56 protein-coding genes and 2 pseudogenes (1 of these 58 running past the window's edge) are annotated in these 56057 nt (G+C 66.8%); 28 read left to right on the forward strand and 30 right to left on the reverse strand.

Annotated features, from left to right (window positions below; translation table 11 throughout):
- The 7 genes and pseudogenes from ACZ3HV_RS37335 to ACZ3HV_RS37365 form a co-directional block, all read left to right on the forward strand.
- The coding region (locus ACZ3HV_RS37335) for a coiled-coil domain-containing protein (protein ID WP_465691577.1) at positions 1-1684 on the forward strand (1684 nt) is incomplete at its 5' end.
- 219 nt (positions 1685-1903) lie between these two features.
- Positions 1904-4183 (forward strand): nSTAND3 domain-containing NTPase, encoded by a 2280-nt coding sequence (locus ACZ3HV_RS37340; RefSeq protein WP_465691579.1) that lies wholly within the window; start codon positions 1904-1906, stop codon positions 4181-4183.
- A 955-nt stretch (positions 4184-5138) separates the two neighbouring features.
- Positions 5139-5558, forward strand: coding sequence for a LacI family DNA-binding transcriptional regulator (locus tag ACZ3HV_RS37345; protein WP_465691839.1), 420 nt, complete (start codon positions 5139-5141; stop codon positions 5556-5558).
- Positions 5559-5750: 192 nt separating this feature from the next.
- Positions 5751-6491, forward strand: a complete 741-nt coding sequence (locus tag ACZ3HV_RS37350; protein WP_465691581.1) for a hypothetical protein — start codon at positions 5751-5753, stop codon at positions 6489-6491.
- 48 nt (positions 6492-6539) lie between these two features.
- Positions 6540-6737 (forward strand): hypothetical protein, encoded by a 198-nt coding sequence (locus ACZ3HV_RS37355; protein WP_465691583.1) that lies wholly within the window; start codon positions 6540-6542, stop codon positions 6735-6737.
- Positions 6738-6910: 173 nt separating this feature from the next.
- Positions 6911-7575, forward strand: a pseudogene (locus ACZ3HV_RS37360) (TOTE conflict system archaeo-eukaryotic primase domain-containing protein); the annotation flags it as partial.
- 282 nt (positions 7576-7857) lie between these two features.
- On the forward strand, positions 7858-8649 hold the full coding sequence (locus ACZ3HV_RS37365; protein ID WP_465691841.1) for a DEAD/DEAH box helicase family protein: 792 nt from the start codon (positions 7858-7860) through the stop codon (positions 8647-8649).
- A gap of 98 nt (positions 8650-8747) precedes the next feature.
- On the opposite strand, the gene ACZ3HV_RS37370 is transcribed toward ACZ3HV_RS37365, so the two are convergent.
- Together ACZ3HV_RS37370 and ACZ3HV_RS37375 are read right to left on the reverse strand one after the other, a co-directional pair.
- A complete protein-coding gene (locus ACZ3HV_RS37370) occupies positions 8748-9953 on the reverse strand; it encodes an MFS transporter (protein WP_465691591.1) in 1206 nt (401 codons plus the stop codon).
- A 1-nt stretch (position 9954) separates the two neighbouring features.
- Positions 9955-10434, reverse strand: a complete 480-nt coding sequence (locus tag ACZ3HV_RS37375; protein WP_465691593.1) for a peroxiredoxin family protein — start codon at positions 10432-10434, stop codon at positions 9955-9957.
- A gap of 96 nt (positions 10435-10530) precedes the next feature.
- Here ACZ3HV_RS37375 and ACZ3HV_RS37380 point away from each other — a divergent pair, with 96 nt between their 5' ends.
- On the forward strand, positions 10531-11163 hold the full coding sequence (locus ACZ3HV_RS37380; RefSeq protein WP_465691595.1) for a TetR/AcrR family transcriptional regulator: 633 nt from the start codon (positions 10531-10533) through the stop codon (positions 11161-11163).
- Between the two features lie 29 nt (positions 11164-11192).
- On the opposite strand, the gene ACZ3HV_RS37385 is transcribed toward ACZ3HV_RS37380, so the two are convergent.
- Positions 11193-11912: an SDR family NAD(P)-dependent oxidoreductase gene (locus tag ACZ3HV_RS37385; RefSeq protein WP_465691597.1), complete on the reverse strand. Its 720-nt coding sequence runs from the start codon at positions 11910-11912 to the stop codon at positions 11193-11195.
- Positions 11913-12052: 140 nt separating this feature from the next.
- Between ACZ3HV_RS37385 and ACZ3HV_RS37390 the strand changes: the two genes are divergently transcribed.
- Complete coding sequence (locus ACZ3HV_RS37390; RefSeq protein ID WP_465691599.1) at positions 12053-13024, forward strand: AraC family transcriptional regulator; 972 nt, start codon at positions 12053-12055, stop codon at positions 13022-13024.
- A 292-nt stretch (positions 13025-13316) separates the two neighbouring features.
- Here the strand turns inward: ACZ3HV_RS37390 and ACZ3HV_RS37395 are convergent, their stop codons facing one another.
- The 4 genes from ACZ3HV_RS37395 to ACZ3HV_RS37410 all read right to left on the reverse strand — a co-directional run bounded on the left by ACZ3HV_RS37395 (position 13317) and on the right by ACZ3HV_RS37410 (position 17563).
- Positions 13317-14576, reverse strand: coding sequence for a pyridoxal phosphate-dependent decarboxylase family protein (locus ACZ3HV_RS37395; protein WP_465691601.1), 1260 nt, complete (start codon positions 14574-14576; stop codon positions 13317-13319).
- A gap of 302 nt (positions 14577-14878) precedes the next feature.
- Positions 14879-15376 (reverse strand): redoxin domain-containing protein, encoded by a 498-nt coding sequence (locus ACZ3HV_RS37400; RefSeq protein ID WP_465691602.1) that lies wholly within the window; start codon positions 15374-15376, stop codon positions 14879-14881.
- Between the two features lie 64 nt (positions 15377-15440).
- Positions 15441-16724, reverse strand: coding sequence for a DUF7482 domain-containing protein (locus ACZ3HV_RS37405; protein WP_465691604.1), 1284 nt, complete (start codon positions 16722-16724; stop codon positions 15441-15443).
- Between the two features lie 251 nt (positions 16725-16975).
- Positions 16976-17563 (reverse strand): ABATE domain-containing protein, encoded by a 588-nt coding sequence (locus ACZ3HV_RS37410; RefSeq protein WP_465691606.1) that lies wholly within the window; start codon positions 17561-17563, stop codon positions 16976-16978.
- Positions 17564-17722: 159 nt separating this feature from the next.
- Here ACZ3HV_RS37410 and ACZ3HV_RS37415 point away from each other — a divergent pair, with 159 nt between their 5' ends.
- Positions 17723-18259 carry a carboxymuconolactone decarboxylase family protein gene (locus ACZ3HV_RS37415; protein WP_465691608.1) on the forward strand — a complete coding sequence of 179 codons (537 nt, stop codon included), beginning with the start codon at positions 17723-17725 and terminating at the stop codon, positions 18257-18259.
- Entirely contained in the window at positions 18256-18432 is a 177-nt protein-coding gene (locus ACZ3HV_RS37420; RefSeq protein WP_465691610.1) for a DUF1348 family protein, read from the forward strand. The genes ACZ3HV_RS37415 and ACZ3HV_RS37420 overlap by 4 nt, the downstream gene beginning before the upstream one ends.
- 321 nt (positions 18433-18753) lie before the next feature.
- On the opposite strand, the gene ACZ3HV_RS37425 is transcribed toward ACZ3HV_RS37420, so the two are convergent.
- Positions 18754-21282: a heavy metal translocating P-type ATPase gene (locus tag ACZ3HV_RS37425; protein ID WP_465691612.1), complete on the reverse strand. Its 2529-nt coding sequence runs from the start codon at positions 21280-21282 to the stop codon at positions 18754-18756.
- Between the two features lie 184 nt (positions 21283-21466).
- On the opposite strand from ACZ3HV_RS37425, the gene ACZ3HV_RS37430 reads away from it, so the two are divergent.
- Both ACZ3HV_RS37430 and ACZ3HV_RS37435 read left to right on the forward strand, forming a co-directional pair.
- Positions 21467-21697 carry a DUF2933 domain-containing protein gene (locus ACZ3HV_RS37430; protein ID WP_465691614.1) on the forward strand — a complete coding sequence of 77 codons (231 nt, stop codon included), beginning with the start codon at positions 21467-21469 and terminating at the stop codon, positions 21695-21697.
- A 230-nt stretch (positions 21698-21927) separates the two neighbouring features.
- The gene (locus ACZ3HV_RS37435; protein WP_465691615.1) at positions 21928-22464 is read left to right on the forward strand and encodes a hypothetical protein; all 537 of its coding nucleotides are present in this window, start codon (positions 21928-21930) and stop codon (positions 22462-22464) included.
- A gap of 103 nt (positions 22465-22567) precedes the next feature.
- On the opposite strand, the gene ACZ3HV_RS37440 is transcribed toward ACZ3HV_RS37435, so the two are convergent.
- On the reverse strand, positions 22568-22825 hold the full coding sequence (locus ACZ3HV_RS37440; protein WP_465691617.1) for an SHOCT domain-containing protein: 258 nt from the start codon (positions 22823-22825) through the stop codon (positions 22568-22570).
- Between the two features lie 305 nt (positions 22826-23130).
- Between ACZ3HV_RS37440 and ACZ3HV_RS37445 the strand changes: the two genes are divergently transcribed.
- A complete protein-coding gene (locus ACZ3HV_RS37445; protein ID WP_465691619.1) occupies positions 23131-23421 on the forward strand; it encodes an SHOCT domain-containing protein in 291 nt (96 codons plus the stop codon).
- Complete coding sequence (locus ACZ3HV_RS37450; protein ID WP_465691621.1) at positions 23418-24896, forward strand: multicopper oxidase family protein; 1479 nt, start codon at positions 23418-23420, stop codon at positions 24894-24896. Before ACZ3HV_RS37445 ends, ACZ3HV_RS37450 begins: the two co-directional genes overlap by 4 nt.
- Here the strand turns inward: ACZ3HV_RS37450 and ACZ3HV_RS37455 are convergent.
- The 6 genes from ACZ3HV_RS37455 to trxA all read right to left on the reverse strand — a co-directional run bounded on the left by ACZ3HV_RS37455 (position 24893) and on the right by trxA (position 28178).
- Positions 24893-25084, reverse strand: a complete 192-nt coding sequence (locus ACZ3HV_RS37455; protein WP_465691623.1) for a MerR family transcriptional regulator — start codon at positions 25082-25084, stop codon at positions 24893-24895. The two genes, ACZ3HV_RS37450 and ACZ3HV_RS37455, sit on opposite strands and share 4 nt — an antisense overlap.
- A 120-nt stretch (positions 25085-25204) precedes the next feature.
- On the reverse strand, positions 25205-25711 hold the full coding sequence (locus tag ACZ3HV_RS37460) for an OsmC family protein (protein ID WP_465691625.1): 507 nt from the start codon (positions 25709-25711) through the stop codon (positions 25205-25207).
- 30 nt (positions 25712-25741) lie between these two features.
- Positions 25742-26944, reverse strand: coding sequence for an NAD(P)/FAD-dependent oxidoreductase (locus tag ACZ3HV_RS37465; protein WP_465691627.1), 1203 nt, complete (start codon positions 26942-26944; stop codon positions 25742-25744).
- Positions 26945-27136: 192 nt separating this feature from the next.
- Positions 27137-27403, reverse strand: a complete 267-nt coding sequence (locus ACZ3HV_RS37470) for a metal-sensitive transcriptional regulator (RefSeq protein ID WP_465691629.1) — start codon at positions 27401-27403, stop codon at positions 27137-27139.
- A complete protein-coding gene (locus ACZ3HV_RS37475) occupies positions 27400-27804 on the reverse strand; it encodes a DUF302 domain-containing protein (RefSeq protein WP_465691631.1) in 405 nt (134 codons plus the stop codon). Before ACZ3HV_RS37475 ends, ACZ3HV_RS37470 begins: the two co-directional genes overlap by 4 nt.
- Positions 27804-28178 (reverse strand): thioredoxin, encoded by a 375-nt coding sequence (gene trxA, locus ACZ3HV_RS37480; RefSeq protein ID WP_465691633.1) that lies wholly within the window; start codon positions 28176-28178, stop codon positions 27804-27806. Before trxA ends, ACZ3HV_RS37475 begins: the two co-directional genes overlap by 1 nt.
- 358 nt (positions 28179-28536) lie before the next feature.
- On the opposite strand from trxA, the gene ACZ3HV_RS37485 reads away from it, so the two are divergent.
- The 6 genes from ACZ3HV_RS37485 (at position 28537) to ACZ3HV_RS37510 (ending at position 33649) form a co-directional block, all read left to right on the forward strand.
- Positions 28537-28869 carry a rhodanese-like domain-containing protein gene (locus ACZ3HV_RS37485; protein WP_465691635.1) on the forward strand — a complete coding sequence of 111 codons (333 nt, stop codon included), beginning with the start codon at positions 28537-28539 and terminating at the stop codon, positions 28867-28869.
- A gap of 32 nt (positions 28870-28901) precedes the next feature.
- Complete coding sequence (locus tag ACZ3HV_RS37490) at positions 28902-30320, forward strand: rhodanese-like domain-containing protein (RefSeq protein ID WP_465691637.1); 1419 nt, start codon at positions 28902-28904, stop codon at positions 30318-30320.
- Positions 30317-31138 (forward strand): sulfite exporter TauE/SafE family protein, encoded by an 822-nt coding sequence (locus ACZ3HV_RS37495; protein ID WP_465691639.1) that lies wholly within the window; start codon positions 30317-30319, stop codon positions 31136-31138. The genes ACZ3HV_RS37490 and ACZ3HV_RS37495 overlap by 4 nt, the downstream gene beginning before the upstream one ends.
- A gap of 445 nt (positions 31139-31583) precedes the next feature.
- Entirely contained in the window at positions 31584-32126 is a 543-nt protein-coding gene (locus ACZ3HV_RS37500) for a rhodanese-like domain-containing protein (protein WP_465691843.1), read from the forward strand.
- Positions 32127-32657: 531 nt separating this feature from the next.
- Positions 32658-33395, forward strand: coding sequence for a hypothetical protein (locus ACZ3HV_RS37505; protein ID WP_465691641.1), 738 nt, complete (start codon positions 32658-32660; stop codon positions 33393-33395).
- A gap of 128 nt (positions 33396-33523) precedes the next feature.
- A complete protein-coding gene (locus ACZ3HV_RS37510) occupies positions 33524-33649 on the forward strand; it encodes a hypothetical protein (protein ID WP_465691643.1) in 126 nt (41 codons plus the stop codon).
- On the opposite strand, the gene ACZ3HV_RS37515 is transcribed toward ACZ3HV_RS37510, so the two are convergent.
- From ACZ3HV_RS37515 to ACZ3HV_RS37545, 7 genes and pseudogenes are all read right to left on the reverse strand, one after another.
- Complete coding sequence (locus ACZ3HV_RS37515) at positions 33633-36812, reverse strand: AfsR/SARP family transcriptional regulator (RefSeq protein ID WP_465691645.1); 3180 nt, start codon at positions 36810-36812, stop codon at positions 33633-33635. The genes ACZ3HV_RS37510 and ACZ3HV_RS37515 overlap by 17 nt on opposite strands.
- Positions 36813-36836: 24 nt before the next feature.
- Entirely contained in the window at positions 36837-37349 is a 513-nt protein-coding gene (locus ACZ3HV_RS37520; RefSeq protein ID WP_465691647.1) for a DUF3159 domain-containing protein, read from the reverse strand.
- Positions 37350-37576: 227 nt separating this feature from the next.
- Positions 37577-37918, reverse strand: a complete 342-nt coding sequence (locus tag ACZ3HV_RS37525; RefSeq protein ID WP_465691649.1) for an amidohydrolase family protein — start codon at positions 37916-37918, stop codon at positions 37577-37579.
- 154 nt (positions 37919-38072) lie between these two features.
- Complete coding sequence (locus ACZ3HV_RS37530; RefSeq protein ID WP_465691651.1) at positions 38073-38396, reverse strand: amidohydrolase family protein; 324 nt, start codon at positions 38394-38396, stop codon at positions 38073-38075.
- Positions 38392-38814 (reverse strand): annotated as a pseudogene (locus ACZ3HV_RS37535) (amidohydrolase family protein); the annotation flags it as partial. The pseudogene ACZ3HV_RS37535 and the gene ACZ3HV_RS37530, both read right to left, overlap by 5 nt.
- An 80-nt stretch (positions 38815-38894) precedes the next feature.
- Positions 38895-40352, reverse strand: a complete 1458-nt coding sequence (locus tag ACZ3HV_RS37540) for an MFS transporter (protein ID WP_465691653.1) — start codon at positions 40350-40352, stop codon at positions 38895-38897.
- Positions 40353-40459: 107 nt separating this feature from the next.
- Positions 40460-40690, reverse strand: a complete 231-nt coding sequence (locus ACZ3HV_RS37545; RefSeq protein ID WP_465691655.1) for a cation transporter — start codon at positions 40688-40690, stop codon at positions 40460-40462.
- 826 nt (positions 40691-41516) lie between these two features.
- On the opposite strand from ACZ3HV_RS37545, the gene ACZ3HV_RS37550 reads away from it, so the two are divergent.
- The 3 genes from ACZ3HV_RS37550 (at position 41517) to ACZ3HV_RS37560 (ending at position 45609) form a co-directional block, all read left to right on the forward strand.
- Positions 41517-42503, forward strand: a complete 987-nt coding sequence (locus tag ACZ3HV_RS37550) for a multicopper oxidase family protein (RefSeq protein WP_465691657.1) — start codon at positions 41517-41519, stop codon at positions 42501-42503.
- Between the two features lie 97 nt (positions 42504-42600).
- Entirely contained in the window at positions 42601-43008 is a 408-nt protein-coding gene (locus ACZ3HV_RS37555; RefSeq protein WP_465691659.1) for a VOC family protein, read from the forward strand.
- A 492-nt stretch (positions 43009-43500) separates the two neighbouring features.
- Positions 43501-45609, forward strand: a complete 2109-nt coding sequence (locus ACZ3HV_RS37560; protein WP_465691661.1) for a multicopper oxidase family protein — start codon at positions 43501-43503, stop codon at positions 45607-45609.
- A 433-nt stretch (positions 45610-46042) separates the two neighbouring features.
- On the opposite strand, the gene ACZ3HV_RS37565 is transcribed toward ACZ3HV_RS37560, so the two are convergent.
- Positions 46043-46504, reverse strand: coding sequence for a hypothetical protein (locus tag ACZ3HV_RS37565; RefSeq protein ID WP_465691851.1), 462 nt, complete (start codon positions 46502-46504; stop codon positions 46043-46045).
- Here ACZ3HV_RS37565 and ACZ3HV_RS37570 point away from each other — a divergent pair.
- A complete protein-coding gene (locus tag ACZ3HV_RS37570) occupies positions 46496-47962 on the forward strand; it encodes a tyrosine-type recombinase/integrase (protein WP_465691845.1) in 1467 nt (488 codons plus the stop codon). The two genes, ACZ3HV_RS37565 and ACZ3HV_RS37570, sit on opposite strands and share 9 nt — an antisense overlap.
- On the opposite strand, the gene ACZ3HV_RS37575 is transcribed toward ACZ3HV_RS37570, so the two are convergent.
- The 5 genes from ACZ3HV_RS37575 to ACZ3HV_RS37595 form a co-directional block, all read right to left on the reverse strand.
- Complete coding sequence (locus ACZ3HV_RS37575; protein WP_465691663.1) at positions 47870-49447, reverse strand: ABC transporter permease; 1578 nt, start codon at positions 49445-49447, stop codon at positions 47870-47872. The genes ACZ3HV_RS37570 and ACZ3HV_RS37575 overlap by 93 nt on opposite strands.
- A complete protein-coding gene (locus tag ACZ3HV_RS37580) occupies positions 49444-50406 on the reverse strand; it encodes an ABC transporter ATP-binding protein (RefSeq protein ID WP_465691665.1) in 963 nt (320 codons plus the stop codon). Before ACZ3HV_RS37580 ends, ACZ3HV_RS37575 begins: the two co-directional genes overlap by 4 nt.
- Positions 50407-50434: 28 nt before the next feature.
- On the reverse strand, positions 50435-51088 hold the full coding sequence (locus ACZ3HV_RS37585; RefSeq protein WP_465691667.1) for a TetR/AcrR family transcriptional regulator: 654 nt from the start codon (positions 51086-51088) through the stop codon (positions 50435-50437).
- A gap of 32 nt (positions 51089-51120) precedes the next feature.
- On the reverse strand, positions 51121-51783 hold the full coding sequence (locus ACZ3HV_RS37590) for a DUF6596 domain-containing protein (protein ID WP_465691669.1): 663 nt from the start codon (positions 51781-51783) through the stop codon (positions 51121-51123).
- A 728-nt stretch (positions 51784-52511) separates the two neighbouring features.
- On the reverse strand, positions 52512-53018 hold the full coding sequence (locus ACZ3HV_RS37595; RefSeq protein WP_465691671.1) for a MarR family winged helix-turn-helix transcriptional regulator: 507 nt from the start codon (positions 53016-53018) through the stop codon (positions 52512-52514).
- Positions 53019-53334: 316 nt separating this feature from the next.
- On the opposite strand from ACZ3HV_RS37595, the gene ACZ3HV_RS37600 reads away from it, so the two are divergent.
- Together ACZ3HV_RS37600 and ACZ3HV_RS37605 are read left to right on the forward strand one after the other, a co-directional pair.
- Complete coding sequence (locus ACZ3HV_RS37600; protein WP_465691672.1) at positions 53335-53673, forward strand: hypothetical protein; 339 nt, start codon at positions 53335-53337, stop codon at positions 53671-53673.
- Between the two features lie 522 nt (positions 53674-54195).
- Complete coding sequence (locus ACZ3HV_RS37605; RefSeq protein ID WP_465691674.1) at positions 54196-54645, forward strand: DUF4383 domain-containing protein; 450 nt, start codon at positions 54196-54198, stop codon at positions 54643-54645.
- A gap of 2 nt (positions 54646-54647) precedes the next feature.
- On the opposite strand, the gene ACZ3HV_RS37610 is transcribed toward ACZ3HV_RS37605, so the two are convergent.
- Positions 54648-55079, reverse strand: coding sequence for a hypothetical protein (locus ACZ3HV_RS37610; RefSeq protein WP_465691676.1), 432 nt, complete (start codon positions 55077-55079; stop codon positions 54648-54650).
- Between the two features lie 125 nt (positions 55080-55204).
- A complete protein-coding gene (locus ACZ3HV_RS37615) occupies positions 55205-55516 on the reverse strand; it encodes an STAS domain-containing protein (protein WP_465691678.1) in 312 nt (103 codons plus the stop codon).
- 142 nt (positions 55517-55658) lie between these two features.
- Between ACZ3HV_RS37615 and ACZ3HV_RS37620 the strand changes: the two genes are divergently transcribed.
- Positions 55659-56057, forward strand: partial view of a response regulator gene (locus tag ACZ3HV_RS37620; RefSeq protein WP_465691680.1) — the 5' portion only. It continues 303 nt past the right edge of the window; only the first 399 of its 702 coding nucleotides appear in the window; the start codon lies at positions 55659-55661; its stop codon lies beyond the right edge, outside the window.

A 56057-nucleotide genomic window follows, 5' to 3' on the forward strand; every position in this document is an offset into this window, starting at 1 on the left:
TGGTCCTTCGCAAGCCCAATTTTCCCTTACAGACAAGGCACTCTCGCCTTTTCACCTCACGTGTTGTCCAAATTCCCGTGAAACGCCGAGGCTAGCGCAGAAGACACGCGTCTCACGGGCGGGCATCGACCGCTTGCGTGACGAGCTGCGAGGGAGCATCCAGTCGTACGCGACAACTGCATCCTTTCGGGCATCGAACACGCTCCCCGAAGTCGACGCTCGGCTCGCACTGAAAAAGGAAGAGATCGCGGCTGCCGAGGCCGCACTCCGATCCGCGGAGGCCGCACTTGCCGCGATCGACTTGTCCAGTCAGAACCATGGCAATCTCGCCGGCCTGAAACAGCGCGCCGAGGAGCTCGAGACCGCGCGCATCGAGCTCGCCGACAAACTGACAGCCAACGAACGACGCCAAGCTCAGGCACGTCAGTCGCTCGCCGAGATGGAAGCGCTTCTTCGCCGAGCTGAGGATCTGGAGACTGATGCGGAGGCCCTCGCCGCTCAGGCAGTGCCCTTCCTGGGTGGCGAGGACCCTACTCCGTTTGTGTCGGTGGCCGTCAACCGTCTTCGCTACAACAACTGGAGTTCGGACATCAGGACCCAGCTTGCCGAATCGCATACCGAGCACGCCGCTTTGATCTCGGAGATCGCGACGCTGGACGATGCCCGCCGCCAGAACACAGAAGCTCTGGCAGCGTCCGACAGTGCGCGTGAACGTGCCCGCCAGCACGTTCTCCAGTCGCGGGAACGCCACGCGGCTCTGGTCGGAGATGAGAAGGATGCTGAGTCCCTGAGCGGGCTGCTTGCACTACGCGCGCGGATCCTCGAGGTCCCCGCAGCGATGGACCTGCTGCGTCAGCAGATCCTCGAACGCGCCGGGCATATACACGCCGCGCTCAGCACCCAACTCGAGGCCGTGGAGAGTCTCTACGCACCGGCATCCGCGTTCATCGCACAGTCCGCAGTTCTCAAGAATGCCGGACTCGAGTTCGATGCCGACCTTCGAATACTGCCCAGCTGGCACAGCGTCCCGATCGCTCTTGACGGTCGACGGAACGGTGAGTTCCCCGATTGGCTCGCGGAGCTGCCCCAGAGGACAGAAGACACCAGCTGGGAACAACTCTCAACACATCTCGAGAAAGCGATCCTCCGGATGGAGCACGAACGCGGAGAGGCCGAAGGCACGTATAGAGATCCCGGAACTGCCCTCCGCAACACTACAACTCTCGAAGAGTTCATGATGAAGATGCTCGACCTCTCGTGGCTGGAGGTACGCTTCGGACTGACCGGTGACGGCCTGCCGCTGACGCAACTGTCTCCGGGACAACGGGGCCTCGTCCTGGCCTTGTTCTACCTGGTCGTCGATCGCCGCACCACTCCGCTGCTCCTCGACCAGCCCGAGGAGAACCTCGACAACGAGACCATCGCGTCGAAGCTGGTACCGGCGATCCACGAGGCAGCAGGACGGCGCCAGACCATCGTGGTAACCCACAACGCGAACCTCGCCGTCGTCGGAGATGCGGATCAGATCATCCACTGCAGATTCCAGAACCAGCGGTTCACGGTGAGTAGCGGAAGCATTGCCGAGCTGGACGTGGCCAAATTCGCATTGAACGTGCTGGAAGGAACGAAACTCGCCTTCGACAATCGACGGCACAAGTACGAGGCGTTTCCACAGCTGAGTTGACTGATGTCCGGGGCCGGCAGCGGCCGTCCATCCCAGAGCGCTCACAGCGAGCCGACCGACGATTGAGCACGGCCGTCTCACAGCGAGCCGAAAACAGATGTGTCGCTCAGCGCATCTTGACAGGCACAATTCGATGCACGCAGTGTCTGGGGCGACGCCACTCGCCGACTCACCTCGCTCAGATGGAAGGGGGGAGGCGGATGCACGACACTTGAGCACATGGGTTCTCTCGACTATGAGCTCCAATCTCTCGGCTGGAGCGCATTCCAGGATCTCTGCGCAGTGATCCTGCAGCAGGTGCTGGGCCAGACGTTCCACACCTTTGCCGATACGAATGACGCTGGTCGCGATGGTGCGTTCTACGGCGAGTGGACCGGTCCGGCGGCCTCACCGGCCGATGAGTTCCCGACGACCGCCGGCCGAGCAACGGTTGTCCAGTGTAAGTTCAGCACGCAAGGCTCCAGCACGCTCACACCATCGATGCTGGCTGACGAGATAAGCAAGCTAGAACGGCTGCGGCAGCAGGGCTTGTGCGATCGGTACATCGTGATGACCAACCTCCGAGTTTCAGCGCGCACCGAGGAATGGCTGAAACGGCAGGCGTCGAAGGTCGGCGTCGAGAGCGCAATGATGCTGGACGGTAGACGGATCTGCCAGCAGATCTCTACTCGCGGAGACTTGCGTCGATACGTCCCGCGAGTCTATGGCCTGGGAGATCTCGGCAAGATCCTCGATGACCGCCGGCTGCAACAGGCCAGGGCGTTGCTCACGCGGCTCAGAGAAGACCTCGCCACCTTCGTGCCGACAGACGCCTATCGGAGAGCCGCAGATGCGATCGCCGATCACGGATTCGTTCTGCTCCTTGGTGAGCCTGCGTGCGGCAAGTCGACGATAGCTGCCACGCTGGCGATCGCGGCGCTGGACACCTGGGGATCAGGCGTCCGACGGGTCGACTCCGCGGAGGAGCTGCTCGCAGTCTGGGATCCCAACGAGCCGGACCAGCTGTTTTGGGTCGATGACGCTTTCGGGAGCATCCGTCATGATGCGCAGCTCACCGATGGTTGGACCAGGCGGATGGATCAGGTCATGACCGCAGTCGGACAGGGTGCCCGCATCATCTTGACCAGTCGCGACTACATCTACCGTGATGCGCGGGACCATCTGAAGGAGTACGCCTTTCCTCGGCTCCGGGAACAACAAGTTGTGGTCGATGTCACCCACCTCACCGGGCAGGAAAAACGACACATCCTGTACAACCATCTCAAGGCAGGGGACCAACCCCGCGAGGTGCTGGAACGATGGAAGCCACATCTCGGCGCAGCGGCAGCGGTCGATCGACTCCAGCCCGAGGTAGCGCGGCGCCTCAGCCTGCGAGCATTTATCACCTCGGCCAGCCTGCAGACGCGTGATCATCTCGTGGCGTACTTCGCCAAGCCTGTCGCATTCCTCGCCGATGTCCTGCGCCAACTTGAACCGGCCGATCGAGCCGCCCTCGCCTGTGTCTACCTAGCTGGTGACGAGCTCGCGGCCCCAGTGCAGTTCACGCCCGCGTTCACCGATGCCGTGTCACGCCTCGGTGCAACCGAATCAGATGTGCTGCGTGCCTTTTCGACCGCCGAGGGCACCTTCCTTCTGCTGACCGAGAACACGCACGGTGATCCCGTGTGGCGTTTCCGGCACCCAACCATCCGTGAAGGCTTTGCGTCCGTTGTCGCCGAGGACGTCAACACCATTACGATCTTCCTCGACGGCCTCAACGAGGATGAACTGGCTCAGCAGATCGATTGCGGAGGGACCAACTCGTTCGGAACACTCGTCCGAGTACCGGCGAGCCTGTACGACCGTGTCGTTCCGCGCATAGGCGTGCCCCTCAGACCGGAGACACGTTGGCAGAGCCGTGTGGGTTGGTTTCTCGAACGTCGGACTTCACCGGAGTTTCTCAAGTCATGGGCTGCCTTTCACGCAAGCGCCCTGCCACGTCTACTCGACTTCGGCATGTCCACCGGCGCCTTCTGGCAACCATCAGTTCTTGGTCGCCTACACGCAGCTGGTGCGTTGGCTGACGACCTCCGCCGAGGCGCTGTCGCGAAACTCAGCGAGTATGCTCTTGATTTCGACGCCGGCTGGCTGGACGAGCCTGTGATCCGACTCTTTGAGCCAGCAGAGCGATCCGGACTCCTTGATCAGATTCGCCTTGAGGTACTGCCCGAACTCGAAGACCGCATCGATCGGTCCGCGGATGGGTACGCCCGCGATGTGACACCTGCGGACCGCTACCGCGAAGCACGAGATGCGGTCGAAACGTACCTCGAGGCCTTTCGAGACGCGCCCGACCTGACTGCCCAACTGGAGGAGGCGCGCGGATACATCGACCGGCGCATAGGCGACGTGGACGACTACGAACCATCTCCGGCGCGCCGCTTGGCGGGAGACAGCCCGATTGGCGCGGCCCGCCATGGCTCGCGCGATGAGTTCGACGACATCGCGGACGGAAGGTAGCCCTGACAGAGCGACGGTGAGCGAGCTCTGACGCTCCGTCAAGAGCGCGGCGCTGCTTGCTCGGAGATCACCGCCATCTGAGAGGGCGTCGAGCGGCGCCGGCATCTTGCATGGGGCGGTCAGCAGCATCCTCCGACCTGCTAGTTCTGGTCTCGAACGGACGCGGCTCGCCGGTGGCGCGCCGCGAACCTCTGAGACGCACCTCTTTACGCACCTCAATCAGCGCGAGAGGATGGTGAGCGATGAGAATCGATGTGCACGACAACAGCCCCGAATCCCTTGCCAGTAAGAGCTTTCGCGCATCATCGGCAAACGGTGATCATCGTCAGCTGGAATTCAGCGGGTTCGGGGTTCGAGTCCCTGGCGGCGCACAAAAGCCCAGGTCACAGCGTTGGCCTGGGTTTCGTCATGCCTCCAGCGCATCGTTTACGCATCTCTTTCCCCTGGCGCCAGCGTCGAGCCACTCCGTCGACGCTCGTCACGGCCCGTGCCCTGAGCATTCTCAGGGCCTTCATGTGACCGTGATTGTGCGTCACATCACACGGGTTCGCATCGTTGCCGACTTCTCGGAATCTCGGCCGTGCCAGGCGTTGAGCAGCCAACCATCACACCGGTTGGAGGCGTGAGATGTCGAGGCCGCCACTGCCCATCGGAACCTGGGGCGAGATCAGTACGTGGGTCGTGCAGACCGACGACAAAGGCAAGCCCGTCAAGCACTAGTCGCAGGCACGGTTTCGTGACCACGACGGTCGTGTGCGACTGGTATCCGCATACGGGAAGACGAAGACCGCCTCCGAGCGCGCCATCCTCACGAAGCTCCAGGACCGCGCCAAGACCAACCAGTCTGGCGATCTGACCGCCATGCACAAGATCAATCACCTTCTCGACCTCTGGGAGCGGAGATTCGAGGGATTGGTCGCGGACGGAACACGGCCGAACGGTCGGCACAGGCCTGCTGCGCTTCCGCGGCGTGACCCAGGCGCTCGATGCCGCCGGCCTGGACTTCGACCGCCAACTGCTGCATGGGGTCGCCAAGTACGACCAGGAGTGCGGCCGCCGGGCCATGCTGACACTGCTCGAGCGGGAAGAGCGGCCCGACGCCGTTGTCTGCTTCAACGACCTGATGGCCCTCGGCGCGATCCGGGCCTGTTACGAGGCGGGCGTGTCGGTCCCGGACGAGATCGCGATCGCCGGGTTCGACGGGATCAAGCAGGGCCGGTTCAGTACGCCGTCGCTGACTACGATCACTCCGGATGTGGAGGCGCTGATCCGCAGCGCGGTCGGCATCCTGATCGACGGCTCCGCCGACCGGGGGACTCATGTCGACGTCCCGTGGTCACTGACGATCCGGGAGAGCACGGCCGGCCCGACCTGATCGCAGCCGCGCGGATGTACCCATTCACGGCCCGTCGTCCCGATCGCCATACTTGCGGGGCTTGGTCGTACAAGCGATCTGCCGCGCTGGCCCAGTATGTGAGGCCGCCGCTACCTCGGACTCGACGTCCTCGCCACCAGTTTCGTGAATGAGTACCACTGGTGCGATTTCAGGGGTGATCCGAGCCGGTTGATGGAGCGCTATTACGACGCGCACCTGTATGTGGCCAATTGGGGCACCCACCGGGTGATGTTCCGCCTGCCCTGTGATCTGCTCGATCTCGAAGTTGTCGAGAACTACTGCGTCACCTATCAGGCGAATGCCTGGATCGCGGGCGACTTCATCGTGCTCGACTTCACCAGCGACGAAGGCGGTGAGTTCGACTACGACGCCGAGGCCTTGCCGTCCGCGCTGGTCGGAGTTCGTGCCGAACTCGCCGCCGGCGATCTTGGCCCGCTCTACCTCGCTTGGCTGGCCGCCTACGGCGCCTGGGAACGCGACGAAAACGTCTTCGACCGCGACGCCGACGACGATCTCGAACCATCGGTTCCGCCCAGATTGGGTGCGCTGAGTGCGGCGCAGCGTGCGCTGGCCGACTTCTTGCGCCTCGATGACGACCTGCTCGCGATCGCGGCTCAGGCTTCTCCACCGGTGGAGGAGACCGCTGACGATGACCTCGCCGCGTGGGTGGCTCGCCTGCCGGTTGCCACGAAGAACCGGCTCCTGGCGCGGGTCGTGCGGGGTGAAGCCGCGCGGGTGCGGATGGAGCTGCTGCGCCGTTTCCGCGGCGACACCGTCCCGACCATCCCCGTCCCAGCCCGCCGGACCGTGGCCGACCTGCTCGACAACGCGGCGCGCCGGCGAGCCGACCACGACCGTCGGCTGGCCGCCCAGCGCCGAGGACGGGGCACGCCGGGAACAGGCGCGCCTTGAGGCCCGCGAACGACGACTCGACGAACTGGCCGACGAGGAAGACGCTGCATGGTCGCGCGTCGAGCAATGATCGCCACCCGGAAACCGGCCGAGTACGACGCCGCCGTCACGCTGCTCACCGATCTGCAAGCGCTGGCCGAACGCGAGGACCGCCACGACACGTTCACCGTCCGCACCATCGCGCTGCGGCAAACGCATGCACGCAAACCCAGCCTCATCGAGCGCCTCAACCGCGCCGCCCTCTGACCATCGCCTCTACGGTGGATTCCGTGGAAGACGATCTCCAGTCAGCGAAGGCAGCGGGCCTTGCGGAAGAACTCGCCGAGCTCCGCGCCTTGACAACGCAGTTGCGTACGGAGAACGCGCGGTTGTTGCGCCTGCTAGAGCTGACACCGAAACAAGCTGAGCAGCCCGGCCCGGTGCAGACCGGCTTCTTCGAAGCAGACCCCGGCCCGGTCGACCGGCGATCCACCCCGGAAGTCAAGGTCGACTTCTTCGCGGCTTTGTTCGCCGCGCGCAGGGACATCTACGCCACGCGGTGGGAGAACGCGCGTACTGGCAAAGCGGGTTGGCTGCCGGCAGTGCGGGGCGAGTGGCGCAAGGCGTCCGGCACAAGGACCGCGACTACCTGCCGCTGACCACGGACGTATTGCGCGCCCATCTGACCGGTGACGTGCATGTCGGACTGTATCCACTGCTGGACGGCGACCTGTGCTGGTGGCTGGCGGCCGACTTCGACGGACCGATGGCGATGTTGGACGCGCTGGCCTACCTGACGGCTGCCAGGACGTGGTCGGTGCCGGCGGCGTTAGAGGTGTCACGTTCGGGAGTCGGTGCGCACGCGTGGGTGTTCTTCGCGACCCCTGTGCCTGCGGAGATGGCTCGTCGACTCGGCACAGCCCTGTTGCGAGAGGCGATGGCGGTGCGTGGTCGCATGGACCTGGCCAGCTATGACCGGCTCTTCCCGTCACAGGACGTGCTGCCCTCGGGCGGCGTCGGAAATCTGATCGCCGCACCCTTGCAGGGCAAGGCCCGCCCGTCCGGGGCGACGGTGTTCCTCGATCTGGCGACGATGGAACCGCACGATGACCAGTGGGCGTATCTGTCCTCGATCGGCCGATTGAGCCCGGCTGAGGTCAGCCGGGTCGCACGCCCCTCCGGCGGACTCACCGTCGGCGCGAGCACCAACAAGCTCAGCGTCGCGGTCTCGACCCGGATCCGTGCAACCGCACCGCCTGTCGTGCGCGCACAGCTCAGCTCAGGAGTCCGACTGGAAGCGGGCGACCTGACGCCGGCGTTGCACGCGACGCTCAAGCACGCGGCGTCGATGACGAACCCGCTGTTCTACGAGCGCCAGCGACTCCGAATGTCCACCTGGGACACGTCGAGATTCCTGCGCAGCTACGACGAAACCCTCGACGGCGGACTCGTCCTGCCGCGCGGGCTGCAAGACACGATTACGTCGCTGGTCGAGGAAGCAGGAAGCCGCCTCGAGATAACCGACGAACGGCGGGCTGGCGAGGCGAGGGACTTCACCTTCACTGCCACGCTGACACGCGAGCAACAGGACGCCGTAAACGATCTGCGTGACCATGACCTCGGCGTGCTGGTTGCGCCGCCAGGCGCGGGCAAAACCGTGATCGCCTGCGCGATGATCGCCATCCACGCGACCTCCACACTCGTACTCGTCGACCGTAAGGCACTGGCCGATCAGTGGCGGACCCGCATCAGCGACCTGCTGGGTGTCAAAGCCGGCCAACTCGGCGGCGGTCGCCGTAAGACCCGTGGGGTGGTCGATGTCGCAATGCTGCAAACCCTGGCCCGCAAGACCGACATCGAGCAGTTGACCAGCGGCTATGGGCTCGTCGTCGTGGACGAGTGCCACCACATTCCCGCCGCGGCGTTCGAGCAGGCCGTCAAACAGATCCCTACCCGCCGCTGGCTCGGCCTCACAGCGACCCCGTACCGCCGCGACAAGCTCGACGACCTGATCGCACTGCAACTCGGCCCGGTTCGCCACACGATTGTCCAACCCATGCCACCACGCAAGGACAGCGCGCCCCAACTCGCCTCGAAGTCCCAGCAGAACGCCCAACGCAGCGGCTTCGACCTCCTCTACACCCGAGCCGTCCTCGTGAAGCACCTCGCCACCTCCTGACCAGCCTCGAGGCGATCCGCCCCAAACCCGACGATCACGACCTCCGCAGGTCGTTGCCAGCAGGTCGACCACCGTTCGTTTGTAGGTGCGATTGGCCTTCAGCGCCGGCCGCCGGCGAGGGCGAGCGCGGCGGGCAGCCTGCGTAACCGCAGCATCGCGACCGTCCCGAGCAATGGCCCGATGGCCAGCGGCAAGAGCGCGTAACGCCAGCCGACGACATCGACGGCGACCGGGACGAGCCGGATGCTGACGATGGTGAGCGTGAACCCGAGCGCGAGCTGCAGAGCGAGCACCGACCCCGCGTAACGCGGCTCGGCCAGTTCGGTTGCCGCGGCCGAGAACTGCGCGGAGTCGGCGATCACAGCGGCGCCCCAGACGAGCATCGTCGCCACGAGTATGGGCAGCGCGGCTCCGTAGATCAGTGGGCTGACCAGGCAGCAGGCCGCGCTGAGCAGCATCGCCGCGCTGGTGATCGCGGTGCGTCCCAGCCAGTCGGCCAACCGTCCGGCCACAACGGCTCCGAGAAGGCCGGCCACCCCGATCGCCAGGAACGTCACGGTACCTGTCTCGAGCGAGCCAGGGTTCGAATGCACCTGCGCCGCGACGAAGAACGCCGACAACCAGCTCCACAGCGCGTACAGCTCCCACATGTGACCGAGGTAACCCATCGTGGCCAACCGCAGCGGCCGCTCGCGGGCCAGCGCCCGGGCCGCAGCGCCGACGTCGAGCGGAGGCGCGGGAACCGCCGCCGGTCCCGGGCGAACCGTCCAGACCGACACGGCGGCCAGGACGGCGAGGCCGGAGGTGACCCCGATCGTCGCTTGCCAGGGAACGTGGCCGAGACCGCGCACCAGGTGTGGCGTCCCCGAGCCGAGGGTCAGCGCGCCTACGACCACGCCGGTCGCCACGCCTCGTCCGCGCTCGAAGTGCGTGGCGACAAGCCGCACCGACGGGGCGTAGACGCCGGCGAGCGCGACGCCGACCAGGAAGCGGATCGGCAAAGCGAGCGCGAGGCCGTGAGCCAGCAGCAGCCCTACGTTCGACACGCCGGCCCCGACCGCAGATCCGGCGATCAGCCGGCGCGCCTGCAGCCGGTCGGGCAGGTTGAGCACCGCCGCACCCACACTGCCGGTCACGAAGCCGACCTGAACGACGATGACCAGCCACGCGGCGCCGGTTGACGTCAAGTGCCAGTCGTCCTCGAGAGCCGGCACGATCGCCGTCGCGCTGAACCAGGACGCGTTGGCCAGCACGGCGGAGAGTGCCACGAGGACGAGAGCGCGGCGCCGCTCATGGTTGGCCACGTCAGCCCTCGTGCGTCTTGATGTAGCGGAGGAATCCGACAACGTCGTCCGCGACCAGCCGTCCGATCGCCTCGCTGGAATACACCGCCGTGATCACCTCGCCCTGTGGATCGAGGACGAAGCCGGACGACTGCAGGTAACTTCGATCGGCGCTGACATACGCACCGGTTGCCTCCGACACCTTGTCCACGTCGGCGCTGTGTACGACGGGGAACCTCAGCTTGTGCTTCTCGACGAGATTGGCGCTGGTCGCCTCGTCGTCGACGGAGAGCGCGACAACCTTGGCGTCCAGCTCGGCGAGGGTCTCCGACGCGCGAGAGAACGCGGCGAGCTGGGCGTTGCAGTACGGGCACCATGATCCGCGGTAGATCAAGACGATGCCGAACCAGCCGGCGAGATCATCCGGGAGGCCGATTGAGCCGCCACCCACCGCGGGAAGCGACAGGGACGGGAACTGCTCTCCGTTGTGCAGACGAGACACGGGATTCCTCTCTGAACTCCAATGAAGTGGACTAACTGGTCCACCATGACTGGATCGAATTGGACTATCAAGTCCAGTCGGGATTACGATTCGAGAATGCCGACGAAGCACCGCGCCGATACCCCACGCCTCACCGCACGCGGCGCCGTGACACGGGCGCGGATCGTCGCCGGCGCGGCGGAACTCGTCTACGAGCGCGGCGTTGCCGGCACCAGCCTCGACGACATCATGGCGGCCACCGGCACGAGCAAGTCGCAGCTCTACCACTACTTCGCCGACAAGGACGCGCTCGTGCTGGAGGTGATCCGCAGCCAGCTCGCCAAGGTCATCGCCGGGCAGGAGACGCAGTTGCGCGAAGTGTGGTCGTGGGATGGCCTGCAGCGTTGGCGCGATCACGTCGTCGAGGCCACCCGTGCCACAGGTGGCGTTGGCGGCTGCCCGCTCGGCTCGCTATCGAGCGAGCTTGCCGACCGATCGGAGCCAGCTCGTCGCGTGCTGGCCGAATGCTTCGCCGAGTGGGAGGGGTACCTGTTCGACGGGTTCACCGCGATGCGCGCCGACGGTGAGCTGTCCGCGGACGCCGACCCGCAACTGCTCGCGACGGCGGTGATGGCAGCGCTCCAGGGTGGGATACTACTGTCCCAGGCCACTCACGGGGTCCAGCCGCTCGAGCTGGCCCTGGATATGGCACTGGATCACGTCAGCAGATGTCGACCCGCGAACCACTGAGCCGCCCACCAGCGCCGGCCGGGATCAGCTCAGCCGGCCAGCATCTGCTCGAGCTGGATCGGATCGCCGAGGTACACCTTCCCGGCGCCCTCCGAAGCGTCATCCGGCCAGACCACGGTGTCGCCGGCTGCGATCCCGGCAACGATTCTGCGTGCGACCTCCTCGGGGGCGGCCTTGTCGGCAGCGACACCTGCCAGCATGTCCGTGTCGATTCCGCCCGGGTACGCTCCGGCAACCGTGATACCGCGATTGCGAACCTCGGCGCGCAGGGCCTGGGTGAATGAGTGCGCGGCGGCCTTCGACGCCGAGTACCCGGCCATCGGTCCTACCGGAGCCAGGGCGATCAGCGTCAGCACGTTGGCGATCACAGCCGGGCCGTTCGACTCCAGTACAGGGACGAACGCCCGGCTGACACGGACGGTGCCGAGGTAGTTGGTGTGCATGTCACGCTCGAAGAGGTCGATATCGCCTTCCAACGGACCGCCGAATCCGAGAACCCCGGCGTTGTTGATGAGCAGGTTGACATCGGACGCAGCCGACGCGGCCGCGTCGACGCTGGCCTGGTCGGTCACGTCCAGGGCGAGGGTGCGTACCCGCGGATCGCCCGCGACGGCCGGGTCGATGGTCTGCGGACTCCGCGCAGTGGCGTACACCTTCGTGGCTCCGCCGGCCAGTAACTCGGCTACGAAGCGGGCCCCCAAGCCTCGATTGGCCCCGGTGACCAGAGCTGTGCTTTCGGCGATTTTCACAATGATCTCTCCTTCGAGCAGGTGAACGAGTAGACCGTATTACTCCCTACGTATGCAGATCGATGCTTGATACTCGCAATATTTTGTTCATCCGTCTCATCACAGAGCGATTCGCGCACGAAACGGATAGCGTCGAAGGTATGGACCTGCTGGCTGAGGTGCTGGCTGTCGCCGGCGTACGGGGCACTGTGGCGGCGTCGGTACACGCCGGCGAACCGTGGGGGCTCGAACTCGATCGCGTACCTGGTGCCGCCTTCCACGCGATCACCGCCGGTACTGCGTGGCTCCGGTTGCCCGGCCGGCCCGACGTGCGACTCATGCCAGGCGACGTTGTGTTGCTGCCGACCGGAACGCCGCATGCACTGTCCAGCGAACAGGACGTCGTTCTCGAGCTGTTCGACCATCTGGCGGCGGAACAGGCGCTCGCAGAGGGCGGTGTGTTGCAGGTCGGAAGCCGGGCGGGGCGCACCCGGATTCTGTGTGCCTCTTACCGACATGACCCTGCCGTTGCGACGCCGCTGCTCACGTTGCTGCCAGACCTCGTGCACGTCCCCGCCGGGACGGGCGGCAGCGCGCTCGACGACACCCTACGGCTGCTCGGCAACGAACTCACTCGCCGTCAACTGGGCGCGGCGACCGTGCTCGACCGACTCGTCGACGTCCTGCTGATCCACCTCCTTCGCGCCTGGATCGACACGGAGTCGGTCCGATCCTCCGTGTCGTGGTTTCGGGCGCTCGGCGATCCCGTCATCGCGGCCGCGCTCTCAGCGCTCCACAGCGACCCTGCACGTCCGTGGACCATCGACTCGCTTGCGGACGAGGTCGCGGTCTCCCGGGCAACACTGGCCAGACGCTTCCCAGCGCTCGTTGGTGACACGCCATCGGCCTATCTCACACGCTGGAGAATGGATCTCGCCGCCCGCAGACTTCGTGACACCGACGACCCGATCGAGCAGGTCGCGAAATCCGTCGGTTACACCTCGGAGTACGCGTTCTCGCGTGCGTTCTCCCGTGCTCGAGCCCAGCCCCCGGGTCGCTATCGAGTTGGATCTCGTGCCGCCGACCGCCGCCCGGGTTCGGACGAACCGCGACAAGCCGGGCCTTCCCGGTAGTGCGCTTCGCTGCCAGCCCGGTCCGGGTGCGGCCACGGAGACGAGCAAGACTGTCCCCACCTGGCGACAGCCCGCTAGCTTGCGGGGCCAGGGCACCACGACACGGAAGTCGATCTCGACTCCCGCGGGATCCGACAGCAGCAGGCGCATGAGTTGCCCTGGGCAACAGCCAGGGCTCCGTGGGCCATGGTGCACCCAGCCCACGAGTCGTACGCATGCACCTTCCACGGAGAACACGATCGGTGTGACGCCGGGCCGTCGTGCCACCTCTCGATGCTTGTTGGACGGCGGGCTAAGAGGTCGAGAGTACGTTCCTGGTCGCCTGCTCGATCGATGTGAGTGTGCGCTGGATGTCGTCCTCGGAGGTGCTCCAGCCGGCGACTGAGAGCCTGATAGCGCTTCGTCCCCGCCAGGTGGTCTGCCCGAACCAGCACTCGCCGGATTCCTGCGCAGCTTGCGCGATCCTGGTGTGGTCGTCAACCGTTCCGATGCGCGCGACGACCTGGTTCAGTACGACGTCGTTCAGAACCTCATAACCAAGTGCCCGGAGGCCCTGCGCCAGGGTGGCGGCATGGGAACACGAGCTCTCGACCAAGTCGGCCACGCCGCGACGGCCCAGGAAACGTAGCGCAGCCCACACCTCGACTCCACGCGCTGAACGGGAGAACTCTGGACCCATGTCCTTGGGGGCGACGGTCGCGCCGGTCTTGAGGTAAGGAGCCTGCGTGACCATCGCATCGTGGAGCGGCTGCGGGTCACGGACGATAGCAAGCCCACAGTCGTATGGCGTGTTGAGCCACTTATGGCCGTCGACGACCCAGGAGTCGGCCTGGTCCACACCTGCGGTGAGCGATCGGCGCGTCGGCGAGGCCGCTGCCCACAGTCCGAACGCGCCGTCAACGTGCACCCAGGCACCCAGCGCGCGGGCCTGCCGGCACACCTCCTCGAACGGGTCGAACGACCCAGAAGTGACGTTGCCGGCCTGTAGGCAGACGATCGTCTGCGGGTCCAGAACCGGCATCTGGTCAGCGATCACCCTTCCTTGGTCGTCGGTCGGGATCCGCTCGATGATTGTCGTGCCCCAGCCCAGTAGAGTCAGGGCCTTGATCACCGTGACGTGAATCTCGTCGGAGACGACAACGCGCAGCCTAGGAGCATCCCAGAGGCCTCGCTCGGTGACGTCGTAGCCAGCGCGGGCGAGCAACTGCTGCCGGGCCGCAGCCAAGCAAGTGAAGTTCCCCATTGTGGCGCCGCTGACGAAGCTGACGTGTGACTCGGCCGGCAACCCCAGCAAGTCGACCACCCACTGACCTGCGCACCGCTCCAGCGCACAGCCGACCGGCGAGGTCGCGTCGTTGAACACGACCTGGTCCCAAGCGCTAGCCAGCACTCGGGCACCCAGCGCGGCAGGCAGCGTACCGCCGACGACCAAGCCGAAGAAGCGCCCACCGGCCGAGGCAACGGTCGCCGGCGACCCATATGCGTGCAGCGAGCGCAACACTTCGTCCGGATCCGTTGGATCCTCAGCCAGCGGCTGCGTCAACTGCTCCATCATTGTCAGTGCAGCCGGTTCCGGCGCGACCCGCCGGGTGCCTACGGTGCGGAGATAATCCGATGCTGCGGCGGATGCAGCCGTCAGGGCGCGCATCGAGGGCGTGGTCACAGGCAATTCTCCAAGTCGGATTTCAGCGCCGCGCAGACTCGTTCATCGCGGCGATATCCTTCAGCCACCGCAGCAAGTCCTACCGACCCGGGTGCGACACTGCCTTGCAGCGATCGGATAGCGAGTTAGCCATATGGCTAAGTACGTTGTACTACTCGACGCGCCAACGTCAAGGTTCATTGCTGTGACCCTCACCGGCCCCGCCAGTTGGACGAGCACGCCTTCTGTGCGCAGCGGACCAGACCGAGAACGTCGTCAGGCGCGAGACGGCCGATGGCGTTGGAGGAATAGACGGCCACGACGATTCGGCCGCGCGGGTCGAGGACGAATCCACTGGACTCGAGGTAGGCCGGATCACTGTGCTGGTACGACTGAAGGGTAGCCGCGACGCGCCGGCCATCGGCGTCGTACCCGATGGGGATCTCCAAGCCTTGGTTTCGAACCATCTCGGCGGCCTGCTGCTCGTCGTCGACCGACAGAGCGGCGACCCGGATGCCTGCCTCTGTCAGGTTTGGTAGGGCACGTTGGTACGCCGTGAGTTGCGCCTTGCTGTACGGGCACCAGTGCCCGCGGTAGGTGAGTACGGCTGCCCACGAACCGGCCAGGTCATCGGGAAGGCGCAGAGTGCCGCCGCCAACGGCAGGCAACTGCAGGGCTGGGAAGGCTGAGCCGTTGGCCAGTCCGGTCATCTGTGGGGCTCCTCCGAGTAAAGGCGGTGGGGTGCCCGCATGGGCGCCCCACCGCATCAACTGGTCAGTGCTGCGAATCGGGCAGAGGTGTCGCAAGGTTGTCGGTCGGCGCCTCGTCGATGAAGCCGATGACCGGGCAGTTGATGATCACGCCCTGGGCGCCGTACGGCGCGCCGCCAGGCCCGGTAATCAGGTCGGGTCGGCTGGCAGCCAGGTTGAAGATCTGGTTCTCGTCGATCTGCCGCTTGCTCAGCCCGAGCCTGATGGCCTTGTCGGTCCATTGCCCGAACTGAGCCTCCCAGATCGGGCTGTACGCCTCCGCATGACGCGGATCCGCCAAGGTCGGAAAGTCGCCCTGGACATTGAGCGCGTCACCACCGTTGCGAAGCGCGTCGATGAGTGCGGTGTTAGCAGCCGAGGCGTCCTCGGCCGCATGACCGTCCAGGATCAAGTGCGCGATGCCCTGGGCCTGCGGGTTGTTCGCTCCGGTCTGTCCGTTGAGGAACGGGAAGATCCGCTCCCGGGCCGAACCGAGCGCGTCATCGCCGCCGTTGTACGCGATCTGCGAGAGCGCCGGCACGTAAGTGGCCCGCTCGAGGGTGGCGGTGCCAGGGTCGTTCGACTCGGTGCTGATGTAGAGGATGGGCTGACCCGCGTCGAATCCCTTCACCAGCAGCAGGTCCACCCACGACTGATTGAACTTGCCAGGCCCCGCGGGCGGCGCGATGTGGATGCCCAGAACGCGGTCCTCGGTGTTGGTGTGGTGGACCACGTCGAACGGACCGTCGCCGGTGGCAACAATCGGTGCGTTGTAGACGACCGGCGAGCCGGCCAGCCGAATGAACGGACTGTAGTCGGCGTCACCAACGCCCCCCGGCTGGGCCTTCGCCGGCGGAAACCCGTCCGGCCCGGGCACCAGCACCCGGGTCGGGCTGAAGTCAGGCGCGCCAGGCCGGTCGATGACCGCCGTACCGAACCGGTTCTCCTCAGGAGTCGGCGCAACGACAGTGGCCGTCTGCACACAGGTGGCGCACCCGATCCCCACGTTGTTCAACTTCGCGGCGTGGTTCACATCCAGATCGGCGGCTATGCCAGGATCAGACGCCTCGGTGATGACATACCACACGGTTTCGCCCTTGACCCGCGCCTTGAACAACGGCAAACGCACCGTCTCACGGGTCAGATCCACCTGCAGCGCACTGCGAATCGTGAGATTCTCGGCCGGCAGCAGACCGCTCTTCTGGCCCGGGAAGCTGGACACTGCGGTCTCGGCCGCCTGCGCCTGCGTGTGCGTAGCGGCCACCGCGCCACCACCGACGGCCAGCGGCACCACCAGCGCCATGGTCATCGCCGTTTTCCGTGCGCGGCGACCAGTTGGCCACCGGAGTACTGGGTTCATCGCTTCTCTCCTCGGAGACAGCTCACCAGTCCTCTCTGGACTGATTGGTCCAGCCAAGCCGAGGCGCAGCGGACCGTCTAGTGCAGTGCGATTACCGTTCCCTTATGTACGCGGCGAAGGCCCCGGCCGGCGCTGGGAATCAGCCGCCGACGGCGCGCGGCGCCGCGTGGAAGTCGTACTCGGCGTTGCCGTGGGCAACCCTAATGCGGCGTCTGTCGACTGAGCTCCGGATTGATGGCCGAGGTGTGGCCGGAGTGCCTGGCGTAGTGCCGTGCGGCGCGTGCTCGATTGCCACATGCGGCCGAGCACCATTCTCGCCGCGGATGATCCTTGACGAAATAAAGTACGCAGCCGGGCGCATGGCAGGCACGCAGCCGTGGTGCCGTGGTGTCGGTGAGCATGTCGATCGATTCGGTTGCGACAGCCGCCAGTGCCGCGGGCACCGGTCGGCCAACTGGCGTGGCGTCCAGCTCGAGTACTCCATCGCGGAGCTGAAGCCGGGGAGCGGCCGCGCTGCCGGCGATCGTGTTGATCTCATCGATCGCGGTGCTCACGTCAGGGGTCGCAGAGACGGCCGCCGGACGATCGTCCTCGGTCAGCAGAGCCGCGAGCCGGCGTAACGCGTCCCGCAGCCGCAGGCCGATCACGAGGTCGGCTTTCGTGACGGTGACCGGCGTGGCGGTGAGGCCGACGACGCGCAGCCAGTCACCGAGCTGGCCACGGTTGCTCAGTGCATCGTGCACGCCGCCACGATCCGCCCAAATCGTGTTCATCAACCGAACCGGCACAGGTTCGCCCGGAGTCACCCAGGCCACAGTACGTCAGCCGTCGGTTCTGCTCTAGCCATACTTCTAACGGTAGCATCCGCTTGCAACCATTACATCGACCAGCTACGCTTCTAACGGCATTCAGCTACTTTTGACGTTAGAAAACTGGAAGGATCTCACATGAGCGCGTTGCCCCTGATCGACCCGAACGCAGCGACAGAACCCGCCGCCGGCCTGCTCGCCGCCGTACGGAAGAGGCTCGGCGTGACCCCCAACATGACGAAGGCGATGGCGAACAGCCCGGCACTGCTGAAGGGGTACCTCGAGTTGTCCGGGGCACTCAGCAACGGAGTGCTCCCCGTGGCCACCCGGGAACGCATCGCCCTAGCAGTTGCTCAGGGCAACTCCTGTGGATATTGCCTGTCGGCACACAGCTACCTCGCCGAGCATGTCGGTGGTCTCGGCGTCGCGGAGATCGCATCCGCACGCAAGTCGGACTCCACCGATCCGAAGGTCGCCGCACTGCTCACCTTCGCCACCGCAGTGAACGACAACCGGGGCGAGCTGACCGAGGCGGACCTCGAAGCGGTTCGCTCGGCTGGTGCGACTGACGAGGAGATCGCCGAGGCGATCGGGCACGTCGCCCTGAACGTTCTCACCAATTACTTCAACAAGGCAGCCGACGTCAACATCGACTTCCCCGTCGTCGAGGTATGAGCACCACCATCCCACCACTCGCCCCACCCTTCTGCGAACGGAGTGCACGCGCGAAAGTGCAGGCCGCCGAAGATGCGTGGAACAGCCGAAACCCAGAGCGGGTCGCCGCGGCCTACACGCCGGACTGTCGGTGGCGCGACCGGTCCGAGTTCATCACCGGGCGGAACGACTGATTGAAAGGCTGCGTGTAGCCGAATACGCGAGCTACGCCGCCTGAGGTTCGGGTCAGGCCGGGATTCCGGCGCGCGGAGTGCGGAACCCACGAGGGTGACGCTGATGGCGATCGCTATCAACCACCAGGGCGTGAAGAACAGCCCGAACAGCGGGAGCGCAGCGCCCCGCCGGCAAATCCGACCAGGCTTGGTGGCTGAGTAAGCCGACGCCGGCTGCTGCGATCAGCGGGCCGGCGGTGAGGGCGAGCACCACCGAGACCGCGCGGACGTCGCCGACAAACCACGAGTGCCCAGCATCGATCGCCCAGCGGAGCGAGGCGTTCATCCCGGGGCGGTGAGGGTCTCGGCTTGCCGCTCGGCCCTGGCGGGTTCTGCCTGCGGTGGCTGCCGGGTGTGGTGGCGGCGGAGTCGGTTGGCGTTGCCGACGACGGACAGCGAGCTGAGTGCCATGGCGGCGGCCGCCAGCATGGGGCTGAGCCGGACGCCGAGCAGTGGATAGAGCACGCCGGCGGCGATGGGGATGCCGATGGCGTTGTAGATGACGGCGAAGAACAGGTTCTGGCGGATGTTGCGCATGGTGGCGCGGGACAGCCGGATGGCGGTGACCACTCCTGCGAGGGAGCCGGAGATGAGGGTGATGTCGGCAGCTTCGATGGCGACGTCGGTGCCGGTGCCGATGGCCAGACCGATGTCGGCATGGGCGAGGGCCGGTGCGTCGTTGATGCCGTCGCCCACCATGCCGACCCGGCGGCCTTCGGCTTGCAGGCGGTGGATTTCCTCGGCCTTGTATTCGGGCAGCACCTCGGCGAGGACCCGGTGGATCCCGACCTGCTGGGCAATGGCTTGGGCGGTGCGGGCGTTGTCGCCGGTGATCATGACCAGGTCGAGGCCGAGCTGCCGCAGGGTGGCAATCGCCTTGGCGGAGTCGGGTTTGATGGTGTCGGCGACGGCCAGGACGCCGGCGGGTCGGCCGTCGATGGCTGCCAGTACGGGTGTCTTGCCTTGTGCGGAAAGTGTGGCCGCGGTCGCGTCGAGGGCGCTGGTGTCGATGCCTGCGTCAGTGAGCAGCCGGGGCGTGCCGACGAGTACGGCGTGTCCGTCGACGCTGGCCTGGATGCCTTTGCCGGTGATCGAGTCGAACCCAGTCGCCGTTATGGGCTGGAGGTTCCTGGAGCGGGCCTCGGCGACGATGGCGGCGGCGAGGGGGTGTTCACTGTCGGCTTCGGCGGCCGCTACCAGGGTGAGCAGTTCGCTGTCGTCGAGAGTGCCGACGGTGTGGATGTCGGTGAGGGTCGGTTTGCCTGCGGTGACGGTGCCGGTCTTGTCCAGGACAATCGTGTCGAGCTTGTGTGCGGTCTCCAGCGCTTCGGCGGAGCGGATGAGGATGCCCGCTTGGGCGCCTTTGCCGGTGCCGACCATGATCGACAGGGGTGTGGCGAGGCCGAGCGCGCAGGGGCAGGCGATGATCAGTACGGCGACCGCCGACACCAGGGCGAAGGTCAACGCTGGCGCTGGGCCGAGGACGTACCAGGCGGTAAAAGTGGTGATGGCGATCGCTATCACTGCTGGCACGAAGTAGGCCGAGACGGCGTCGGCCAGTCGCTGGATCGGCGCCTTGGAAGCTTGGGCTTGCTGCACCATGCGGATGATTTGGGCGAGCATGGTGTCCGCGCCGACCTTCGCGGCGCGCACCCGCAGGGACCCGGTGCCGTTGATAGTTGCCCCGATCACGACGTCGCCGGCGTGCTTGGTGACCGGCATCGATTCGCCGGTCACCATCGACTCGTCCACAGCTGAACTGCCGGACAGGACGGTCGCGTCGACCGGGATCTTCTCGCCCGGCCGGATGACCAGTTCGTCGCCGACGGCAACTTCCTCGACAGGAATCTCGGTCTCGGTGCCATCGCGGATGACGCGGGCGGTCCGGGCCTGCAGGCCGAGCAGCGCTCGGATGGCCTCCCCAGTGCCGGCTTTGGCGCGGGCCTCGAGGAGACGGCCGAGCAGGATGAGGGTGAGGATGACACCGACTGCTTCGTAGTACACCTCGCGGACATCGGACGGCAGGAGAGTGGGGGCGAGCGTGACGACCAGGCTGTAGCCGTAGGCAGCGGCGGTGCCCAAGGTGATGAGGCTGTTCATGTCCGCGCTGCGATGCGCCAGCGCCAGCCAGCCGGTGCGGTGGATCGGCCAGCCGGTGTAGACCATCACCGGCGTGATCAACGCCAGCTGCACCCAGTGGTTGAGCAGCACGGCCGGCACCCAGTCGGCCCCGAACACCTCATGTGCCATCACCGCGAACAGCACCGGCAGCGTCAACACCGCGCCCGTGATCACCCGGCGGGTCAGGTCAGCGATCTCCGCGCGCCGCTCGGCGCCCTGAGCCGCCTCCTCGTCCGCCGTAGTCGCGCCAGCCGATGACGCGGCCGCCACGACTCCGTCGGTCCTGGGCGGCGGTTCTGCCGAGGGGGAGTCGCCGGCGGGTTCGACGACGAGCGTGCCGTGGATCATGTTCATCCCGCACGCGAATCCGAAGGTGCCCGCACGGTCCGGGGTCAGCTTGACCGTCGTCTGGGTAAAGGCCGGCAGCCCGGCGTTGACGCCGAAGTCGGCGAACACCACGTGAGACGTGCAGTCCCCGCTCTCCTGCCTGTCGAAGACCAGTTCCAGGGGCAGGTTCTGGCGGACCTTGATCACGTCGGGGCTGTAGCCGCCACGCACAGTCACCTGGAGGCGCTGCACCCCGTCGGCCAAGTCAGCGGTGCTGGAGCTGCGACGGCCGAAGAAGTACCAGCCCAGCGCGGCCACCAAGGCAACAGCTCCGAGCAGAACCACAGTGTCGGTGGTACTCATCTGTACCAACTCCTGTCGACGAGTCGTGATGCTCCGATCGTCGCCGCACATACCCCCAGGGGGTAGAGCAGACGGACTGGATCGGACAGGACCTATGGAGGCTGCATGAGCGACTTTGTCCCCTGACTGCCGGGCCGGTGAGACGCTCACGCTCAGGGTGAGATCCCGAGGGAAGGGACATCCCATGAAGAACCAGAACGCGCCGCTGTACGCGGTCGCTGCCGCGATCCTCGTCGTGGGCCTGGCCTTCGCCGGCGTACCGGTGACGACCCTGCTGATCGGCCTGGTCGTGCTGGCCTGCCCGCTGTCGATGCTGTTCATGATGAGCGGCATGCGCGGCAACCATGACGAGTCCGGTCAGACCGGCCGCCCGGACGACAAGAAAGATCAACCCCACGGACCTGCCCGGCGATAGCCGAGCAACCTCGCTGGAAGGGGCTGGCGTGATGTTTGGAGTAAGTCGGTCCGTCGTGATGGTACTGGCGCTGGCGGCGCCGCTTGTCAGTTCGCCCGCATGGGCGAGTCCGCAGGCCGGGGCCGAATTCGGCCAGCATGTGCGTGAGTGCGCCCAGCAGGTTGGGTTCAGCGGCGAGCACAACCCCGGTATGCATCGGGGTGCCGTCGGCTGGGACGGCATGGCCTGCCATGACTAGTCGTGCCGGCAAGCTGGCCGCGGTGGTCGCGGCGCTGACGCTCACCCTTGTCCCGGGTACGGCGTGGGCACACGGCCCCGAGGAGACCGAGCGCGCCTACGACCTGGTTCGCCAGGCCATCGCCCTGACCGTCAACACACCAGACGATATGGACGGCATCGCGGACAAGGTCAACGACGCGATGGAGGCCGAGGACTCGTCCGGTGTGCAGATCACTCTGGTCAAGCAGGCCGAGCAGGCTATGGAGGCCGGCGATCTGCACCAGACCCGCGCCCTGTTGGAGAAGTCGATCGGCGCACGCGTGCACACCGACGCGTCCGAACCGGTGCCGATCGGACAGCCCGCACCGGTGGGAGCCGACACCGGCACGGTGGCCGCGGTCGACCCGATGCCCGGCCGCAGTGTTATCGCCGGCACCGACTGGATCATACTCGCACTGTCGCTTGTAGTCGGGGTCGGCGGCATCGCCCTGTCACTCCAGCTGCGTCCCCGCCACCTGCCCCATCCCGGCCCGGCGTCCGGGAGGTGAGCCAGTCATGTCGCACATCATCAGATCACGCACAGCCTCGGAGACATCCGAGCCGCGAAAGCCTGGCACGCTCCGGCTACTCGCGCAGAGCACCGCAGCTGGGTCACTGCGAATGCACATCCTGGCTGGCAAGGTGGGCTTTCGCCTGGGTGTAGGCGTCGGCGTCGATCTCGCCGGCCGCGAATCGCCGGTCCAGGATCTCCTGCGGCGTCTCCCGCCGTGGTTGATCGGATCCCGGATTGGCAGGCCGCTGAATGACCTTGAATACGGCCCACACGATCACTGCGGTGAGCGCGATCCACACCAGCGGCATCACAATCATCATCCAGCCCCAGCCCGAGCCCCAGTCGCCGTACATCATGATCGTCTCCCAACAGTTGGCATCTCTGTCTTTACGGTCTGCCGTGCTGCCGGGGGCAGCCAGAGGCTTAGGTCTCGCGCTGGACGGGACCTGCGGCGGTCCGCGGCGCCTGGACGGCCAGCGCGGAGGGTTTTCGATACCGCCGAACAAGCCCAGCCATTGAAGCCAGGTCATGGTCGGGATATCGGCGCCATATCTGCCCTGGTGACTCTGCGGCCACGACCGGGAATGGGGGACGTTGGGCTCCCGCGGATCGGGACCATCGGCAAGACCAGCAGACTCGAATTGGCCATAGCGTCTAGGTAATGGTTGCCCGACGCCGGAGCCTGCAGGTGGGTCATTCGGCGTATGGGCGGTTGGCGATGACGGGCGGTGTCACGATGGGCTGGATGTGGGTGTGGCCCATACTTACCGTGGCGGGTCTGCTGATTCTGGGCTATGTCGCGGTTCGGCTGGTGCAGAGCAAGCGGATGTCGTCTCCGACCGGGACTGGCCCGAGTTCTGACTCGCCCGCACGGCGGATCCTCGACACCCGCTACGCGCGCGGCGAGATCGATGCCGAGGAATACCACCATCGCAAGGGGCTGCTCCCGTGACCCGCCAGCCGATCAGCCGCCGCCGGACGCTGGCCCTCCTCGCGTTAGGCACAGCCAGCACGGCTGCCGGGGCGACCGGATGGATCACCGGTCTGGGCGCACCAAGTCGCAACCGCCTCGCCCCGGCCGACACCGGCCAGGCCCTGGGCCAGCCGGAGGTGATGGCCAGCTCGAACGGGGTACTCGGTGTGCGCCTCACCGCCGCGCCGGGCGTGCGACTGGCCGGACACGACACCTCGGCCTGGGGATACAACGGGACGTCACCCGGACCGACGCTGCGGCTGCGGCCCGGCGACGAACTGCGGGTGCGGCTGGTCAACCGCCTCGATCAGCCGACCAACCTCCACACCCACGGCCTGCACGTCTCCCCGCAGGGCAATGGCGACAACCCGTTCGTCACCGTCAGACCCGGCGACAGCTTCGACTACACCTTCCGCATCCCGGCCAACCATCCTGCCGGCACGTTCTGGTACCACCCCCACCACCACGGCACCGTCGCCGACCAAATCTTCGCCGGGCTGGTGGGCGCGCTCCTGGTCGAGGCCGAACCTGACCTGCAAGTCACCGACGACCTGGTGCTCCTGGTCACCGACACCACCCTGGACGGCGCCGGCCGCGTCGCCCTGGCCAACCGGATGGCCAAACTGCAAGGGCGCGAAGGTGACCTAGTTCTGGTCAACGGCCAGCACGAACCCGTCATCACCGCGACCCCAGGAGCGGTGCAGCGGTGGCGGGTCATCAACGGCTGCACGTCCCGGGTCATCGCGCTGCGCATGGAGGGTCACCAACTCACGCAGATCGCCCTCGACGGGATCTTCCTACCGGCACCCGTCGACCGCGACCAGGTGCTGCTGGCCCCGGGCAACCGAACTGACCTGCTCATACGTCCCGCCGGTGACGGACGCTACGCGCTGGTCAGCGATCCATACGACCGCGGCAGCACCGCCATGATGGGCGGCGGGGGTATGGGCGGGAATGGTTCGTCCAACGGCAGCCCCGTCACGCTCGCGACCATGACAGTGTCCGGACCGGTCAGCGCCTCACCGCCTATCCCCACGACGCTACCTGCCCCACCTGCGCCGGCGGCCTCGGCGACAAGGCAGCGTCGGCTGATACTCGCCATGGGTATGGCCGCCGGCATGGGTGCGATGACGTTCACCATCGACGGCCGCACCTTCGACCCCGAACGCGACGACCAGACAGTTGCCCTGGGCACCACCGAGGAATGGACCGTGGTCAACACAAGCCCTATGGATCATCCGTTCCATCTGCACGCCTGGCCGTTCCACGTCCTGGACGCCAGCGCCGGAACACCCCCCACTGGCGCGCAACAAGACGTCGTCCTCATCCCCGCCCGAGGCTGGGCACGCCTACGAATCCCCTTCACCGACTACCCCGGCCGCAGCGTCTACCACTGCCACATCCTCGACCACGAAGACCTCGGCATGATGGGAACCATCAACGTGCACGGCTAGTTGGTGGTGTTGAGGATCTCGCGGATGTCGTCCAAGCTCAGCCCTGCCTCCTTCGCGCACACGATCGCCGCGACCCGGTAGCGGTAAGCGTCGCTGTACATTCGCCGGTCGAGCCTCCACCCGCGCAGGCGCCACCCACGAGACTCCCAATGCCGCGGACATTTGGCATTGACGCCGTCCAGGGGCATGGGACGACGCGATGTTCCACGTCCGGGCCCTGAAGCTGTCGCGGCCCGAACGAGGTCCTGAGCCGCAAAACTGCCGGGGCACAATGTGATGTCTCAAGACATCGGCATAGCCCCGAACCCTCATGTGGGTTCAGGGTGGCGGCCAACCGGTTGGTCCTGGTCCTGCGGTCCTCCCGTGTCCGCCAAGGTGATTTCGACCCTCGGCGGTGTGGTCAGCGAGTTGTGCACCGTGCAGTGGCTGGCGACCGCGAGCAGAGCGTCGCGGCGAGTGGCGGGTAGGTCGGCCGGAACGTCGATGCTGATTTCGATCTCGTCGACCCGTGGTGGCTTGGCCGCGATGTGCCATGACGCCCGGACGGACAGGCCGGCGGGGTCGATGTGATGGCGTGCGAGATAGCGGTGCGCGTAGAACGCGACGCACGACGCAACGCTTGCCACGAACAGCTCGGTAGGCGTCGGGCCGTAGTCCTCGCCGCCGGCGTCCTGCGGCTGATCGACGGTGACCACGTGACCACGCGTTTCGATGTCGAAGCGGTCTCCGCCGCGGTGGCGCACACAGACGGCCGGTGTCGACGATCGCCGTACGGTCGCGGCGGGTGCTCCTGCGGCGCTCGTGGAGTTCGACATGGGACCAAGCCTCCTCAGGGACGGTGCCGCTCAGGGCAGTTGTACGTAGCCGTGCCGCATCTTCCACAGGAAGTACTTCTCGAAGCCGAGCTTCATGAGGTGGGCCTGCGGTCCCGGGATGAGGACGCCGTGCTTGCGCGGCGGGAGCATCTTGTCGGCGAGGATGATCACGCCGTTGTTGCCGGCGTCCATCACGCAGACGGCCTTGATGTCACCGAACGCCTTGGTGTTGGTCGGCTTCTCGCCTCGGATCTGCGCGGCGATGTTGGCCGCGGCGGTGTGTGCCATCACCTCGGTCGGGAAGCCGGTCTTGGGGATCCCGACGGGTGTCGGGGTCTGCCAGGGAGCGTCGACTGCGGCGGCCACACCGACTGCGTAGACGTCGTCGTACTTCTCGCTCTGGTAGGTGTCCCGCACGACGACGTAGCCCTTCTCGTCGACCAGCCCGTTCGACTCGTTGAGGAATTGCTGCCCGAGGAAGGGTGGGATGACCATTCCGAAGGTGAAGGGCAGGTTCTCGCCGTCGGCCAGCACCAGCGCACCCTGGTCGATGTGGTCGATGCCGACCGAGATACGCGTGTCGATGCCCTCTTTCTTGAGGAACATGCCGAGGAGTTGCTCGCCGTGGGGCAGGCCGCCGATGCCGAAGTGTCCGAGGAAGGGTTCTGCCGTGACGTAGGTGAGTTTGACCTGCTTGTGCAACCCGGCCTTCCGCAGCTGGTGTGCGGTGTTGAACAGGAACTCGTAGGCGGCGCCGAAGCAGCCCGCCCCTTGGGTGGCCGCGACGACGACGTCACCGGGATCGTCCAGGAACCGGCGCCAGGCGACGGCGGTGCGCTGGGCCTCGGGGAGCGTGGTGATGGTGTTGGCGTTCTCCTTGAACCCGGGAACGACGTCGTCCTTGTTGCGGTAGCCGGTGGCGATGACCAGGTAGTCGTAGCCGAGCTCCCGGCCGTCGTCGCTCGTGACCTTCTTCGCGACCGGGTCGACTTTCGTGGCCGCCGCGTGGATGAACTCGATGCCGTGCGACTCCAGGGTCGGTGCGACCGGGAAGGTGATGTCGGCGCTGTCCCGCTTACCGAACGGTAGCCAGATCAGGCTGGGATTGAACAGGAACTGGTCGCTGGCCGACACCACCGTCACGTCGACATCCCCGTCCAGCTCGTGCCGGACGGCCAACGCGGCGGTCAGCCCTCCGAAATTGGCGCCCAGTACCAGGACCTTCTTGCGCATCTCCAGCCTCCTCGATCGAACTCTCTTTGAGGCAGGTATACCCAGGGAGGTATCACCGCCATCAGGGTCCTGTGGCCCCTCATGGCGGGCCAGAGGTCATGGCCAGCGGTCGGCTGGGGCGAGGCCGTCCGATGACCGTCGGCGGTGCGCTGGTCTGGCGGCGACGAGCCCTGACTCTGGGCCCTGACCACCTCACGCCAGGGAGAGGAAGAGCTTCTCCATCTTCTTCGTGTCGATGCCGTCCGGTCCGTCACCCTCCACGATGCATTGGCGCAGGCCGCTGGCCACGATCGCGAATCCGGCGCGGTCGAGTGCGCGGGAGACGGCGGCGAGCTGGGTGACCACGTCCTCACAGTCGCGGCCTGCCTCGAGCATCCGCAGCACCCCGGCGAGCTGGCCTTGGGCGCGCTTGATCCGGTTGACGATGGGGGTCATCTCGGTCGGGTCGAGTGCGGTCATCTGCGCTCCTCGGTGAGGGCCGCAAGCGCGGCGGTGAGGCGGTCCTTGGCGTCTCGGGCCACGCTGTGCAACTGCGGAGCGTCGGACAGCCCCATCATCGCGTCAGGGTCGAGAGCTTCGACGACGGTGGTCTCCTCGTCCACGGATCGGACGACAACGTTGCAGGGCAGCACTGCGGCGATCGACGGCTCGACCTGCAGCGCCTGGTAAGCCAGCGGCGGCCGGCAGGCGCCGAGAATTACCTGCGGGGGTACGTCGACGTCGAGCTTGGCCGCGAGTGTGGCCTTGAGGTCGATCTCGGTGAGGATCCCGAATCCCTGGGCGTCGAGGGCCGCACGGATCGCTTCGACGGTCTCGTCGTACGGCCGCTCGACGGTCGTCGCGAGCGTATAGCCGGGCATCAGGCGCTCCTCGCGCCCTGCTCGTCAGCCGCATCCGCCCGCGCCTTCTCGATGTCCAGGTCACGCACCGCCGCGATGACCTGCTCGAGCGCCTGGGCCGGCAGTGCGCCAGGCTGGGAGAAGACCAGCGAGCCGTCCTTGAAGGCCATCAGGGTGGGGATCGACGTGATCCCGGCGGCCGCGGCCAGCGCCTGCTCCGCCTCGGTGTCGACCTTGCCGAACACGATGTCGTCGTGCGCGGCCGCGGCCTTGTCGTAGATGGGCGCGAACATGCGGCACGGGCCGCACCAGGATGCCCAGAAGTCCACCAGGACGATCTCGTTGTCGAGGATCGTCTGCTCGAAGTCGGCTCTGCTGAGGTTCACGGTGGTCACGGGTACTCCTTCTGCGACGGCGGGAACCGTCTCACTTGACGATACCCCGGTGGGTGTTACCCACATTAGCGCAGATACCCCCACCCGTATTCCCGGCAGCGATGTGGCAGCGGCCGGTTTCAGCGGGAAAGAGGCCGACACCAAAGGGTCGGTCGCGATCGACCCCCGTCCTCGACCAGCGCATCCACATTGAGGCGTACGCACGGACCGCTCTGGCCGGCTGCACGGTTCAGTGCCACGCCGACGGCAGTCAGACCGATGTTTGCGAATACCCCAGGGGGTGTTATCGTCGGGTTCATTGGATACCCCATGGGGTATCGACTTGATCAGTTGGACAACGAGCGAAAGGACCTGCCCGATGCGGGTGACCATCCCCGAGATCGATGTCGACCAGCTCTCCGAAGCCGTCAGAGCCGGCGCTGCGATCATCGACGTCCGCGAGCCGAGCGAGTACGTCGTCGGCCACGTCCCGGGAGCTGTTCTCATCCCGATGGGCGAGCTGCCCAGCCGCCTGGCCGAACTCGATCGGTACGCCGCGGTGTATGTCGTGTGCGCGTCGGGCAACCGCAGCCGCACCATGACCGACTTCCTCCGCAGGGCCGGCTTCGAGGCCTACTCGGTGACCGGCGGCACGGGCGGCTGGATCCGTTCGCGTCGCGCCGTCGTCACCGGCAACGAACCCCGCGCCTGAACCCAAACCCTGACACAACCCTTGGAACAGACATGACTGAAGCCATCGACCGGACACATTCGGCCAACTCTGCCGGCATCACGGTGATCTCCCTCGAGACACCGACACTGGGCGACCGCAGCTATCTGGTGCACGACGGCGAACAGGCCTTCGTGGTGGACCCCCAGCGTGACATCGACCGGGTGATCGCGTTGCTCGAACGGCACCGCCTGCGGCTGACCCACGTGTTCGAGTCCCACATCCACAACGACTATGTCACCGGAGGTCTGGCCTTGGCTCGGCGAACCGGTGCGGCGTACCTGGTCAACGCCAGGGACAAGGTGTCCTTCGAGCGCACGCCGATCCGGGACGGTGAGGTCGTCGAGATCGGTCCACGGATGCGAGTCACCGCGATCGCCACACCGGGACACACCTTCACCCACCTGTCGTACACACTCACCGACGCGGCCAGCAACGCGCAAGTAGCCGTCTTCTCCGGCGGATCCTTGCTGTACGGCGCCACAGGTCGCCCCGACCTGCTCGGTCCTGACCACACCGACGACCTGGTTCGTGCACAGCACGCCTCGGCCCACAAGCTCGCCGCTCTGCTGCCCGACACAGCCGAGGTGTTCCCGACCCATGGCTTCGGATCGTTCTGCTCCGCAACCCAGTCCGAGGCATCGTCGTCGACGATCGGACAGGAGAGGCAGACCAATCCGGTGCTCATCCAGGACGAGGAGACCTACGTCCGCGAGTTGCTCGCCGGACTCAGCGCCTACCCCGCCTATTACGCACACATGGCACCGGCCAACACCGCAGGCCCGGCCGAGCCGGACCTCTCGACGCCGACCAGGGCAGAACCCGCCGAGCTGCGGCGACGGATCGATGCCGGGGAATGGGTCGTGGACCTGCGCACCCGCACCCTGTTCGCAGCCGGGCATGTGCCCGGCTCGCTGAACTTCGGGCTCGACGGCGCCTTCGCCACCTACCTGGGCTGGCTGATCGAATGGGGCACCCCCCTCACCCTCCTCGGCGAGACGGCCAAAGACGTGGCCGAGGCCCAGCGTGAGCTGGTCCGGATCGGCATCGACCGGCCGGCAGCGCACGCCACCGGCAAGCCCGAGGACTGGGTCGCCGGCACCGGACGCCGCGTCGCGGCGTTCCCGATCGCGACCTTCGCCGACCTTGCCCAGGTCCGCCACCACCGAGACGTCACCGTGCTCGACGTGCGCCGCAGCGACGAATTCGCGGACTCCCGGATCGAAGGGGCGCTCAACATCCCGATTCACGAGCTGCCCAGCCGGCTGTCCGAGATCCCCGGCGGCGAGGTCTGGGTGCACTGCGCCGGCGGCTACCGCGCATCGGTCGCCGCATCGCTGCTCGACGCCTTCGGGCACTCCCTGGTCGCGATCGACGACTCCTTCGACAACGCCAAGCCCGCAGGTCTGCCGCTGGCGGGCACGAAAGCGTGACACTGGCGATCGCAGCCGTAGCGGGCGCGCTCATCGGGCTCAGCCTTGGCGCGCTCGGCGGCGGCGGGTCCGTCCTCGCCGTCCCTGTCCTCGTCTACGTCCTCGGGCAGTCCCCGGCACAGGCGACAACGGGGTCGCTCGTCATCGTCGGCCTCACCGCCATGGTCGGAGCCGTCACCGCCTACCGCTCCGGCACCGCGCTACTGGCAAGGGGCCTGACGTTCGGCGTGGCCGCCATCGGCGGCGCCGCGGCCGGCGCGAAAGCCTCCAGCCTGATCCCAGGGCCCGTACTCCTGGCCGCCTTCGCCGCGTTGCTCCTCGTGATCGCCACAGTGCTGGTCGTACGCCAGACCCGGACTCGTCATGGCCTACCGGGCGAACACCGGTCCGCGCACGTCGACAACCCGATCATCACGTTCTCGCCCAGGTTCGCCTGCCAATGCCCGCAAGCACTCAAGGTGCTCGTCACTGCCACCGCCGTCGGCATGCTGACAGGCTTCCTCGGAGTCGGCGGCGGCTTCCTCGTGGTCCCAGCCCTGATGCTCGCGCTCAAGCTGCCGATGGAGTATGCCGCCGGAACCTCGCTAGTCGTCATCACCATCACCTCGGCGTCGGCGCTGGCGGTCCGAGCCGGCACCGGCACCCAACCGGACTGGAGCCTGGTTGCGGTGCTCACCGCAGTGGCAGTCCTGGGCGGCTGGACCGGCGCCCGGCTGACGGCGCGCCTCGACACCACCAAACTCCAGACAGCGTTCACGGTGCTGCTCGTGCTGGTCGCCGGCTACACCGCCTGGCAGGCCGTGCCCGCACTCATCTGACCCCCACCCACTGTCCAGCACAACCCGACCATCCGAAGGAGAACCACCATGTGCAGAACAGTCACCTGCAAAACGTGCGGCAAGACGACCTGGGCCGGATGCGGTCAACACGTCAAGCAGGTCATGGCAGGCGTCGCCGCCTCCCGTCGATGCTCCGGCCACGCCGCCGAGCCGACCGGCCGAACCGGCTGGTTTGACAAGCTGCTCGGCCGCGGCTGAGCCGCAGGGCTGCGGTCATCCGGCGTCGCTAGCCTGCGTCGGCACACCGGCCGGGATCACGTGTCCGACCTGCTCGCCGGATACGGCGCCCGGCTCCTGTTCACCGGAGGCCGGCGCCCGGCACTGACGTCATGCCCATTTACTCAATCCAAACTCTTCTTGCGAGGCAGTCATTTCCACCACCGAACCGTCATCGAGACCGACCGAAAAGCTGACTCCCGCCCTCCTGCGCGAGCTACTGCGCGGCAAGGGCGCCCCGCGGCTGCTGGACGTGCGGACCCCGGGCGAGTTCCATACCGCGCACATCCCGGGTTCGTACAACGTCCCGCTCGACACCCTGCGCGAGCACCGCACGGAGTTGCGGCAGCACCTCGACGAACAGGTCGTGCTGATCTGCCGCTCCGGCAACCGGGCCGGCCAGGCCCAGCAGGCCCTCGCCGAAGCGGGCCTGCCGAATCTACGCGTACTCGCCGGCGGCATGCTCGCCTGGGAAGCCGCGCAATGCCCGGTGATGCACGGCAAGCCCCGCTGGGACCTCGAACGCCAAGTGCGCCTGGCGGCCGGGACCACCGTGCTGGTCAGCGGGCTGGCCGGTCTTGTGGTTCCCGGCGCGCACCTGGTCGGCACCGCCCTCGGTGCCGGGCTCGCATTCGCCGCAGTCACCAACACCTGCGCATTGGGCATGCTGCTGTCCAAACTCCCTTACAACAGAGGCCCGAAAGCGGACATCAAGGCCGTGATCGGCACCTTGGCCGCTGACCGGGCCTGAACCCGTGTGATCGCTTGGCTGCCAGTCGGCCAAGCGATCACACAGTTGCGCGGAGCGCCCTCATGGAGGGCAATCATCAGGCCGAGAGAGCCGCCTGACGCGCCGTCGTCGTCGGCGGGCCTGATCGGATCTCTCGGCAGCGCATAACACCGATGCCAACAGCGCGGAGGACACGCCACGCCTATGCCAGGAGGGCGTGGATCAGAAGCCTCGAGGAGGCAGCGCGACGACCATGAGCCACTCCGGCCGGAGGGACCAGTCCTCATTTCAGGGAATTGCCAACTGGATCCGCCTACCGTGTCCCGTTGCGGGACCGGCTTGCGAGACGACGTTGCTCCCTACAACAGCAAGGCCTGCCGGCCCGCGTCCAGGCGATCAGCCGGCGTTGGTGGTGCTCTTCTCCGCATTGGAGCGCGGGTGTTGTTCCCGTCTCGGCGGGGGACGAGCTGGCACGATCGAGGCAACTTCTCGAGGGAGGAACCATCGTGGCCGACAACGAGAACTCCATCGCCCGTGCAAGCATGGGCCACGATGACCGGCCGTGAGGAGACGCCAGCCAGTCCGTCGCCGTCCGAAAGCACGAGCTCTCGCGCCGCCTTGCGTTTCGGGTCCTCGATCGCGTTTGGCACGGCCGGCCTTACGGTCGTCGCCTTCGCCTTGGCGTTGACGGCTCGTCCGAACGACGTCCCCTATCCGTTCGCGAGCGATGTGATCGCCGAGCAATGGCCGGGAGACTACCTGTGGATGTACCCGGCCATGCTGGTGATGCTCCTCTTCGTCGCGTTGCTCGCGTCGGTTCACGAGTACGCCGCTCCGAGGCGGAAGATCTTCAGCTTGCTCGGGGTGTGCCTCGCGATCATCGCTGCCGCGGTGCTTCTGATCGACTACTTCATCCAAGTCACGGTGATGCAACCGAGTCTCGAGAAGGGCCAGCTCGACGGCTGGGCGATCCTCACGCAGTACAACCCGAACGGCGTCTTTATCGCTCTCGAGGAGCTCGGATACTTACTGATGAGCCTCGCCCTCGCCTGTGTCGCTCCGGTCTTCATGCAGGGGAGCAAGATCGAGCGCACGATCCGCTGGCTGTTCGTTGGGAGCTTCGCGGCCGTGGTCGTCGCGCTCGTCGCCGTTTCGGCAGCGCGCGGAATCGATCGCGGAGATCTCTTCGAGATCATCGTGATCTCCATCGTCTGGTTGACGCTCATCGTCGGCGGGCCGCTCGTCGCGGTCGTGCTCCGGCGTGCGGCTGCCTGCTCCCAAAGCGCGTGACGCGCGGGCTGGGACCGCATCTTCGTTGCCAGTCCCCGGTTCTGAAGCTACGTAGCGCACGCGGGCGTGACCTGTCATCCACGGCGGACGGCGTATCGAAGCGCATAACGGCAGTCGGCGCTGCCGCGATGGAGCAGATCGTTCCGCGGATCTCGGACGCCGAGGTCGGCATGGGGTCCGGCAAACGCTGCAGCGGTCTGCGCAACCTGACCGCGAGTCCTGGCGGCCCGGTCCGGATCACAGACGGTCGGTAGCGACTGTATTGCGTTCGTGTGGCGGCGCGGGCCTGGCGGAGTTTTGGCGGAGTTGTGTTGCCTCCGCGAGTAGCTTCTCAGCTCTGGCCGGCTCACCTTCCCGGGACTGTAGCCGGGCGAGTCCCTCGAGCGCGGTCGCTGTGAGGCCAGGCTCGCCGACGCGCCGTCCGGCGTTGAGTACATTTTCGTAGCGCTCGTGCGCGGACGCAGCATTCCCTTCGGCCTCGTCGCAGCGGGCTAGACCTGCCAGCGCGAGTCCTTCGGGTACCGGCGTACCGAGTGTTCGGAACCCGAGTTCGGCCTCCTGGAATCGGGCACGCGCCTCGGCCCAGTCAGCGCGGACCTGGGCGAGAAGCCCGTAGCCGTAGCCTGCCAGGATCGTCCCGGCGCCGTCGCCGATGTGCTCGGACGCGGCAGCAGCCTGGTCGAAGAGGTTCTGGGCGGCGTCGACATCACCCAGGTGGAGCCGCGCGATACCGAGGTCGGCGAGGGCCCATTGGACTGTGTTGTAGAGCCCGGCGCCGTTGGCGACGTCGATGGCCTCCTCCAGCACGCGCGCTCCGTCCTGATAGCGCCCGAACTGTCGCAGTCCCCAGCCGAGGTGGTACAGGATCGCCGAAAGGCCCCACGGGTCGTCGAGCTGCCTGAAGGCGGCGGCTGTCGCGTGGCCTATCGGTGCGGCAGTCTCCTCGTCACCGCTCTTCAGTGCAGTCTCCGTGCGCACGAAGCCGATCACGGCCTCACCCCAGAGATCGCCGTCCTGAGAGAACTGTTCCTGCGCCTCGCGGAGCAACTGGTCGGACCGTTCGCGATTCGCGCCGGTGACGCCCTCGACAGCGAGCAGCACCCGCGACAAGGCGGCGCGCGATGCGTCGCCAACCTGCTCGAAGATAGCAAGGCTCTCCTGCGCTGTTTGCGCGCACAGTGGACTCGGGTGCACCAGGCAGGCACGGGGACGTTCGACCAGCGAGACCGCCTGGAGCGCCCGAGCCCGCGCGGCGGGCGTGCCGCGGTCAGATGCGAGCAGCCGGGCCAGCACCTCGCGACCTTCGAGATGCCGCCCCAGGTGCCAGAACAGACCCAGTGCGCCCGCCATGTCGAGTGCGGAGTCCACATCTCCGGACTGGCCGAGCCACGCGAGGGCTGCCCGGATGTTTGGCTGGTCGTCACGCAGCCGTTGGAGAGCGGCGCGCTGACCAGGTCCGCGGAGCGCCATCTCCGCCTCCTGCGCAAAGTCGCCGTAGTACAGCGCGTGACGCCGCTCCAACGTCTGGCGATCTCCCCCGGCAGCCCCCAGACGTTCAGCGGCGTACTGCCGCAGCGTCTCCAGCATCCTGTACCGCGTCGTCGGCCCAGGCTCGGCAACGACCATGGACCTCTCGACCAGCCGGCCCATCGTGTCGAGGACTTCCCCAACCGGCATTGTGTCGTCGCTGACGACAGCCTCGGCCGCGGACAGCGTCCAGCCGCCGTGGAAGACCGACAGCCGACAGAACGCACGCTGCTCGGGCTCACTGAGCAGCGCGTAGCTCCAGTCGACAGTTGCCCTCAGCGTCTGTTGCCGGGCCTCGGCGGTACGCGCGCCGGAGGTCAGAAGCGAGAACCGCTGGTCGAGTCGGTCCGAGATCTCTGCGGCCGACATCGAGGCCGTCCGTGCTGCGGCGAGTTCGAGGGCAAGCGGGATGCCGTCGAGTGCACGGGCGATGCGACCGATCGCGAGTAGGTCGTCGGCACCGAATACGGCCCCTGGTCGCACGGCGCGCGCACGCTCGACGAAAAGTTGGGACGCCGGGTACGCGAGGATGCGCGACGCGGTCGTCCCCTCCGGCGCCGTCTCGAGCGGTCCGACGGCCACCTGGACCTCGTCTGGTACGGCAAGAGCTTCGCGACTCGTGGCGAGCACGGTGATCTCGGGGCAGCGACCGAGGACTTCGTCGATGAGCTCAGCGGCCGCGTCGATGACGTGTTCACAGTTGTCGACGAGCAACAGCATCCGACGACGTGCCAGGTAGGCGATCAGCCGTTCGTGGACGTCCCTGTCCGCCGCCGCGCCGTCCAGCGGTACGCCGAGAGCGTCGGCTGCGGCGAGTGGGACTTGGTCGGGTGTGCTGACAGAGCCCAAACGCACGCCGATCGCACCGTCTGGGAATGAGTTGGCTGTGCGCACAGCGGTTGCCAGCGCCAGTGAAGTCTTGCCTGCTCCACCGGGTCCGATCAGGGATATCAGTCGTACGCCACCCAGAAGCTGGGTCAGTGCGTCGAGTTGGGCATCGCGGCCGATCAGAGGCCGTACGACGGCCGGCAGGTTCGTCGGGGCAGCACGGTCGTCGTGTGCGCGGCGTCGCTGGACCGGCGTGGCGATGGGCGCCGGTGGAGAGATTTCAGGTTGTGCGCCCAGCGACTCGTCTTGGCGGAGCACACGCTCATGCAAGGAACGAAGGGATACCGACGGTTCGAGACCGAGTTCGTCGTCGAGAGTCTCGCGTGTCCGGGTGTAGACGTCGAGCGCGTCGGCCTGCCGGCCGCTGCGGTACAGCGCCACCATCAGCAAGCCGGCCAAGGATTCCAGGTTCGGGTCGTTGGCGACGAGCGGTTCGAGGTCGGCGGCAACCTCATGATTCCGACCGAGCACGAGGGCGATCTGCGCTCGTTCGGTGAGAGCGGCCAGCCTGAGCTCGGTGAGGCGCGCCGCCTCAGCCAGGGCCCAGTGCTGTGTGTTGAAGTCCGAGAGCGGTTCTGCTCGCCACAGTGCCAGCGCGTCGTCGTAGGCCTGAAGATGGTCGACGTCGTCGTCGGAGCCGGCGGCGTTGGCGTTCGCACGCGTGGTCCGGATGCGGGCGTCGAAGTCGACGGCGTCCACAACCGCAGGGTCGACGTTGGCGCGGTAACCAACACCTTCCCGAGTCACGACTTCGGGAATGCCGATGCCCTTGAGGGCGCGTCGCAGCTTGGACACCCGGATCTGCAGGGCGTTCATCGGGTCCATCGGAAGCGCTGATTCGGACCACAGACGGTCGATCAGCAGGGTGGCCGGGATGGTGCGGCCGGGCGAGAGGAGCAGCTGCGCCAGCAGTGCGCGCTCGGCGGCACCGGGTAGGGTCACTGCCCGCCCGCCGACGGTGATCTCCATGGGGCCGAGCAGCCCGAAACGCACGTCGTTCACATCGCTTCCCTCCCCCCGTTCTGATCATCCTTCCTGACTGTCCGGGGCGCGGCAACGGTGCGAGCCGGCACGCCGAGCGACTGCGAGGGTGAGTGCAACCGCAGGTACGGTCACCGGCCAACCAAGAAGCAGCTTGCTCAAGGCCAACACCTCAGGCTGGTCGACTTCGTAGAAGAACGTCTGTGCGGCGGCGCGCGCCGCGAAGATCACGGACCAACCCAGCGTCGCAACAGCGAAGGCTTTGCGTAACCTCCGATTCTCACGCCAGCTTCGGCAGAGCTTGAACCCGAAGGGATAGATGTAGCCGACCATCGGCCGCCCCAGCAGGACGCTGGCGAAGAACGCGATTCCATAGCCGGCGTCGACATAGATACCGGGCAGGAAGAAGTCGCGCGCCTGTCCCCTCCAGGCCGCGAAGAGGATCGCGACGGCCAGGCCGGCGAGGCCCGCAGGGCACCCATCAGCGGCTCTCCTCGTGCGACGCGCCGCGTCACGAGACCCAGGCCAGTCGTCGTCGCGGCCACGATCGCCAACCATAGAGCGTGGCTTTCGGTCACAAGGCCGGCCAAGGCGTTGATGGCCACGAAGACAACAGGTGGCAGAGCACCGTCGACGAGGCCGCGCCTGCCTCCCAACGCCGCAACGAACGGTGTTTGCGCGGCGCGCGGCGGTGGGCACACCGCGTCAGGATTGGTCATGAGTTCTCCTGGATTGTCCGTACATCGGGTCAAGCGGCTTCGGGGTGTGCCCGCGGCGACCGGCTCTCAACCGTGCGTGTTGTCCACCACGACGTCGCCGTTGCGTACGACCAAGCGCAGGCTCTTGTCGTGGAGGGTCAGGATCTCGAGATCCTCGAGCGGGTTGCCATCGACCAGCAACAGGTCGGCCAGGGCTCCCGGTGCGATGACGCCGAGCTCTCCGCGACGCCAGAGAAGATCGGCGTTGATCACGGTGGCGGAACGCAGTACATCGAGCGGCGACTGCACCTGGGCGCGCAGGAGCAGCTCGCGGCTCTGCGCGGGATGCGTCTCACCGAGCAGGTCGGTGCCGAAGCCGACCCGGACACCGGCGTCGGGGGGCGATGCGGATCGCCCGTTGGCCGGCACGACGGACCTCGTCGAGTTTCGCGAGGCTTGCTGCCGGGAACTCCCACTGTCGGCCAAGCTCGGCGATCTGCTCGTAGACCACGAGCGTCGGCACGAGGAACGTGCCGTGTTCGGCCATGAAGGCCGCGGAAGCCTGGTCGAGCAGGTTGCCGTGCTAGATCGAGCGCACCCCGGCCTCGACCGCCTGGACGATCGCATCGGGCACGTAGGCGTGGGCGAACGCGTACGTACGTCGTGACGCCGCCTCCTGGACCGCGGCGCGAATCTCGTCTGCGGTGTACTGCACCATGTCGACTGGGTCCGACGCGGTCGCAACGCCTCCTCCGGCCATCACCTTGATCTGGTGAGCACCGTTCTTGAGCTCCTCGCGCACAGCACGGCGTCCGGCCATCGGCGATGTGGGCGAACTGGGTGCTTTCGATGTGGCAGGCACACAGGTGCGGCTCGTTGCTCGGCGGGTGCGTGTCGCCGTGACCACCGGTCTGACTCAGAACGCGGCCGGACCGAAAGACGCGTGGCCCCTGCACAAGCCCGGCGTCGAGCGATTCCTGCAGACCGCGGTCCAGGCCACCGGCATCACGCACGGTGGTGAAGCCCCGTTGCAGCATCCCTTCCAGGACGTTCTTGGCCTCGATCCCGAGTCGGGTCGGCGGTCGATGGGCGAGCGCCCCGAGGTCGAGCGTTGTCAGCCCGGCGTGGACGTGGGCGTCGATCAGGCCGGGCATCAGGGTCAGGCCGTCGGCGTCGATGCGGGCTACGGTGGCGTCGGTGGTCAGCGTGCGGTTCACGGCGACGTCGACGATCCGGTCGCCCTCGACCCGCACCGAGAAACCCTCATGGCGGGCGCCGGTGTCGAGGTCGAGCAACGCCGCGTTGGTCAGCAGCAGATTGGTCATGGGAGCCTCCTCGAGGCAGGTTTCTGTCCGTTTGCTTGCCGGATCGGCTCGGCGACGATGCCGAGCCGACCCGGCAGATCTCAGTGGCCGGCGACCGTGGCAGACCGGTCGTCCGCCGACGCTGGGGATTGCGGCTTGGGAGACTTCAGCCACGCGGCAGCGAGCAGTGCGCCTACGGCAGCGATCGCCGCGGCGCCGATGAGCCCGGCCGAGAACCCGTTGGTCAGCTCGGCGACGTCAGTGGCTTGGTCAGCACCGAAGGCGGCGGCGACTGCGGTCATCCCGGCCAGGCCCAACGCCGAGCCCACTTGATAGTTGGTGTTCACGATCCCTGCGGCGAGACCGCCCTCCTCGGGTGCGGCGGCCGACAGCGCCATGCCCAGGGACGGAATGAACGCCATCGCCATCCCAGCCGCCGTGACCAGCGTCGCCGGTAGCACATCGACCACAAAGCTGCCGTCGGCACTGACGAACGACAGCCAGACGAGCCCTGCCGCCAACGTGGCCAGCCCGGCCACGGTCATGGTCTTCGGGCCGAAGCGGCCGATGAGCTTCGGCGCGGCCGTGATCATCCCGACCATGATGGTGATGGTGAGCGGAAGCAGCGCCGCTCCGCTGGCGAAGGCGCCGAGCCCCAGCACCTGCTGCAGGTAGAGGTTGACGAAGAAGAACATCGGAATCCACGCGGCGCCGAGCAGGAACTGGGCAGCGTTCGACGCGGCCAGGTTCGGCGCCTTGAAGATCCCGAGCCGCACCAACGGGCGCCGCTGACGGGCTTGGAGCGTGACGAACAGCCCCAGCAGGGCGACCCCACCGAGACCGGCCAGCACCGTTGTACCGGAGGTCCAGCCCGACTCCGGTGCGCGGACGACGGCGAACACGATCGCCGCGACGCCCGCTGTGACCGTCGCCGCGCCGGCCAGATCAACCGACCCGCGCTGGGTCATGCCCGCCGGCATGGCCGACCGACGAAGCAGCAGGACCACGACCGCGAGCGGCACGTTGATGAAGAAGACCCACGGCCAACTGGCGTACTGCGTCAGGACGCCGCCAAGAAAGACTCCGGCGGTGCCACCCGCCGGAGCGGCCGCGCCATACAGGGCGAGCGCCTTGGTCAGCTCCTTGGGAGTCGCTCCGAAGATCGTGAAAAGCAGAGTCAGCGCGGCCGGCGCGATGAGCGCGGATCCAGCGCCCTGGACCGCTCGCCCTGTGAGCTCGACTGGGGCGTTGCCCGCGAAACCGGCCACCAGCGAGCCGACCGCGAGGATCGCCCAGCCCAACCCGAAGATCCGGCGCGCACCGAGCAGGTCGGACAGGCGTCCGCCGAGCAGCAACAACCCGCCGAAGGCAACGACGTACGCGTTGAAGACCCAGCTGAGGTCCTGCGGCGAGAACCCGAGGTCGTCCTGCAGCCGCGGCAGGGCCACCCCGATGATCGACGTGTCCATGATGACCATGAACTGAGCCGCGGCGATAAGCCCCAACGCCAGCCAACGCCGACTACGCGGCCTCACCGCAGATGGTGTGGTGGAAGACATGATGTGCCCTTCTTTCGTGACGATCAGCCGACGATGGCTGTGCGGAGGAGCGTCACGAACGGCACTGTCTTCGCGCTGTCCCGGTCCTGTCGACGCCGATCGGTGCGTCACGGATCAACCGCTGGCGCTGGGTCATCAAGAAGCCGTGCCGCGTAGGTGGATCCGGCGAACGCGGCGAGGACGTCGCCAACGGCCATCGTGCCGCCGAGTCGAACCTGGGAGCGGCTCACGTCGGCGACGACGGTCTCCACGCCGGGAACGTCGCGAAGCCGTGCCGTGACCTCTCGTACGCAGCGGCGGCACCCCATGCCGCCGACGAACAAGCTCAGGTGCCGCATGGTGTGCACACCTTCCAACGGAGGGTCTTGTTGACCACCCCAGCGTGCGATCCAGGTCTGTCTGATCGCTGTCCGCAACCTCCAGCCACAGCGTCCAGCCACCCGGCGCACGGTGCGACCGACTGCCGGCACTGCTTGCGCTGGGTCTGACCAGCTACGCCCGGCTTGCCGACCTGGCCGTTCATGACGCGTACTACGCCCGTGCCATCGGACGGATCCGGAGTTACTACTTCACGATCGCCCCGAAGGCCACGTACTACTGGCCGCTGCCTGCCGGCGATGACCCGCATGCAGTTATGCCGTCGGCGTGTTCACCGGCTTCCTGTTCGACCGGAACGGCGCTGGCGCCGATTCTGCCGAGCCGAGCAGACGTTCGTCCTGCCCGACGGCAGCCAGACGTCACCAGCGAGCACGGTAGCCGCTGCCACCTCGGCGACAGTCCTGTCCCCTCTGCCCGCCTGGACCTGTCCGGGGGCTGCAGGCGCGGACAGCGCCCGGACAGTGCGCGGCAAGGCCGGCGCTCGAGCATCGAGACACAGCGAACCAGCAGGGACAGACCAAACCACGAGTGACGAAGGATGTGGACGAGATGGCGGCTCCACGGATCATCGAGCAAGACTTCGGAGTCTGGTCCGGGCAGATTCACCCCCACAACGGCTATTACTCCGGCGCACAGCATCAGTCACAGCGGGCGACCCACGAGCAACTGCAACGGTGGGCCACAGAACTGACAACGCCAGGAAGATCTCGGCGGGATACGACCGAGGCCATGCGCACCTGGCTGGGCTGATGGTCGGGTCCGGGTACGACTAGGAAGGCAGTGATCATGCAACATGAGGCTCATCCCGAAACGCCCAGCTCTCAGAAGGCGTTTCCCACCGACCCCTCCGGACTGCCGGAGGCCACCAGGCCCGAGCTGCTTGAGATAACCGACGGTGAGGCGTTCGACCTACACGTCGGTCCGGTCGCCAAGCGCCTGGGCGACTCCACCGTGCGGATGCTGGGATACAACGGTTCCATCCCGGGCCCCACACTCAAGGTCCAGCAGGGCTCAGAGGTCGTCGTCAACGTCACCAACAGCGGGGACCTGGACACGACCGTGCACTGGCACGGGCTGCGACTGGACAACAAGTACGACGGCGTCCCGCACGAGACCCAGCTCCCGATCCCGGTCGATGGCAGCTTCACCTATCGCATCCGCTTCCCCGACCCAGGCCTGTACTGGTACCACCCGCACATCCGCGAGGACTACGGCCAAGAGATGGGCCTCTACGGCAACATCGTCGTGGTGCCGGCAGAGCCGCACTACTGGCCGCTCGCCGACCGGGACATTGTCCTCACCCTGGACGACGTCCTACTGGAAGACGGCAAGATCGCCTCCTTCAGCCCGTCGGAGACAACCCACACGGCTATGGGCCGGTTCGGCAACACGCCGCTGATTGGCGGCGAGCCCAACCTGGCGCTGACCGCCAGGGTCGGCGAAGTCGTACGGCTGTGGCTGACCAACACCGCCAACACCCGGGTGTTCAACGTCCAGCTGCCAGGCGCGCGTATGAAGCTCGTTGGCGGAGACAGCGGCCGCTACGAACACGAGGAACTGGTCACCGAGGTGCTGCTTGCGCCCTCGGAGCGCGCCGTGGTCGACGTCCTGTTCGACCAGCCAGGCCAGCTACAGCTGCAACACCGCACCCCCGACCGGACCTACCGACTCGCCTCTGTCACGGTGGCGGCCGAACCGGCCGAACCGGCAGCGGACGCGTCGTCGAGGTCGCGGTCCGTCGTCACTTCGGCCACCTCTCTCGGCAGCCGGTAGCGCCGGGTCAGCGGGTCCCCCACGGCAGTTGGACCGGACGACTGGATGCCGCGCTGCGCAATATTGGCTACCTCTTAACCCGTGGCACGATCGCGTGATGCTACAACTCACGGATTTCATCATTGACTGCCCGGACCCGATGAAGCTGGCGGCCTTCTACGCCGCGGTGACAGACCGCCCCATCAGGAACAGCCACGACCAGGACAACTGGGCCGGCATCGCCTTCGGCGAGATCGAACTGGCCTTCCAGCGGGTGGACGGCTACCGCGCCCCGCGCTGGCCCGACGACGAACACCCCAAGCAGTTCCACCTCGACTTCGAAGTGGACGAGATCGAGCCCGAACAGCGCCGCGTCGTCGAACTCGGCGCGACACTGCACAAGGACTTCATCGGACCCGAGGGCTACGGCTGGCGGGTCTACACCGACCCGGTCGGGCATCCCTTCTGTCTGTGCCGCAACAAAGGGGTCACGTGGACCGACAAAGGGGTGGTGTTTCCCTACTAAAGAGCTTGTGGCCGACTTGCCGCCCACCTCGCCGAGACCCGATCAGCGGGTGCGGCGCTGATCGCCTGATCCTGCACCGAGGCCACCACCCTGTCCCAGCCGACCAGCACCTGGGTCCACTGCCCACCGACGTCAAACGCGGTGGTGCTGTGTACGGCGTGCCCGGTGCGCTATCAGTTCGCGCTGCCCGCGCAGGTCCGGAACATCAGCCTCACCTCGCCACGATCCTGCTGGTCGCGCCGGGTCTCCTGCAGGGCCGAAGGTCTGCTGCCGAACCGACACTGGGCCCGGCGCGTGCCTTGGACGGCGACGGCCTGGTCGCTGGCGACCGGACACCGGTAGGTCCTGGATAGAGTCCTGCGCCTTCCGAATTGGAGCAAGAAGTCCCTGACAGCCGCCCGCAGCCCTGCCGACCCTGAGAGCATTCAGGCGGCGTCGGCCGCCACGCCCCGGCCCGACACCGTGTTGCTCACGAAGTCGTGGGGGTGTGCGATGGCTCGTCACAGCGAAGCAGTCAGGCCGCTCAGTCGGCGCACGTTCATCAAGGCGGTGGGTGGAACGGGCATCGGCTTCGCGCTGTACACCTACCTGCCCGGGGGTGGGGTCAAAGCCCTGGCCCAGATTCCTGGCGGCACTCTGAATCCGCATCTGGTGCCCAAGTTCCAGACGGCGATGCTGATCCCGCCGGTGATGCCGAAGGCCGGGACGTTGGTCATGCCGGGCGGCAAGCCCGCGGACTACTACGAGATCTCGATGCAGCAGATCTCGCAGCAGATCCTGCCGGCTCCGCTACCCGCCACCACTGTGTGGGGGTACGGCGCGGTCGCAGCGGCGAGCCGTCGCGGTCTGCTCATCCACAACGCGCCCTCGCTGACTATCGAGGCCCAGGTCAACCGACCGGTGCGGATCAAGTGGATCAACGACCTGGTCGATGCAGGAGGCAACTATCGGCCGCACCTGCTGCCGGTCGACCCCACGTTGCACTGGGCGAACCCGCCGGGCGGCACCACGCAACGAGACGACCGTCCGGACTTCACTGGCCAGCCGACGCCGGGCCCGTACACGGGCCCCGTCCCCATGGTCACGCATGTGCATGGCGCCGTCGGTGTTGGTGACGAGAGCGACGGGTACGCGGAGGCCTGGTATCTTCCGGCGGCCGGCAACCTGCCGGGCGGCTACGCGACGAATGGCACCTGGTACGACTTCTTCGCGGGCAAGGCGTCCGCCGCTTTCGGAGTGGCGTGGGGGCCGGGATTCGCGACGTTTCAGTACCCGAATCAAAACCGCGCCTCGACCATCTGGTACCACGACCACACGCTGGGCATGACCAGGCTGAATGTCTACGCCGGCCCGGCCGGCTTCTACATCGTGCGCGGCGGCCCGGCGGGCGACAAGGCAGTGTTGGACAGCCGGTCCGGTGCCGTCGCGGTGCTCCCCGGCCCGGCGCCCATGGAGAACGACCAGTTCCCGCCGAACAAGACCTACCTCGAGATCCCGATCGCGATCCAGGACCGCTCGTTCAACTCCAACGGGTCGTTGTTCTATCCCGACACCCGCACGTTCTTCGACGAGCTCGTCGGTCCCTACATCCCGGACGGGCCGTTCTCGCCGATCTGGAACCCGGAGTTCTTCGGGAACATGACGATGGTGAACGGCAACACCTGGCCGTTCCAGACCGTCCAGAAGCGGCGGTACCGGCTGCGGTTCCTCAACGGCTGCCAGTCCCGCTTCCTGATCCTGGACTTCAACCAGATCCCGGGTGTCGAGGTGTGGGCGATCGGCAACGAGGGCGGCTTCCTGACGGCGCCGGTAAACCTCACCGCGACCAACGGGAACCGGTTGCTGATGGCGCTCGCCGAGCGTGCCGACCTGATCGTGGACTTCACCAACGTGCCGGTGGGCAACTACGTCCTGCGCAACGTCGGTCCCGACGAGCCGTACGGCGGCGGCGTCCCCGGCGTCGACTTCGACCCCGCGGACGAGAACTCGACGGGCCAGATACTGCAGTTCCGGGTCGTGCCGGCCATCGCTCCCGACCCGACCACGCCGCCGCTGTTCCTCCGGCTACCGGCCCGCGCACCGCTGCCGACCGCGACCGTGACACGACGGCTGGCGCTGATCGAGAAGGCGGACATCGGCTTCGACGAAACGGAGGAGGAAGAGATCGAGGGACCCGTCGAGGCGTTGCTGGGCATCGTCGACGCGGGCATCGCCGTCGAGAAGCTCTGGATGGATCCGGTGAGCGAGAATCCCGCGCTGGGAGCGACCGAGGTCTGGGAGATCTACAACGCCACCGCGGACGCGCATCCGATGCACATCCACGAGGTGGCCTTCGAGGTGGTGAACCGCCAGGACATCCTCGTCGACGAGGAGACCGGGGCGGTGCAGGTGGTGCCCGGCTCGGTCCCGACGCCACCCGAGTCATGGGAGACCGGCGTCAAGGACACCGTTACGGCCCTGCCGGGCCAGGTGACCCGGGTGCGCATGCGATTCACCACACCCGGCCAGTTCGTCTGGCACTGCCACATCGTCGAGCACGAGGACAACGAGATGATGCGGCCCTACCGCATCGGCCCGGTCCAGCCGGGACAGCCGGACTGACCTTGGCCCGGATTGACCATGGCCAGGTCACCGGCCGATGATCTCGTCCCGTCGTCCGATCGGACCGCCTGCTGGCGGTCCGATCGGCCTGATCGACAGCGATAACAGGGTGATCCTCGGCGTGCCGGCCACTTCGTCGACGAGGCGGGCGGACGACGAGGTGCCAGACGAGCGCCGACGACCGGTGCGTTCCAATTCAGCTCCCGCCAGCGTCAACTCGTGAACCTCACAGCCGAGCACCGCTACCGGCGCACCCCTTTACGCACCTCAATCAGCGCGAGAGGATGGTCAGCGATGAGAGCCGATGTGCACGAGACCACCCCCGAATCCCTTGCCAGTAAGAGCTTTCGCTCATCATCGGCAAACGATGATCAGCCTCAGCCGTAAATCAGCGGGTTCGGGTTCGAGTCCCTGGCGGCGCACAAAGCCCAGGTCACGACGATGGCCTGGGTTTCTTCATGCCCGTAGGACACCTTTTATTCGACGCTTTCAGCCGCACGTCTATCTTGCCGACCGCATGTGCTGACTTCGTCTCGTCGTGACTGTGCGTCACATCACATGCATGCGCGACCTTCTCCGACTCGCCGATCCTCCGCACCGGCCACGCGTTGAACAGGCAACGCTCAGACCGCATGGAGGACACATGCCGAGAACACCGCTGCCCATCGGAACCTGGGGACAGATCTCCACCAGGACTCTGAAGACCAAGAAGAACGGCAAGCCCGTCAAGCACCTGGCTCACGCCAGGTTTCGCGACCATGACGGCAAGGTCCGAGCCGTCACCGCCACCGGCACAACCAAGACCGCCGCCCGAACCGCGCTGCTCACCAAACTCCAGAACCGCGCCAAAACCAACGACTCCGGCGACCTCACCCCGGCCCACAAGATCAACCACCTCCTCGACCTCTGGAACCGCAGGTTCGAAGAACTCGTCGCCGACGGCACATGCTCACCCACCTCACCCGCCACCTACCGGCGCGCCGTCAACAACCATCTCCGTCCCGCCCTCGGCGAACTCCACATCGCCGAAGCCACCACCCAGCGCCTCGACACCGTCCTCACCACCATCAAGCACCACGCCGGCGCCCCCACCGCCAGAACCTGCCGCGCCGTCATCTCCGGCGCCATGAAACTCGCCGTCCGCTACGGCGCCACCACCGTCAACCCCGCCCGCGAGGTCGACGCCATCGAAGCCAAACCCAAACACCCACCCCGAGCACTCACTGCCAGGGAAGTCACCCTCCTGCACAGGAACCTGACCGCCGATGAACACGCCGTCGCGGCTGACCTCCCCGACCTCGTCACATTCATGCTCTGCACCGGCGTCCGGATCGGCGAAGCCCTCGCCGTTCTCTGGAACCAAGTCGACCTCGGACCCGGCACCGTCGAAATCACCCACACCATCGCCCGGCCACCCGGCGAAGGCCTGATCCGCAAGACCACCAAATCCAGAATCGGCGAACGCACCCTCAGCCTCCCCAGCTGGGCCGCCGCCATGCTCAGCGGCCGCCACACCGCCGACACCCGCCCCACCGACCCCGTCTTCCCCGACACGAACGGCGGCTACCGCGACCCCTCCAACACACGCCGAGGCCTCCGCACCGCCCTCTCCCCTGTCGGCAGCACCGCCCGACGCGAACTCGGCCAAACCCTCCGCGGCCTCCGCCGCGAGACCCACCTCAGCCGAAAGCACGTCGCACAGACCCTGGGCTGGCCCCAACCAGAGTCGAACTCGTCGAAACTGGCCGCATCAAACCCACGCACCGGCGCATCTCAATCCTCGCCAAGACCTACAACATCGACCTCGACAACCCCCAAACCTGCTCGCCCAACTCGAGGAAGCCACCCGACCCGCCGAATCGGACAAGCTCGCCTGGATCCGCACTCACGCACTCCGCAAAACCACCGCCACCGCCCTCGACCAAGCCGGCCAGACCGCCCGCCAAATCGCCGACCAGCTCGGCCAAGCCAAAGTCTCCCTCACCCAAGACACCTACATGGGCCGCCAACCCGCCAACCCAGCCGCAGGTCAAGCCCTGGAGCACGCGTTCGACAACCCAGACCTCCTGTGACGCAACCGGCCCATGTCACGACGGGCGTGTCAGGGAGTCCATCGTTCACAAAGGCGGACCGGTTTCAGCTGAGGCGACTCGACATGCTGATCGGAGCGTCGCCGGGCCGTGCCTGTCGTCGTACCGCGCCACTACCTGAAAGTTGCCATCGATGGCCCTCGCCGTCGCTGGCCCAGACGGATGTACTCCTACGCCTGCGGGATGTCGCGTCGGCGGAAGCTGGCGTAGCCAGCCACGAGGCAGACAGCAGTGAGTATGGTCAGCAGGATCACGTTGTCTGAGTCGACCGCCTCGACCGGTGGATTACCGATCAGGTGAAACGGTGAGAGGTCACGGACCGCTCCGGCCAGGTTCAGCGAGTCGCCGAGGTAGGCGATCACCGCGCCGGCCGCGTAGACCAGCCACACGACGGACCCCCATCGCGGTACGGCAGTGAAGACGAGCAGGGCGAGGCCACCGAAGAAGGCAACGGCCGGCAGGAAGTCGATGATCGCCCGCACTACCTGCTGCGTGATATTCACTCCCGTCGACCACGAACCGCTCGCCGCGAACACCGCGCCACCAGCAACCGACACCGCGACGATCCCAGCACCGACGACCGCCAGCTGCACGCTGAGCCATGACCAACGACTTCGCTCACCCGACAAACGAGCCTCGAGCCGCCCGGACGACTCCTCGGCGCGGAGCAGGCCCACGGCCTGGACGGCGTACCCGGCGCCGAGGAGCGCGAGCAAAAGGGCCGTCATCGCGAGAACGGAGCCCAGCCCCGTGGCACCCGCTCCGCCACCCATCGCCGAGGCGAGCGACGGGTTGCCGTTGATCGCGTTCACCAGCGGCTTCGCGGCCGACCCGAACGTGCCCGCGACCACTACAGTCGCCGCGGTCCACCCCAGCAGCGATCCCCGGTGCGAGCGCAGCGCGACCCCGAGTGGTGTACGCAGAAATCGCGACGCGCGCGGATCGGCGGCACCTACGCGAAGGAGTGCGCTGCCGACGTCTCGCCGGGATGCGATGGCGAGCGCGGCTACGGCGAGCAGCGCGAAGACCACCACCGGGATGAACAGCGGCCACCAGCGCTGGTGGCCGAACGCCCGTGTCTGTTCCTGCCAACCCAGCGGTGACAGCCACGTCAACGGCGACCACTGCACGTCGCCGATGCCGCGCAGCACATAGGCAGCGATGATGGCCCCGAGCCCGATCGCGTAGACACCACGGGTGTGCTCGACGAGCTGCGCGGCGATCGAGGCGACACCGATGAACACTAACCCGAGCACACCCATCGAGAGCGAGTAGAGCGCGGCGTCGCGACCGGGAACCCCGACGCCGGCAAAGCTCGCAAACAATGCCACGGTGATCAGGACCTCAGCCACGACAGCCACCAGGATCGCTGCCAGCAACGGCGTGGTGCGGCCGATGCGACCGGCGAGCACGGCCTCGAGCCGGCCGAGTTCCTCGTTCTTCCGGGTCGTCCGGGCGATCAGGCTGACGGCCATGAACGGGATCGCGAAGGACGCCATGAACCCGAACTCGTTGGCGATGATCCCGCCCAGCGAGTCGATGCCGGCGATCCTGCCGTTGATCATCATCAGCGCATCGTCGTGTACGGCGGCGGCGTACGAACGAATCTTCTCCGGGCTGTCGTACAGACCCTGGATCGCCGAGACGGTGAGCGCCATGGTTCCGCCGACGGCAACCACCCACACCACCACGGCCAGCCAACCGGTGCGCAGATGCACCCGCACCATCGTCGCCAACTGCCCGCTCATGCTGGGCTCCCCTGCCGGCTCTCCTGCTCGGTGTAGGCGTGCAGGAACAGCTCGTCGAGACTCGGCGGGGCGACGGTCAGGGTATCCACACCCGCGGCATGCAGCCTGCCGACGACGTCTCCGAGAACGTCGGCATCGACGCTCAGCCTGGCCTCGAAGCCGGCACCGTGATCCTCGACCTCGAGGTTGACCACACCGGCCACCCCGTCGAACCGCGGAAGCTGTTCGGTGACCGCGTGGATCTTCGTCCGGGTGTGCCGCCGAAGCTCGGCCAGAGTGCCGGTCGTGACTGTCTTTCCCTTGCGGACGATCGTGACCCGGTCCGCGAGCGCCTCGACCTCGGCGAGGATGTGACTGGACAACAGAACGGTGATGCCTTCGGCGGCGCGCTCGCGGATGATCTCCTGAAACGCCTGCTCCATCAGCGGATCCAGGCCGGACGTCGGCTCGTCGAGAACCACGAACTCGACGTCGGCGGCCAGCGCCGCGATCAGCGACGCCTTCTGGCGATTGCCCTTGGAATAGTCCCGGGCCCGCCTGGCGGGATCGAAGTCGAACCGGTCGATGAGCTCGTCGCGCCGATCGGCACGAATCCCACCGTGGACCTGGGCGAGCACGTCGATGCACTGGCCACCACTGAGCCCCGGCCACAACGTCACGTCGCCGGGGACGTAGGCGAGACGGCGATGCAGCGACGCCGCCCTGTGCCAGGGATTCTTGCCGAACAGACTGATCTCACCACCGGTCTTGCGCATCAGGCCGAGCAGGACCCGGATCGTGGTGGACTTCCCAGCGCCGTTCGGCCCGAGGAAGCCGTGCACCTCGCCGCGACGGACCTCCAGGTCCAGCCCGTCGAGCGCCGTGACGCCGCCGAACCGCTTCACCAAACCGGTTGCGCGGACGACGACGTCCGCACCGGGCTCGTCTGTACGAATCGCTCTGGGCCCCGCTATGGGCATCGACATTTCGTTGCCGCCTCCTGCGTTGTCAGTCTTCGTTTTGTTCACCGGTCTCGGCTGTCTCGGTGGTGGGAACGACCAGCGCGCCCTCGCGGTAGATCCGAGTCACCTCGGCAGCCCAGCGAGCCAGGCCGTCCCCGGACATGGGGTCGAAGCCGAGGACGTCGGTCAGCGGCTCGCGCAGGAGCAGCAGGATGAGGTCGGCCGACAGCATGAACGCCGCCCGCACCTCCAGGTCGGCCGTCGGCGAAGCGAAGCCCGCATCGACAAGCTGCCCGATCAGCACGCGCGACACCTCGTACCAGCGGCGGAACAAGGCCCGACCGGCTGGGTCCCCGCTGAGAACCAGACGCCGCAGGTACGTCGGCAGCGGCGAGTCCGCAGGCAGCGCCTGAGAGAACATCTCGGCGATCGAGGCATTCGACCCGGTGGTCAGGACTTGACCGATCTCGTCGACGTCCTCCATCAGAGCGTCCAACTGCGCCGCGGCGTACCGATCCACCGCCTCACGCAGCCCGGCCTTGCTGCCGTAGTGATGCAGCACCAGCGCCGGTGAGACCCCCGCCGCCTCCGCGATCTGCCGCACGCTGACGGCATCCGGCCCATGCTCGGCGAACAACCGCAGCGCAGCGTTGCGAATCACCGCCCGCCCCGTCAGGTCCTCATCATCGACTGATCTCACGTTCAGTAGACTAAACGATCGTTCAGCAACATTCAAGCTGAAGTCGTCACCGTCGGTCGTCTGGTCGACGAGACTGACGTGCGCCAGGTTGCGGATGGGCCGCACCTGCCGGCATGTGATCGAGTGCATGCTGAAGTGGGCTGGCGGTCAGCGCCGTCCCACAGCGACCGATCCTGGTCCTTCAGCAACACCACGTCTCCATCAGGACCACGAGCCCGAATCCGTGCCTCGTTGAGCAGGATGAGAGCGAGCAGACCCGACACTTCCGGCTCGTCCGGCAGCAGATCCCGCAGCAGCCGCGTCAGCCGGATCGCGTCGGCGCGCAACTCTCTTCGGCCGATGTCATCGGCACCGGCGTTGTACGCCAGGTACAGCACCGAGAGCACCGCCCACAGCCGCGCCGGCAATTCGTCGTCCTCAGGAACCCGGTAAGGGATGCTCGCGGCCTTGATCTTGTACTTCGCCCGCACCAGCCGCTTGAGCATCGTGTCCTCACTCACCAGGAACGCCGACGCGACTTCAGCGGGTGTGAGTCCGGCGACGAGGCGAAGCGTCAGCGCCACCTGGTGCTCGACCCGCAAGGCCGGGTGGCAGCAGGTGAAGATCAGCCGCAACTGGTCGCCTCCCAGCGGATCCCCAAGCTCGCCGTCGATGGCTTCGGCTCGGAGCCTTTCGGACTCGATTCGCTCCGTCAACTCGCGTCCGCGCCGGTTCCGCCGTACGACATCGACAGCGCGGTTCCGCGCCGTCGCGACTACCCAGCCACCGCGTCACAGAAGTCGTCAACGCAGGAAGCGGCGAACCGTTCGCCCCCGCAAGCAAGGTCTTCCACGAATGGGTGGCCATCCCGACCGTCGATCGCCCGCTGTGGAAATCGGTGCTTGCCGAAGCCGTCGCCTTTGCCAGGAAGAACCTGGACAACTCTCGATAGCGCCCGAATCGTGCGCCTCGCAGATCCTCGACGAGGCACAGCACAGCCTCGTGGCGACTCGGCCGGCGACGCGCACACCGGCGGAGCTTGGCAGTCCTCAGCCGTCCGGCGCGGCGCCGACATTGAGCGCAGTTTGAGAGTTCATGACAGTCAACCGCGGACCGAGGACCTGTCGGCCGGGACGACTTACAGTCTGCTGCGAGGCACAGTCGGCCGAGGCATTGGCGAACGCACCTCCGCCGGGATGCATGCACCCCAACCCGACCGGAGGCGACTGCGTTCGCAGCCAGGAGCCTCGCCTGAGGGTGGCATCCGAGTTGGTGGTGTCCTGCTCGGATCGGATTCGCGGTCACCCTTCCGAGGCGCCGAACGAGTCGGTCGTGCCCGGTGCCGGTGACGGTGATGTTGGGGGGAGACTGTCACCGGCACCTCTTCAGTCGATGGCGAACACCCGGAGCAGACGAGGGTGTGTTCCGCAGCACGATGGCGAGCTCACCAGCCGAGCCGGCTCGCGGCCTCAGCAACGACCGCGGGCTCGTCCGCGGCACCCGCGAACGCCACCAGCGCACGGACGAGTTCGCGCCTCCGCCCAGCTGGCATTCCGAGGACGATCCGCTCGATCTCCGCTCTTCGTTTCCGGGTCACCCGGCGAACCAACTTGCGGCCCTCGGCTGTCAGGTCGATGACCACTTCGCGACGATCTTGTGCGTTCTCCCGGCGGTCGACCAGGTCGGCCGCGATCAGCCGATCGACCATCCGCAGCGCCGTGGACGCGGTCACATCGAGCCGTTCGGCCAACTGATTCAGCCGGCTCTGGCCGTGGCCGTCGAGGACGACCAGAGTACGGAACTGCGTCAACGTGACCGACTCCTCGACCTGAGCCAATGATCTGGCCGAGATGCCGACCAGTACCCGCGAGGCAGTCAGTACCGCCGCGACCACCTCGTCGACCGTCTCCTCGGTCGCAGCACCTACCGTCCGGTTGCCTGAACCTGTCACGGACCCACCTCCACAGCTTGCCCTGACTGATCCTTGCAGAGGCTAATCGATCACTCGACTCCAGACTCGATCCGCTCGGACGTCAGTCCGGCTCCGGCCTCGCGACATTCGGCCGGTCCTTTGAATGCAGCATCCAACACTTGGCTCAGGTAACTCGCGTGCTATCACCGCCTGACGTACTTGACGACGACGCTGCGGGAACTTTGAGATCACGTGACGTTCAGCGTCCGGCCCGAGAGCGCCCGTCGTGGCCGCGCTAGACAGGTCGCAGACCAAGTCGAGGGACTCGGAGCCGGTTGGAACGGTGGATCTGACGATGGACGCTCGCCGGAACATCCGGTCGATGCTCACTGCAGCAGTTCGGCTGCTGTTAGGACGAAACACGAAGGACGCCGAGCGGTCGCGGGCAAGCATGCCTGCCGGCGGGCAGTTGAGCGACTGGACGGATGCCGAGCTCTACGCGGTGTGGTGCGCGACAGGGGCAGAGCTACTCAATGCGCTGCGCGCCGAGCACACGGACCACACTCTGACGGCAGCCGACGCTCGGCAGTACCTACTGGCCGAGGTCGAGCGCCGCTACCCGCGCGAGACCGCGGCCTGGCTCGCTTCCGACGCGATCTTGTCCGGCGAACCGCCGACATTCCTGGTGCGATGAGCATCAATACGGTAGGCGCTGTATGCCGGCTCGGCGCACTTTGGTCGGCCGAGATGACAGTAGGCGGAGACGAAGAAGCTCGGTTTGGTCACTACGGGGGAAAGCGACCAAACCGAGCAGGTACGGACGTTAGCGGGACCCAACCTCGCCAGCAACCTGTCCCGAAGATCGTCATCCGATCGTCAAGCAGGTTCTCGCAGGTACTCGCCCTTTGTCGCGTCGTTGACGCGCGTATTGAGAGTTGTTGACGTTCCCCGGCGACGACTCCCTTTGGATGGAGACAAGCCATTTCCTCGTCTAGCCTCATCGCCAGGCCCGACAGTGAACAGGCACAAGGCTTGGGCCGAGTGGATGCTGGACGGCGGCCGTTGAGGGGCGACCGTCGCCGGCATCCATCGCCGACCGGGCGCCGGCAGCATTTCGGGCCGGGCGCCACGCCGTACGGCGTGCTCGTGAGAGCTACTGAGGGAATGCTCGTCACCAGCACCCGGACAGGCCGGCCGTACGTGAGGAGACCGACCAGTGCCCTACGAAGCATCGAGCGATCGGACCACCCCCGCACCGACGCAGATCGCCACGCTCTGGCTCGCCGGGGCGTTCATCACGCTCGCGGGCTTCGGGCTCGCCCGCTATATCGACAGCGTGGGCCCTTGGATCCCAGGGCCGGAATCGGTCGTGTTCGGCCTTTTCCACACGCCGTTCCCTCACACTCTCATGCATCTGGGGCTCGGAGTGGGGGCCCTGCTCGCGGCAGGGTCAGCGCGATCGTGCCTGATCTTTCTGGCCGCGGCCAGCGCGACGCTCCTGTTGCTTGTCGGCTACGGGCAGGTTGACAAGAGCCCGGCTCTTCCCGGAGTGGTCCCCCTTCACGATGGCGACGTGTTGCTGCATGTCATCCTCGCCTGTGCCATGGTCGCGGCGGGTCTCGCTGCGCTCACGCGTCGCACGAGAAGAGGTCTCACGCGCGGGTAGGTTCAGTCCGCCGCCGACGGACCTTCTTCGACCGCCTGGCGGTCACGTACATGGACACCCGAGGCGATGTCCAGAGCCAGCAGGGCACGATGGAGTGCTTCCAGGCAAGGATCACCAGCAGCCGGCAACGCATACAAGCACAGCGCGCGCCGACCGTCTGTGGTCCAGCCTGCCTCTTCGATCTCGCCGGCCTCGTCGAGCAGCGGTTCCCAGCCTTCGCCCGCCAGGTGCTCGAAGGCACTGCGACGGTCGGCGTCGTACAGCGAGAGTCCAGCGGGCCGGTCCTGACCGTCGAGGCAATCGATCCAGGAGGCCTCGACCAACGGGTCCTGCGGCGCGGGGACATCCGTCGTCGGGCGGGGCGTCACGAGGTACCCCGTTCCGGTCAAGGGATCGAGATAGGCGGTGTGTGCGGCGAATTCGACGACGGTCACGTCGACGTACCCTCGGGGGCTCGGTTCGCGGTCGAACGGATTCACGGGCGGTGATACCTCACAGAACCGGGCTGGGCGGCCTCGGCGGATCGATCGGGTTCGGCGGAGCCGGCAACGCGGCGGGATCACGCGGCTTCGACGTCGAAGACGCGGTCGAGGCCGGTCCGGCGAAGTACGTCGGACATCTTGCGGCTGGCATGCCGGATCACGACCCCGCCGCCGCGGCGGCGACATACACGATGGGTGTCCAGCAGGGCGGCCAGCAAGGTCGAGGACAGCTCGCCGAGGTCAGACACATCGATGACGACCAGGCTGGCCCCGTCCATCACCAGGCCGCGGAGGCGCCAGCGAAGGGCGGTCAGACCGGTCCCGAGGTCGGCTTCCGAGATCGTCACGATGGCCTTTTGCAGGAGCGGACTGTGGATCGGATCGGTCATCGACGGTCGCCTTCCGGAGTGGTGTGGCATTGCTATCAGCGTGCACTGCCGACATTGAGATCGGTCGTCGTCCTTCTTGACGATCGGATGACATGCGCGCCCCGGGGCTCGTTTCCCGAGCAACGGTTGCGACTATGGACCCATGCCGATGCAGGTCCTGATCGTGGAGGACGACGACCGTATCCGGGCCGTACTGCGCCTGGCGCTCGAGGACGAGGGCTACGAGGTCGCCGAGGCCGCCGACACCCCGTCCGCCCTGGCCGAGGTCCGATCCTCGCTGCCGGACCTGATGATGGTCGACCTGATGCTCGGCGAGGTCGACGGCTACACCTGCATCCGTGAGGTGCGGCGGATCAGCGACATCCCGATCGTCATCGTCAGTGCCCGTTCCGACACCCACGACATCGTCGCCGGTCTGGAGGCGGGAGCCGACGACTACGTCACCAAGCCGTTCCAGGTCAAGGAGATCACCGCACGGCTACGCGCCTTGCGCCGACGGCTACGGAGCAGTACCGACCCGGTCGAGGCCGACATCGTTCTG

Source organism: Kribbella sp. NPDC020701, assembly GCF_055562215.1.

Excerpts from the sequence above, each read along its gene's own strand:
- ACZ3HV_RS37340 (WP_465691579.1), top strand. The coding sequence starts at position 1,904 with ATGGGTTCTCTCGACTATGAGCTCCAATCTCTCGGCTGGAGCGCATTC.
- ACZ3HV_RS37350 (WP_465691581.1), top strand. The coding sequence starts at position 5,751 with ATGGAGCGCTATTACGACGCGCACCTGTATGTGGCCAATTGGGGCACC.
- ACZ3HV_RS37355 (WP_465691583.1), top strand. The coding sequence starts at position 6,540 with ATGGTCGCGCGTCGAGCAATGATCGCCACCCGGAAACCGGCCGAGTAC.
- ACZ3HV_RS37365 (WP_465691841.1), top strand. The coding sequence starts at position 7,858 with ATGTCCACCTGGGACACGTCGAGATTCCTGCGCAGCTACGACGAAACC.
- ACZ3HV_RS37380 (WP_465691595.1), top strand. The coding sequence starts at position 10,531 with ATGCCGACGAAGCACCGCGCCGATACCCCACGCCTCACCGCACGCGGC.
- ACZ3HV_RS37390 (WP_465691599.1), top strand. The coding sequence starts at position 12,053 with ATGGACCTGCTGGCTGAGGTGCTGGCTGTCGCCGGCGTACGGGGCACT.
- ACZ3HV_RS37395 (WP_465691601.1), bottom strand. The coding sequence starts at position 14,576 with ATGGAGCAGTTGACGCAGCCGCTGGCTGAGGATCCAACGGATCCGGAC.
- ACZ3HV_RS37400 (WP_465691602.1), bottom strand. The coding sequence starts at position 15,376 with ATGACCGGACTGGCCAACGGCTCAGCCTTCCCAGCCCTGCAGTTGCCT.
- ACZ3HV_RS37405 (WP_465691604.1), bottom strand. The coding sequence starts at position 16,724 with ATGACCATGGCGCTGGTGGTGCCGCTGGCCGTCGGTGGTGGCGCGGTG.
- ACZ3HV_RS37415 (WP_465691608.1), top strand. The coding sequence starts at position 17,723 with ATGAGCGCGTTGCCCCTGATCGACCCGAACGCAGCGACAGAACCCGCC.
- ACZ3HV_RS37420 (WP_465691610.1), top strand. The coding sequence starts at position 18,256 with ATGAGCACCACCATCCCACCACTCGCCCCACCCTTCTGCGAACGGAGT.
- ACZ3HV_RS37425 (WP_465691612.1), bottom strand. The coding sequence starts at position 21,282 with ATGAGTACCACCGACACTGTGGTTCTGCTCGGAGCTGTTGCCTTGGTG.
- ACZ3HV_RS37430 (WP_465691614.1), top strand. The coding sequence starts at position 21,467 with ATGAAGAACCAGAACGCGCCGCTGTACGCGGTCGCTGCCGCGATCCTC.
- ACZ3HV_RS37435 (WP_465691615.1), top strand. The coding sequence starts at position 21,928 with ATGACTAGTCGTGCCGGCAAGCTGGCCGCGGTGGTCGCGGCGCTGACG.
- ACZ3HV_RS37440 (WP_465691617.1), bottom strand. The coding sequence starts at position 22,825 with ATGATGTACGGCGACTGGGGCTCGGGCTGGGGCTGGATGATGATTGTG.
- ACZ3HV_RS37445 (WP_465691619.1), top strand. The coding sequence starts at position 23,131 with ATGGTTGCCCGACGCCGGAGCCTGCAGGTGGGTCATTCGGCGTATGGG.
- ACZ3HV_RS37455 (WP_465691623.1), bottom strand. The coding sequence starts at position 25,084 with ATGCCCCTGGACGGCGTCAATGCCAAATGTCCGCGGCATTGGGAGTCT.
- ACZ3HV_RS37460 (WP_465691625.1), bottom strand. The coding sequence starts at position 25,711 with ATGTCGAACTCCACGAGCGCCGCAGGAGCACCCGCCGCGACCGTACGG.
- ACZ3HV_RS37465 (WP_465691627.1), bottom strand. The coding sequence starts at position 26,944 with ATGCGCAAGAAGGTCCTGGTACTGGGCGCCAATTTCGGAGGGCTGACC.
- ACZ3HV_RS37470 (WP_465691629.1), bottom strand. The coding sequence starts at position 27,403 with ATGACCGCACTCGACCCGACCGAGATGACCCCCATCGTCAACCGGATC.
- ACZ3HV_RS37475 (WP_465691631.1), bottom strand. The coding sequence starts at position 27,804 with ATGCCCGGCTATACGCTCGCGACGACCGTCGAGCGGCCGTACGACGAG.
- ACZ3HV_RS37485 (WP_465691635.1), top strand. The coding sequence starts at position 28,537 with ATGCGGGTGACCATCCCCGAGATCGATGTCGACCAGCTCTCCGAAGCC.
- ACZ3HV_RS37490 (WP_465691637.1), top strand. The coding sequence starts at position 28,902 with ATGACTGAAGCCATCGACCGGACACATTCGGCCAACTCTGCCGGCATC.
- ACZ3HV_RS37505 (WP_465691641.1), top strand. The coding sequence starts at position 32,658 with ATGACCGGCCGTGAGGAGACGCCAGCCAGTCCGTCGCCGTCCGAAAGC.
- ACZ3HV_RS37510 (WP_465691643.1), top strand. The coding sequence starts at position 33,524 with ATGGAGCAGATCGTTCCGCGGATCTCGGACGCCGAGGTCGGCATGGGG.
- ACZ3HV_RS37520 (WP_465691647.1), bottom strand. The coding sequence starts at position 37,349 with ATGGTTGGCGATCGTGGCCGCGACGACGACTGGCCTGGGTCTCGTGAC.
- ACZ3HV_RS37540 (WP_465691653.1), bottom strand. The coding sequence starts at position 40,352 with ATGTCTTCCACCACACCATCTGCGGTGAGGCCGCGTAGTCGGCGTTGG.
- ACZ3HV_RS37545 (WP_465691655.1), bottom strand. The coding sequence starts at position 40,690 with ATGCGGCACCTGAGCTTGTTCGTCGGCGGCATGGGGTGCCGCCGCTGC.
- ACZ3HV_RS37550 (WP_465691657.1), top strand. The coding sequence starts at position 41,517 with ATGCAACATGAGGCTCATCCCGAAACGCCCAGCTCTCAGAAGGCGTTT.
- ACZ3HV_RS37555 (WP_465691659.1), top strand. The coding sequence starts at position 42,601 with ATGCTACAACTCACGGATTTCATCATTGACTGCCCGGACCCGATGAAG.
- ACZ3HV_RS37560 (WP_465691661.1), top strand. The coding sequence starts at position 43,501 with ATGGCTCGTCACAGCGAAGCAGTCAGGCCGCTCAGTCGGCGCACGTTC.
- ACZ3HV_RS37575 (WP_465691663.1), bottom strand. The coding sequence starts at position 49,447 with ATGAGCGGGCAGTTGGCGACGATGGTGCGGGTGCATCTGCGCACCGGT.
- ACZ3HV_RS37580 (WP_465691665.1), bottom strand. The coding sequence starts at position 50,406 with ATGCCCATAGCGGGGCCCAGAGCGATTCGTACAGACGAGCCCGGTGCG.
- ACZ3HV_RS37600 (WP_465691672.1), top strand. The coding sequence starts at position 53,335 with ATGGACGCTCGCCGGAACATCCGGTCGATGCTCACTGCAGCAGTTCGG.
- ACZ3HV_RS37615 (WP_465691678.1), bottom strand. The coding sequence starts at position 55,516 with ATGACCGATCCGATCCACAGTCCGCTCCTGCAAAAGGCCATCGTGACG.